General features: G+C 31.4%; 42 protein-coding genes and 6 tRNA genes (1 of these 48 running past the window's edge). 18 read left to right on the plus strand and 30 right to left on the minus strand.

Features of this window, described 5'->3' with window-relative positions:
- Positions 1-9,275: hypothetical protein (locus ACYPV9_RS08705; RefSeq protein ID WP_459743064.1), on the minus strand; the 9,275-nt coding region annotated here is incomplete at its 3' end.
- 821 nt (positions 9,276-10,096) lie between these two features.
- Here ACYPV9_RS08705 and ACYPV9_RS08710 point away from each other — a divergent pair.
- Positions 10,097-10,447, plus strand: a complete 351-nt coding sequence (locus ACYPV9_RS08710) for a DUF5675 family protein (protein ID WP_459743430.1) — start codon at positions 10,097-10,099, stop codon at positions 10,445-10,447.
- Complete coding sequence (locus ACYPV9_RS08715; protein ID WP_459743066.1) at positions 10,425-10,643, plus strand: hypothetical protein; 219 nt, start codon at positions 10,425-10,427, stop codon at positions 10,641-10,643. The genes ACYPV9_RS08710 and ACYPV9_RS08715 overlap by 23 nt, the downstream gene beginning before the upstream one ends.
- Before the next feature lie 337 nt (positions 10,644-10,980).
- Here the strand turns inward: ACYPV9_RS08715 and ACYPV9_RS08720 are convergent, their stop codons facing one another.
- On the minus strand, positions 10,981-11,205 hold the full coding sequence (locus tag ACYPV9_RS08720) for an Arm DNA-binding domain-containing protein (protein WP_459743068.1): 225 nt from the start codon (positions 11,203-11,205) through the stop codon (positions 10,981-10,983).
- 238 nt (positions 11,206-11,443) lie between these two features.
- Positions 11,444-11,528, minus strand: a tRNA-Ser gene (locus tag ACYPV9_RS08725).
- Between the two features lie 236 nt (positions 11,529-11,764).
- Here ACYPV9_RS08725 and aroC point away from each other — a divergent pair.
- Entirely contained in the window at positions 11,765-12,829 is a 1,065-nt protein-coding gene (gene aroC, locus ACYPV9_RS08730; RefSeq protein WP_459743071.1) for a chorismate synthase, read from the plus strand.
- A gap of 35 nt (positions 12,830-12,864) precedes the next feature.
- Here aroC and ACYPV9_RS08735 read toward each other — a convergent pair whose 3' ends face one another.
- The 24 genes from ACYPV9_RS08735 to ACYPV9_RS08850 all read right to left on the minus strand — a co-directional run bounded on the left by ACYPV9_RS08735 (position 12,865) and on the right by ACYPV9_RS08850 (position 34,058).
- The gene (locus ACYPV9_RS08735; RefSeq protein WP_299065483.1) at positions 12,865-13,176 is read right to left on the minus strand and encodes a DUF3467 domain-containing protein; all 312 of its coding nucleotides are present in this window, start codon (positions 13,174-13,176) and stop codon (positions 12,865-12,867) included.
- Between the two features lie 112 nt (positions 13,177-13,288).
- The gene (rpoC, locus tag ACYPV9_RS08740) at positions 13,289-17,563 is read right to left on the minus strand and encodes a DNA-directed RNA polymerase subunit beta' (protein ID WP_299065480.1); all 4,275 of its coding nucleotides are present in this window, start codon (positions 17,561-17,563) and stop codon (positions 13,289-13,291) included.
- A gap of 103 nt (positions 17,564-17,666) precedes the next feature.
- Complete coding sequence (rpoB, locus tag ACYPV9_RS08745) at positions 17,667-21,476, minus strand: DNA-directed RNA polymerase subunit beta (protein WP_299065477.1); 3,810 nt, start codon at positions 21,474-21,476, stop codon at positions 17,667-17,669.
- 143 nt (positions 21,477-21,619) lie between these two features.
- Positions 21,620-21,994 (minus strand): 50S ribosomal protein L7/L12, encoded by a 375-nt coding sequence (gene rplL, locus ACYPV9_RS08750; RefSeq protein ID WP_077808828.1) that lies wholly within the window; start codon positions 21,992-21,994, stop codon positions 21,620-21,622.
- A 50-nt stretch (positions 21,995-22,044) separates the two neighbouring features.
- Positions 22,045-22,563, minus strand: coding sequence for a 50S ribosomal protein L10 (gene rplJ, locus ACYPV9_RS08755; protein WP_077811321.1), 519 nt, complete (start codon positions 22,561-22,563; stop codon positions 22,045-22,047).
- Positions 22,564-22,582: 19 nt separating this feature from the next.
- Positions 22,583-23,272 (minus strand): 50S ribosomal protein L1, encoded by a 690-nt coding sequence (gene rplA / locus ACYPV9_RS08760; protein ID WP_299065467.1) that lies wholly within the window; start codon positions 23,270-23,272, stop codon positions 22,583-22,585.
- 20 nt (positions 23,273-23,292) lie between these two features.
- Positions 23,293-23,730 carry a 50S ribosomal protein L11 gene (gene rplK, locus ACYPV9_RS08765; protein ID WP_077808826.1) on the minus strand — a complete coding sequence of 146 codons (438 nt, stop codon included), beginning with the start codon at positions 23,728-23,730 and terminating at the stop codon, positions 23,293-23,295.
- A gap of 70 nt (positions 23,731-23,800) precedes the next feature.
- Entirely contained in the window at positions 23,801-24,352 is a 552-nt protein-coding gene (gene nusG / locus ACYPV9_RS08770; RefSeq protein ID WP_299065460.1) for a transcription termination/antitermination protein NusG, read from the minus strand.
- A 2-nt stretch (positions 24,353-24,354) separates the two neighbouring features.
- The gene (gene secE / locus ACYPV9_RS08775) at positions 24,355-24,552 is read right to left on the minus strand and encodes a preprotein translocase subunit SecE (protein WP_459743076.1); all 198 of its coding nucleotides are present in this window, start codon (positions 24,550-24,552) and stop codon (positions 24,355-24,357) included.
- 18 nt (positions 24,553-24,570) lie between these two features.
- Positions 24,571-24,643: transfer RNA gene (locus ACYPV9_RS08780), tRNA-Trp, on the minus strand.
- A gap of 82 nt (positions 24,644-24,725) precedes the next feature.
- Positions 24,726-25,913, minus strand: coding sequence for an elongation factor Tu (gene tuf, locus ACYPV9_RS08785; protein WP_299065454.1), 1,188 nt, complete (start codon positions 25,911-25,913; stop codon positions 24,726-24,728).
- A gap of 60 nt (positions 25,914-25,973) precedes the next feature.
- A tRNA-Thr gene (locus ACYPV9_RS08790) sits at positions 25,974-26,046 on the minus strand.
- A gap of 15 nt (positions 26,047-26,061) precedes the next feature.
- Positions 26,062-26,134 (minus strand) — tRNA-Gly (locus ACYPV9_RS08795).
- A 13-nt stretch (positions 26,135-26,147) separates the two neighbouring features.
- Positions 26,148-26,229 (minus strand) — tRNA-Tyr (locus ACYPV9_RS08800).
- A gap of 54 nt (positions 26,230-26,283) precedes the next feature.
- A tRNA-Thr gene (locus ACYPV9_RS08805) sits at positions 26,284-26,357 on the minus strand.
- Between the two features lie 105 nt (positions 26,358-26,462).
- Entirely contained in the window at positions 26,463-26,771 is a 309-nt protein-coding gene (gene hpf / locus ACYPV9_RS08810; protein ID WP_299065452.1) for a ribosome hibernation-promoting factor, HPF/YfiA family, read from the minus strand.
- 3 nt (positions 26,772-26,774) lie between these two features.
- The gene (locus tag ACYPV9_RS08815; RefSeq protein WP_299065449.1) at positions 26,775-27,665 is read right to left on the minus strand and encodes a tyrosine-type recombinase/integrase; all 891 of its coding nucleotides are present in this window, start codon (positions 27,663-27,665) and stop codon (positions 26,775-26,777) included.
- 96 nt (positions 27,666-27,761) lie between these two features.
- Positions 27,762-27,959, minus strand: a complete 198-nt coding sequence (gene rpsU, locus ACYPV9_RS08820; protein WP_026777225.1) for a 30S ribosomal protein S21 — start codon at positions 27,957-27,959, stop codon at positions 27,762-27,764.
- A gap of 214 nt (positions 27,960-28,173) precedes the next feature.
- Positions 28,174-29,340, minus strand: a complete 1,167-nt coding sequence (locus ACYPV9_RS08825) for an acyl-CoA dehydrogenase family protein (RefSeq protein ID WP_299065447.1) — start codon at positions 29,338-29,340, stop codon at positions 28,174-28,176.
- 21 nt (positions 29,341-29,361) lie between these two features.
- Positions 29,362-30,246: a helix-hairpin-helix domain-containing protein gene (locus tag ACYPV9_RS08830; RefSeq protein WP_459743080.1), complete on the minus strand. Its 885-nt coding sequence runs from the start codon at positions 30,244-30,246 to the stop codon at positions 29,362-29,364.
- Between the two features lie 8 nt (positions 30,247-30,254).
- Positions 30,255-31,847, minus strand: coding sequence for an alanine/glycine:cation symporter family protein (locus tag ACYPV9_RS08835; protein WP_459743082.1), 1,593 nt, complete (start codon positions 31,845-31,847; stop codon positions 30,255-30,257).
- Between the two features lie 87 nt (positions 31,848-31,934).
- Positions 31,935-32,834, minus strand: coding sequence for an SDR family oxidoreductase (locus ACYPV9_RS08840; protein ID WP_459743084.1), 900 nt, complete (start codon positions 32,832-32,834; stop codon positions 31,935-31,937).
- Positions 32,835-33,833: a potassium channel family protein gene (locus ACYPV9_RS08845; RefSeq protein ID WP_299065437.1), complete on the minus strand. Its 999-nt coding sequence runs from the start codon at positions 33,831-33,833 to the stop codon at positions 32,835-32,837.
- A gap of 3 nt (positions 33,834-33,836) precedes the next feature.
- Positions 33,837-34,058: a PspC domain-containing protein gene (locus tag ACYPV9_RS08850; RefSeq protein ID WP_299065435.1), complete on the minus strand. Its 222-nt coding sequence runs from the start codon at positions 34,056-34,058 to the stop codon at positions 33,837-33,839.
- A 173-nt stretch (positions 34,059-34,231) separates the two neighbouring features.
- On the opposite strand from ACYPV9_RS08850, the gene uvrA reads away from it, so the two are divergent.
- The 5 genes from uvrA (at position 34,232) to ACYPV9_RS08875 (ending at position 45,965) form a co-directional block, all read left to right on the plus strand.
- On the plus strand, positions 34,232-37,054 hold the full coding sequence (gene uvrA, locus ACYPV9_RS08855; RefSeq protein ID WP_459743087.1) for an excinuclease ABC subunit UvrA: 2,823 nt from the start codon (positions 34,232-34,234) through the stop codon (positions 37,052-37,054).
- Positions 37,055-37,103: 49 nt separating this feature from the next.
- On the plus strand, positions 37,104-37,811 hold the full coding sequence (locus ACYPV9_RS08860) for an LOG family protein (RefSeq protein ID WP_299065429.1): 708 nt from the start codon (positions 37,104-37,106) through the stop codon (positions 37,809-37,811).
- Positions 37,812-37,846: 35 nt separating this feature from the next.
- Positions 37,847-40,660, plus strand: a complete 2,814-nt coding sequence (locus ACYPV9_RS08865) for a gluzincin family metallopeptidase (RefSeq protein WP_459743090.1) — start codon at positions 37,847-37,849, stop codon at positions 40,658-40,660.
- Positions 40,661-40,938: 278 nt separating this feature from the next.
- Positions 40,939-43,392, plus strand: coding sequence for an alpha-ketoacid dehydrogenase subunit alpha/beta (locus tag ACYPV9_RS08870; protein ID WP_459743092.1), 2,454 nt, complete (start codon positions 40,939-40,941; stop codon positions 43,390-43,392).
- Positions 43,393-43,526: 134 nt separating this feature from the next.
- Positions 43,527-45,965, plus strand: coding sequence for a zinc-dependent metalloprotease (locus tag ACYPV9_RS08875; protein WP_459743093.1), 2,439 nt, complete (start codon positions 43,527-43,529; stop codon positions 45,963-45,965).
- A gap of 1 nt (position 45,966) precedes the next feature.
- Here the strand turns inward: ACYPV9_RS08875 and ACYPV9_RS08880 are convergent, their stop codons facing one another.
- Positions 45,967-47,241, minus strand: coding sequence for a DUF2851 family protein (locus ACYPV9_RS08880; protein ID WP_459743095.1), 1,275 nt, complete (start codon positions 47,239-47,241; stop codon positions 45,967-45,969).
- Positions 47,242-47,358: 117 nt separating this feature from the next.
- Between ACYPV9_RS08880 and ACYPV9_RS08885 the strand changes: the two genes are divergently transcribed.
- The 10 genes from ACYPV9_RS08885 to ACYPV9_RS08930 all read left to right on the plus strand — a co-directional run bounded on the left by ACYPV9_RS08885 (position 47,359) and on the right by ACYPV9_RS08930 (position 55,960).
- Positions 47,359-47,991, plus strand: coding sequence for an NAD(P)H-dependent oxidoreductase (locus ACYPV9_RS08885; RefSeq protein WP_459743097.1), 633 nt, complete (start codon positions 47,359-47,361; stop codon positions 47,989-47,991).
- A 27-nt stretch (positions 47,992-48,018) separates the two neighbouring features.
- Positions 48,019-49,479 (plus strand): aminoacyl-histidine dipeptidase, encoded by a 1,461-nt coding sequence (locus tag ACYPV9_RS08890; protein ID WP_459743099.1) that lies wholly within the window; start codon positions 48,019-48,021, stop codon positions 49,477-49,479.
- A gap of 193 nt (positions 49,480-49,672) precedes the next feature.
- A complete protein-coding gene (locus ACYPV9_RS08895; RefSeq protein WP_077808806.1) occupies positions 49,673-50,437 on the plus strand; it encodes a ParA family protein in 765 nt (254 codons plus the stop codon).
- Position 50,438: 1 nt separating this feature from the next.
- Complete coding sequence (locus ACYPV9_RS08900) at positions 50,439-51,326, plus strand: ParB/RepB/Spo0J family partition protein (protein WP_299065411.1); 888 nt, start codon at positions 50,439-50,441, stop codon at positions 51,324-51,326.
- Positions 51,327-51,908: a DUF5683 domain-containing protein gene (locus ACYPV9_RS08905; protein ID WP_299065408.1), complete on the plus strand. Its 582-nt coding sequence runs from the start codon at positions 51,327-51,329 to the stop codon at positions 51,906-51,908.
- A 2-nt stretch (positions 51,909-51,910) separates the two neighbouring features.
- Positions 51,911-52,612 (plus strand): 4-hydroxy-tetrahydrodipicolinate reductase, encoded by a 702-nt coding sequence (gene dapB, locus ACYPV9_RS08910; protein ID WP_459743102.1) that lies wholly within the window; start codon positions 51,911-51,913, stop codon positions 52,610-52,612.
- An 84-nt stretch (positions 52,613-52,696) separates the two neighbouring features.
- The gene (lepB, locus tag ACYPV9_RS08915; RefSeq protein ID WP_459743104.1) at positions 52,697-54,400 is read left to right on the plus strand and encodes a signal peptidase I; all 1,704 of its coding nucleotides are present in this window, start codon (positions 52,697-52,699) and stop codon (positions 54,398-54,400) included.
- Position 54,401: 1 nt separating this feature from the next.
- Complete coding sequence (locus ACYPV9_RS08920; protein WP_459743106.1) at positions 54,402-55,004, plus strand: WbqC family protein; 603 nt, start codon at positions 54,402-54,404, stop codon at positions 55,002-55,004.
- 60 nt (positions 55,005-55,064) lie between these two features.
- The gene (locus ACYPV9_RS08925) at positions 55,065-55,643 is read left to right on the plus strand and encodes a Crp/Fnr family transcriptional regulator (RefSeq protein ID WP_299065395.1); all 579 of its coding nucleotides are present in this window, start codon (positions 55,065-55,067) and stop codon (positions 55,641-55,643) included.
- A gap of 5 nt (positions 55,644-55,648) precedes the next feature.
- A complete protein-coding gene (locus tag ACYPV9_RS08930) occupies positions 55,649-55,960 on the plus strand; it encodes a DUF6122 family protein (protein WP_299065393.1) in 312 nt (103 codons plus the stop codon).
- Here the strand turns inward: ACYPV9_RS08930 and ACYPV9_RS08935 are convergent.
- Both ACYPV9_RS08935 and ACYPV9_RS08940 read right to left on the minus strand, forming a co-directional pair.
- The gene (locus tag ACYPV9_RS08935) at positions 55,939-57,438 is read right to left on the minus strand and encodes a lipopolysaccharide biosynthesis protein (RefSeq protein ID WP_459743109.1); all 1,500 of its coding nucleotides are present in this window, start codon (positions 57,436-57,438) and stop codon (positions 55,939-55,941) included. The genes ACYPV9_RS08930 and ACYPV9_RS08935 overlap by 22 nt on opposite strands.
- Before the next feature lies 1 nt (position 57,439).
- Positions 57,440-57,671, minus strand: the 3' end of a protein-coding gene (locus tag ACYPV9_RS08940) for a glycosyltransferase family 4 protein (RefSeq protein WP_459743111.1). Its footprint extends 1,034 nt past the window's final position; 232 of the gene's 1,266 nt are visible here — the last part of the coding sequence; its start codon lies beyond the right edge, outside the window — the gene reads right to left on this strand; the stop codon is at positions 57,440-57,442.

Consider the following 57,671-nt stretch of genomic DNA (forward strand, 5'->3'; position numbering starts at 1 on the left):
TTCGCGATTGGGGCAACCTCTTGATAATCGATCGTTACCGTAGCCGTATCTGTTAAACCTGTTTGATTCTCTGTTAAGGTATAAACTATTGGCGTTGGATCTGCTGTGAAATTAGCTCCAAATCCTCCCGTAATTGTCTCTGGGGTAAAGACAATCTCTCCGTTTGCTGAATTATAATTCCAAACTCCTTCGCCTGCAACTATTAATTCATCCTGAACACCTGCTGTAGTTGGATCTAAATCTAAAGTCGTATTCGTTGGACTTGCTGGTGTTACGCCATCACTTAATAAATCATCCGTTAAAATCTGTAACGGCGCACTTGGCTGTGTGGTCGTGTTTAATGTTACATCTGTATTGTCATTCGCTACTGGTGGCTTATTAATAATAATTGTTTCCATTAAATCATCTCCAACATTTGTAGGATCTACTTGATCTCCTGATGCTCTAGAAGTAGTATTTATAATTGAGTTACCAGAAGTGTTAGCGTTAACAATAGCAGTAATATTTAACGTAACACTAGCATTTACAGCTAAATCACCAATTGTCCAAATTCCTGAACCTGAATTATAGGCTCCTAAACTATCATCACTTACATAAGTAATTCCTGATGGTAAATTATCTGTTAGCGTTACTCCTGTTGCAGCAGTAGTTCCTCCATTATTTGTTACTACAATAGTATAAATAATTGTATCACCTTCATTTGGAGTATTATTATTTACCGTCTTAACGGTTACTAAATCTGAACTATTAATTGGTGTAACTGGAACTTCGCTATAATCATTTTCAGCTGGATTATTATTACCTGGTGTTGAGTTTGGATCAAATTGATCTGCTCCTGTAACCTCTGCAACATTATCATAATCTCCTGTACCTAAAACTTTAGCTGTAATAGACAATGTTGCTGAAGCTCCGTTTGCTAAAGCACCAACAGTCCAAGCTCCAGAAACACTATTATAAGTAGTTGTACCAGAAGTCACTGATGAAACATAAGAATAACCAGATGGTAATTGATCTGTAACAATTATTCCTGTTGCAGCACTAGGTCCGTCATTTTCTACGGTTAATTCAAATGTTACATTTTCACCAACATTTGGTGTTGCATTTAATACCGTTTTTACAAGGCTAATATCAGCTACATCTCTTGGTGTACTAGAAATACTATTTGTATTATTAGCAGCATTACTGTCTGCTTCTGTACTACTTACACTTGCTGTATTTGTGTAATTTCCTGTTGCTAAAACTTGTGCTGTAATATTTAAGGTAGATGTTGCTCCATTTGCTAAGTTTCCAATAGTCCAAACACCTGTACCTGGCACGTAAGAACCAGTACTATCATCACTTACCCAAGAATATCCAGAAGGTAAAACGTCATTTGAAACTACACCCGTAGCATCACTTGGACCATTATTAACAACTTCAATTGTAAAGACAATATTAGAACCAACATCTGGTGTTGCATTGTCTATTCTTTTTATTAATGCAAGATCTACTAAAGCATTTGGTGTTGGTGTTACAGAAGAAAAATCATCTCCTGTACCATCATTTACTGTAGAATCTGGATCTGCTTGATCACTAGATGTAACTTCTGCATTATTTGTATAAACGCCAGTTTTTAAAACAGTAGCTACAATTTGAATTGTTTCTGTTGTACCTGCTATAATTGGTCTTGATACAGTCCATAAACCTGTAGTACTGTTATACATTCCTGCTGTTGGACTTGCACTTACAAATTGATACCCCGATGGTAATTGATCAGTAACTACAACATTTGTAGCTTCACTTGGTCCTGCATTGCTTACATCAATAGTAAACGTAACATTATCGCCAACATTTGGCGATAAAACATCCACTACTTTTGTTAAAGATAAATCTGCTCTTTGAACAGGCGTAACAACCACTTGTTGTTGGTCATCTTCTAAAATATCATTATTACCAGGTGTAGAGTTTGCATCTACTTCTTTTGTACCTGTTACTTCTGCAACATTATCATAATCTCCTGTAGGTAAAACTTTAGCTACAATTGTTAAAGTTGCTGAAGTAATACCTAAAGATCCTATTGTCCAAGAACCTGATACCTCATCATAAGTTCCTATAGTTGGTGATGAGCTTACAAAACTATAACCACTTGGTAATTTATCTGTTACAACAACCTCTGTTGCAACACTTGGGCCTGCATTTTCTACCTCTATCGTAAATGTAACATTGTCATCTACATTAGGTGAAGATACATCTACAACTTTAGTTAAACTTAAATTTACTAATGGATCTCTTGATACTGTTACTTCATCTTGATCATCTTCAGTTAATTCATCATTATTAGGTGTAGAATCTACATCTGTTTCTGTAGCACTTGTTATTTCTGCAACATTTGTATAATCTCCAGTTGCATTAACTGTTGCTGTTACATTTAAAGTTGCTGATGCTCCGTTTGCTAAATTTCCTATTGTCCAAATACCAGTTACTGGCACATAACTTGTTCCACCTGTATGGCTTACTAAAGTATAACCAGAAGGTAATTGATCTGTAATTACAACTCCTGTTGCGTTACTTGGTCCGTCATTAGATACAACTACTGTAAATACCACATCTGTACCTGCTACAGCTTGTACGTTATCTACAGATTTTGTTAATGATAAATCTATTAATGGTGTTGGTGTTGTACTTGCTGTTGATGCATCGTCTCCTACTCCATCGTTTACCGTTGAGTTCGGATCAAATTGATCACTTGCAGTAACTTGAGCATCATTTCTATATTCATTAGCAGCACCAGTTGCTGCATTTACTGAAGCTACAATATCTAAATATTCTGTTTTACCATTTAAAACACTTCCAGAAAGTGTCCAATTACCAGAAGTAGCATCATAAATACCAGATGTAGATGTATAAGTTACAAATGTATACCCAACTGGTAATTGATCATTAACAATTACAGATGTAGCGTCACTTGGTCCTGCATTAGTTAAGGCAAGTGTAAATTTTACATTATTACCAACTGTTGGATTAGAATCATCCACTGTTTTAACAAGTGATAAATTAGCCACCTTTGTTGGTGTAATATCTACTTGTGCTTGATCGTCTTCTGTTATAGTGTTATTACCAGGGGTAGAATCTGGATCTTGTTGATCTGCATGTACTATTTCTGCAACATTATTATAATTACCCGAATCATTAATAATTGCATCAATTTCTAAAACCGAAGAACCACCAGCTGCTATAGAACCTATAACCCAAGAACCCGTAGCTGGTGTGTATGCACCAGAACCATTATCTGCATCATATGTGTATCCTGTTGGTAAATATTCTACCACATTAACTCCGGTAGCAATACTTGGTCCTGCGTTATTAACCGTAATTGTAAATTTAACTTTTTCTCCAACTAAGTAACTTATTCCGTTTGCTGGTGCACTTACCGTTTTTGTTAAATTTAAATCTGCTACAGAAACAGGTACTGTTGCCTCAGAATCTTGGTTATTTGAAACATCTGAATCAGTTTCATTTGTTGCTGATATTGAAGCAGTATTATTATATGAACCTGTTGCATTTACTGTTGCTGTAATGTCTAAAGTTTCTGATGCGCCGCTTGCTAAATTTCCTACAGTCCATACAATTCCTGTTCCAGATGCTGGTGTAGAATCATCTATACTTGCTGCACCTGTTGCAGAATTAGAGCTTACATATGTGTAACCAGATGGTAATACATCTGAAACAGCGATACCAGTAGCATTACTTGGTCCGTTATTATTTACAGTTATTGTAAAAACAACGTTAGAACCTACATTTGGAGCTGCGTTATTTACCGTTTTAACTAAAGCAATATCTACTACCGGACCTGGTGTTGTAGTTACAGAACTTTGATCGTCTTCTGATAAGACATTATTATTAGGTGTAGAATCTGGATCTGACTGATCTAAGCTTGTAATTTGTGCAGTATTTATATACGGCCCAGAAGCTTCTACTGTAACTTTATATGTTAAAATAACAGAACTACCTTTTGGAACTGTTAAACCATCCCAATTAATACTTCTCCCTCCAGAATTATAAATACCTCCATTGGTTACAGAACCTGTTACAATTGAATAACCTACAGGTAATTCATCTAAAACACTTACTCCTGTTCCATCAAAATTGGTATTATTATTTGTAACTTCAATCTGAAAATCTAAAACATCACCTACACTAATTGGTAAAGGTGTTACTAATGTTTTTTCTAAATCTAAATCTACACTTGGTAATATTGTTATAACAACATTATCTGTTGTTGTTGCACAAGGGTTATTATCTACTGTCCAAGTAAACTCATAAGTACCAGGTATTGTACCCGCTACATTAGTGGCCGGATCATTGATATCTAAAATATTTGGTGTATTTGGCCCTGAAACAAATGTCCAAACTCCTTCTCCTGGTATAGGATCGTTTGCTGCTAAAACAACAGCATCAAACTGAGATAAATTTTGATCTGCCCCAGCATTTGCTGCTGCTACATCTTCTGTTATTGTTACCTCCATTGTATCAGAGAAAGAACATCCGCCATTTGACGATGTCCACATAAAAGTATAAACTCCTGCAGCTGTTAAACCTGTTACATCAGTATCTTGTGCAAAAGGATTAGAAAAACTTACAATAGCAGGCGTTGTACCTACTTGAGACCATTTACCTGAACCTGTAATAATTTTATTACCATTCATTGTAACACTAGAAGAAGCACATAAAAACTGATTAGGACCTGCGTCTGGTTCTGTAGGAGGAACACCATTATAAGTTATTGTAATAATATCTTCTTTTGTCGCACAACTTCCATTTGCAACTTTCCATCTAAAAGTATAATCTCCTAAAGCTAGGGTATACTCGTTAACAATAGAAATTTCTGTTGTTGGGTTATTTGGACTATCAATTGATATATCCCCAGGAGTATAACTTGCCGGCGGATCATATGCGGGAATATTATAAGGATTACCATTACCATCTAAACTACTACTATTAATAAGTTCCCAAGTTCCGAGACCATTTATTGGCGTAGCTGCTTCTAAAACAGTCGAAAACTGACAAGAATTATCTAAAATTGGTGTAATAACGGCATCACTTGGTTCTAAATAAGAATTAACACGAACAAAATCACTTATTCCGTTAGTACAATTACTTCCAGGATTGGTTGATCTAAACTGAAATATATATAAACCTTCAATTGTTGTAGAAAGTTCGATATTAGTAGTAGGGTCATTAGCTACAAGGATATTGGCTGCACCTGGAGCTGGTTCACTTATTACCGTCCATTCACCTTCACTTGGACTTGTTAATGCAGTTGCATTCATTGTTGCAATGTTCGTATCACCCAAACAAACCTCTTGATCTGTACCTGCATTAGGTGTTTCTGGTGGTGCACTATTTGTAACAGTTACAGTATCTGTATCTCCACAAGCTACACCAGGCGTAGTATATGTAAATTGATATGTATTTCCTGGAATAATATCAACAGTCGCTAATCCATTTCCAATTGAAACCGGGTTAGGATTATCTGAACCTGTCGAGCTTAAAAAAGTCCATGTACCGTTATTAGATAACGTTTCATTACCTTGTAAGATAACAGATGTTGCGTCGCATAAATCTATATCTGCACCTGCATCTGCTGGTTCGTTAACAGTTAACGTAAAATCTACAGAAGGAACACTCGGAGGACAAAATGGATTATCAGAAGAAATTGTCCATCTAAAAACATAAACACCTGTAGACATTCCTGAAACTGTAAGATCTGGGTTTGTGGCATTTATTGCAGGATTATTTGGTCCTGAAACTACAGACCATATTCCTGAACCACCGTTTCCTGGAGTTGCTACTGCTTGTGATCCTAAACCTCCATAAACTGTAGTAGAATTATCTACTTGAGATGATACATAAGAAGTACCACACGTAGTATCTGAAGACGCTCCTGTTAAAGCTGCATCTTCTGCTTGTAAATACACATCAAAACTTACCGAATCTGGATTATTATAAGTACAAAGCCCTTTATCTACGTTCCATTCAAATTCATAAGAATATCCTGGTTTTAAATTAGAAAAAGTTGCTGTAGGTGAATTTATATCGTCTACAGACCAAGAATTATCCCCTTGCTTTAAAACCCAAGTACCTGTAAAACCATGTACAGCAGGATCATCTGCATTCATTGTTACAGATATAGGTTGACTTGTTGCACATACATCAGTAATTGTTCCGGCATCATAAATAACTCCTGGATCTACAGTAATAGAAACCGTATCTGTAAATTCTGTTGTACATGCAGAAGGGTTTGTGGTTTTCCATTCAAAAACATATTGACCTGCTTGTAAACCTGTATAAGTTGCATTTGGATCTGCATCTGTTTGTGAATAATAATAATCCGGAATAGCCGTTTGAGCCGCTACAGCATCTTGTGCTGTTACCGTATCTTGCGCTGATACTGCGTCTTGTGCTGTTACCGCGTTTTGTGCAGCTACTGCATCTTGAGCAGGTATTGCATCTTGAGCATCCGCCGCTGTAATAATTACATTTGTTTGAGCAGGTACTTCTGCCTGAGCAGGAATTGCTGCTTGATAAGCTACCGCTGGTTGATAAGCTACTGCTGGTTGATAAGGTACTTCCGGCTGTGCTAACACCTCTGGTTGCGCCAAAATTTCTGGTTGTCCGTTTTGAGCTGGTTGATATGCTACCGCAGGTTGGTACGGAATAGCTGGTTGCCCCAAAACTTCTGGTTGTGCTAGAACTTCTGGTTGCGCTAAAATTTCTGGCTGTGCCGGAACTGCTGGTTGATATGCAATGTCTTGAGGATTAGGAGATGCTACAATAGCTACTTGAGCACTAACTGCATCTTGCGCCGTAACAGCATTTTGTGCTGCAACAGCGTTTTGCGATGTAACAGCATCTTGTGCAGGTATAGCATCTTGTGCTGCAACAGCATCTTGCCCAGGAGTTTTTATACCGTATGTGGTAGTAGGGTCTGGCGCGCCGTTTGGCTTACTAACAATTGTCCACTCTCCTACTGTTTGATTTGTATCATTAAAACTCGATGCGTCCGCATTTAAAGTTACACTTGTAGTTCCACTAGGCAAACAAACATCATCTCCTGCAAATGCGGCCGAAGGAGCAACATCTGAATCTACGCTTAATGTTACTGATGTCGAATAAGTACATGGTGTAGCAGCCGTAGTTGCTACCTGCCACTCAATTTGGTATGTAGCGTTTGGTGCTAAATTTACCGATGTTCTTGTATTATTCTTATCTGAAAAAACCACTGCTGGATTAGCATCTACCTGAACCCATTCACCAACTTCATTCGAAGCTAATGGTGTAGCCTCTAATATAAAATCACCAGCACAAAGATTACTTGTTGTTGGCGGTGGAATTATTTGAGAATTTGGTGTAACAGACACAGTAACTTGCGTATCATCTGTAGAAGGCGTAGACCCTGGAGGACCACTAACAATATGCCATCTAAAAGTGTAAACTCCAGAACCTGGCATTGTAACTAATGTGTTATATAAAGTTTCATCTGCAAACACTGCAATACCTGGGCCATCAATTTGAGTCCAATAACCGGTATATACATTTGTTACTCCTGGTTGGGTTGCTGATGGATCATTACCTGCTAAGTTTGTAGAAGCATCACCACAAGGCAACACAGAATCTGTTCCTGCATTTGCTGCCATATCTTGATTTGCTCCAGGTGCTTCAGAAACTATAATCGTAATATCTTCTGATGCAGAACCACAACCTGTTAACCCTGCTCCTGATGCAAATCTTGTAAAACGAATTACATAAGTACCAATATCATCTAAACCAGAAACATTTATATTTCCAGAAGAATATGTATAAACTGGTACTACTACACCTGGTCCACTTACTAAAGCAGCTGTTGTGCTTGTACCTCCAGAAAAAACATAAGGTAAATCTACACTATTATATGGAGAAGAAGGTACAGGATTCTCTGGTGTGGTTGGAAGTATAATGGTATTAGTTGCTCCATTAACATCAATTGTAGTTGGATCATTTCTAAATAAAACGTTTACATCATCGAAAGAATCACATTCATAAAGTGGATTCCCTAAATTAGGTGCAGTAATTGTCCATCTAAATCTATAATCTGCAGTACCAGACATACCTGATACTGTTGTGGTATTACTAGTATTATCACTAAAAGTTACCGGAGGATTACTATCTAATTGAGTCCATAAACCTGTTTCACCAGCATAAAGTGGTAAATTACCTTCTAATACTGTTGACGTAACTGGCGTACAATATACCTGATCAGGACCAGCATCCGAACTAGTATTTTGTTGAGTTGCTGCAGGTACATTTATAGTAACTGTATCTGTTCCTGTTGCACAAGGACCATTTACTGTCCATCTTAATGTATAAGAACCTTCTGTTAATTGATTTACAACTGTGTTAGGATTATTTAAATCTACGATATTTGGTAAAGCAGGTCCAGAAACAAAAGACCACGTACCTTGTTGACCGTTACCTAAACCACCAACAGATGCAGACATTGTTACACTTTGAAAATTTGTATAACATTCTGGCACATCTGTAAATGCTTCTAAATCTGGCCCAGCATCTACAACTGGGTCACCTCCTAAATTTGTAATAACTACTAGGTCGTCTGTAGGACAGGTTTTAGTTTGTGTTGGATTTGTAATAGACCACCTTAGTGTAGTATCACCAACTTCTGTATCACTTAATGTAATTGTAGTTGTAGGAGAATTAACATCTGCTATTGTTACACCAGCATTATCATTACCATTAATTGTCCACTCTCCAACCTCGCCAATTGCTGTGTTGGGTGGAGTTGCTGAAAGTGAATAAACACCAGGACAACCACTAATATTTTCTCCTGCATCTGCCAAAGTATTTTCATTAACAGTAATTGTTACATTTTGTGAGTTATCTCCCGAACCATCAAAACATTCTCCTGTTAATTTAAATTCATAAACTTCACCTCCAACTAAACCATCTACAACCGTAGAAGCAGAATTAGGTGTTTGTAAAATTACACTTGGTCCAGATATTTGTGTCCATCTTGGATTAACTACTTTAGGATCTGTATCACCAGGAGCAATTCCGAAAGAAGAACTTGTTAAAAGCAGACCTTCTGTAACACATATTGTTTTACTATTACCCGCATTTAAGTTACACGTTTGTGAAAACGTATTAGAATTAAACAAAATAATAGCGAATAGTGTGAAAATTAAAGACACCTTATTATACGAATAAGAAGGTAGTTTTGTAGATAAGTAATTTTTCCTCATATTTAATTTAATTATTTTTAAAATAAAAAAACAGAATACATCTTGTATTTCTAAAAGATGTATTCTGTTTTGATTAAAAGACAATATATTTATTTACTGTCTTTGAACAACAAGATTTTTTATTAGTTAGTAATAGGGTGCTAGTCGGTTTCAATTCCTCTAATTTTAATTTCGCTAAATATTAAATTGTGCATATTTTCTATTGGAGGAACACAAATATATATAAAAAAATAACTTATGATAATAAATTAAAGTAAACTTTAAACAACTGTTTAATAGTGAATAATCATTATTAATTTATATACAGTTAAGAAACAATTAGATGGATAAAGTCACAAAAAATAATATTTTTATTTAAAAATCCAGTAACACTCTAACTATCAATCTAAAAAAAATAATATTTATTAAATAAATAACAGCTTTATACTAAATGGTTTTAATAACAGTATTCGTTTATATTAACAACTAGGGCTAATTAATTTTTTTTTAAAAAAATTAAACATTTCATTAAGAGTAGACGTTATTTAAGAATTAATATGAATAAAGTAATATTAAGTTAATATAAGTTGAAATACTATATTACAATATGTCTCAGTTAACTATCTTAGAGATAAAATCGATAACCGAATAGATTACCTCTTATAATTAATGTATTCATATAATTAAAAAACCCGTAAACAAAATGTTTACGGGTTTTTCGGAGAAAGAGGAACTAGAACAACATTCTAAATCCCTTTATTTATAAGGCTTTAATAACTTTAAAATACAAACTACTCCCTAATTACCCCTTCTATTTTAGTCCTTAATGTATTGAAACATTTATCTGTAACACAATAGAGTTACTCTGGGCAAATAACAGGAGGAATATTTCTTGTACTCCTGAAGGAGTTTATGAAATTATACCAAGATTTTTAAAACGATTTCATCATCATCTGATTTTGAAAAATGTAAAAGAAAGAAGTTATATTTTATTTCATCCGGCAAATAATGCAAAAACGGATTTACAAGGTTGCATTGCTCCAGTCAATTATTTAAGTGGTTTTGGTAAAGGTTTGTATTCTAAAGATGCCATGAAGAAATTATTATCATTAGCGTGTCCAGCAAAAGATCGAAAAGAACAAATAACACTAACCATTAAATCTCAGAATTATGAAAATTATAGAACGTTATAAAAAACCAACACCAAAATTCTTTAGAATTTTGAGAAATATTGGCATTGCATTAGCTACTGCAGGAGGAGTAATTATTGCAGCTCCTGTGCGCATACCTGCAATTATAATTACAGAGGCAACATATATGACTGTTTTAGGAACTGTGACTACAATAATTAGTCAAATTGTTGTTTCTGATGAAAAAAAGGATGAATAAAATATGTTTCAGAACGATATTCAAATAAAATCAGTTGTTGGAGAGACATTACTTTCTACAGTTTTTACTCTCAGTTTTTACTATCAGTTTAGACGATATACTTTTTACTGTTATTATGGCTGTAATTGGGGCAATTGTTGGTTTTTCAATTTCTACTTTATTAAAGTAGTTCTTTTTTCGATACCAAAAAAAGAATACCTAATTTTAATATTGGGTATTCTTTTATTTTTACTGACTAAATAGACAGAATTTTGTTTTCAAAGAGAATTATTTTAGTTTTTAATTCTTTTTGCCTTGCAAGTTTAATCATATTTTTTGTCCCTTTACTTTCTCCATCTCAAAAAGCAATTAATGCGTCTGCAAATATTCCAGCAGCTTTTCCGTATTTTATCCAATCAGCAGTAAATTTTATGATATTGATTTTTTTACATCTACTTTTTTTTGAAATACTAAGTTCTACGCGCTTACCATTTACAGTTATTCTTAAATAAACATTCGCTCTTCCGTTTTTATCTGCTTTACTGCGCCTAATATAAAAAATGAAAGAAAACAAATTACGCATAGGTATCAGTTATTAATTCGTAATAAATATAGGAAAAGTTAATTTCAGAAAGAACTATAAAAAACTAAATATCAGCTATTTAAGATAAATTATATATCGATTGAAAAAACAAAAAAGTGATCCCTAATTAGTCTCCCAACCATTATATTTAATTGCTTTTATAAGATATTTAAATATAAGTAAAAAGCCCACAAACATAATGTTTGTGGGCTTATGGTGAGAATTGTAATTCTCTAAGCGGAGAAAGAGGGATTCGAACCCCCGGACCTGTTACAGTCAACAGTTTTCAAGACTGCCGCATTCGACCACTCTGCCATTTCTCCAAGTGTCTCATCAGGTATTCCCTGAATGCGGATGCAAATATATAAAGGTTTTTTAATTCTCAAAAACAAAAATGAAGTTTTTTTCTAATTATTTTGAAAATAATATTTTCAACTATCTATAGCATTAATAATCAGACAATCATATAAAAATAAAAATTATAGGTATCATTTAAAATATTACAAAAAATAATATGATCAAGAACACTTTATTATATTTGTAAATAAATACAAGACAAATGGCATTTAATTCTTTTGGAAAATTATTAAAAGTAACCACTTACGGTGAATCTCACGGAACCGCTATTGGTGGTGTCATTGACGGTTTTCCTGCTGGGTTAAAAATTGATTTAGAAGCAATACAAAATGAATTGAATAGGCGTAAACCTGGTCAATCTAAAATTGTAACACAGCGTAAAGAACCAGATACAGTAGAATTCTTATCTGGTATATTTGAAGGTAAAACGACAGGTACTTCTATTGGTTTTATTATTAGAAATACTAATCAGAAATCTAAAGATTATAATCATAATACTAATGTTTATAGACCTTCTCATGCAGATTACACATACGATAAAAAGTTTGGAGGTAGAGATTACAGAGGTGGTGGTAGAAGTTCTGCAAGAGAAACTGCCAACTGGGTTGTTGCAGGTGCTTTAGCAAAACAATTAATAGCATCAATGAAAATTAACGCTTTTACTTCTTCTGTAGGTGAAATATTTATTGATAAACCGTATCAGGATTTAGATTTTTCTAAAACAGAAGACAATATTGTTAGATGTCCAGATGAAAGTTCTGCGGACAAAATGATTGCTAAAATTCAAGAAATAAGAAAAGCTGGAGATACTATTGGCGGTACTATTACATGTGTTGCGCAAAATATACCCGTTGGTTTAGGTGAACCTATATTTAATAAACTACACGCAGAATTAGGTAAAGCAATGTTATCTATTAATGCTGTTAAAGGTTTTGAGTTTGGTAGTGGTTTTTGTGGTGCTAAAATGAAAGGTTCTGAGCATAATGATATTTTTAATGCAGATGGATCAACACAATCTAATCTTTCTGGAGGAATTCAAGGAGGTATTAGCAACGGAATGGACATTTACTTTAGAGTAGCTTTTAAACCTGTTGCTACAATAATGACAAACCAACAAACTATAAATTCTGATTATGAAGTTACAGAGATAACTGGTAAAGGTCGTCATGATCCTTGCGTTGTACCAAGAGCTGTACCTATTGTAGAAGCTATGACTGCTCTGGTACTAGCCGATTTTTGGTTATTAAACAAAACAAGAAAAGTATAATAATAAAAGCGAAACTTTAAAAGTTTCGCTTTTTTTTATGCTTCACCAGTTGGTCCAAAATTCATAGGAATTGGAGGTTGCTCATAATCTTTTATTTCTCCATTTTGATGCTCAAATTTTCGAACATTTTCTGCTAAAGCTTTAGAAAGTCTTTTCGCATGTTGTGGCGTTAAAATAATTCTAGACTTTACTTTTGCCTTAGGCACACCTGGCATAATATTTATAAAATCTACTATAAACTCTGAAACAGAATGATTAATTATAGCCAAGTTAGAATAGGTTCCTTCTGCAATTTCTTGGTCTAATTCTATATTTAATTGTCCGTCTTTATTTTGATTTTCTTCCATAATATCGTTTATATATCAACTAATTTATAATAAAAAAGTTGAATTGAATAATGTAAAACAAGTTACAGTAAACAATTCAACTTTTAAAATATATTACTAATAAAAGCTAGTATTAAAAACTTTGTTCTATTTCGTCTTTAGGACCAACTAGAATGTTTTCATAAGCTCTCATACCTGTACCTGCTGGTATTCTCTTACCTACAATTACATTTTCTTTTAATCCTTCTAAAGTATCTATTTTACCGCTTACAGCTGCTTCATTTAATACTTTTGTAGTTTCCTGGAAAGAAGCTGCAGAAATAAATGATTTCGTCTGTAAAGAAGCTCTTGTAATACCTTGTAATACTTGTTCTGCTGTTGCTGGTCTTGCATCTCTAGCTTCAACTAAGTTTTGGTCGTTTCTTCTTAATAAAGAATTCTCATCTCTTAATTGACGTGCAGAAATAATCTGTCCAGCTCTTAAATTTTCAGAATCTCCAGCATTTTCAACAACTTTCATTCCGTAGATTGCATCATTATCTTTGATAAAGTCAATCTTATGAATTAATTGATTTTCTAAGAATAAAGTGTCTCCAGAATCAATAATCTTAACTTTACGCATCATTTGACGTACAACTACTTCGAAATGCTTATCATTAATTTTTACACCTTGTAAACGATAAACTTCTTGAATTTCGTTTACTAAGTATTCTTGAACTGCAGATGGCCCTTTAATTCTTAATATATCCGAAGGAGTTGTTGCTCCGTCTGATAATGGCATACCAGCTTTAATAAAGTCATTTTCTTGAACTAAAATTTGGTTAGAAAGTTTAACTAAATACTTACTAATATCTCCAGTTTTAGATTCAACAATAATTTCTCTATTACCACGCTTAATTTTACCGAAAGAAACTACACCATCAATCTCTGATACTACTGATGGATTAGAAGGATTACGTGCTTCAAACAATTCTGTTACACGTGGTAAACCTCCTGTAATATCCCCTGCTTTACCAGATTTTCTTGGTATTTTCACTAATGTATGTCCAGATTCTACCATCTGTCCATCATCAATCATTAAGTGAGCTCCTACCGGTAAACTATAAGAACGTAGAGCATTACCGTCTTCATCTTCTATAATTAAAGAAGCGATAATTTTCTTGTTCTTAGAATCTATCATTACTTTCTCTTGGAAACCAGTTTGTTCATCAACTTCAACAGAGTAGTTAATACCTTGCTCTAAGTTATCAAACTTAACTCTACCACTAAATTCTGAAACAATTACACCGTTAAATGGATCCCATTGTACAATTACATCACCTTTTTTAATTGTCTTTCTCTCTTTATCAAAGATAATAGAACCGTAAGGTATAATATTTGTACTTTGTGTAATTCCAGTTTTCTTATCTACAATTTTAATTTCTGCTGTTCTAGAAATTACAATATCAGCATCATTTCCTTCACTATCCTTACCAACAACTGTTCTTAAATCTTCAATAATTACGTTACCGTCAAATTTAGCTATTAATTTATTGTCTTCAGAAATGTTACCCGCAACCCCACCAACGTGGAAAGTACGTAATGTTAACTGTGTACCAGGTTCTCCAATAGATTGTGCTGCAATTACACCAACTGCTTCACCAATTTGAACTTTATTAAGGGTAGATAAACTTTGACCATAACATTTAGCACAAATACCTTTTGTAGATTCACATGATAAAGGAGATCTAACTTCTACACTATCTACACCTGAATTTTCAACTGCTTTTGCTAATTGATAAGTAATTGGTTGATTTGCTTCTAAGATTAACTCTTCTGTAACAGGATGATAAACATTATTTAAAGAAATACGTCCTTCAATTCTATCTGATAGAGATTCAACAATCTCATCATTTTTCTTTAAAGGCGCAACTTCTAATCCTCTTAATGTACCACAATCTTCTTCATTAATAATTACATCTTGAGATACATCTACCAATCTACGAGTTAAATAACCTGCATCGGCAGTTTTTAAGGCTGTATCGGCAAGACCCTTACGAGCACCGTGAGTAGAAATAAAGTATTCTAAAATTGATAAACCTTCTTTAAAGTTAGAAAGAATCGGGTTTTCAATAATTTCTCCACCTCCTGCTGTAGACTTTTTAGGCTTAGCCATTAATCCACGCATACCTGTTAACTGACGAATTTGCTCTTTAGAACCCCTTGCACCAGAATCAAGCATCATATATACAGAGTTGAAACCTTGTTGATCTTCACGTAAACGTTTCATAGATAACTCAGTTAAATCGTTATTTGTTCTTCCCCAAATATCAATTACCTGATTGTAACGCTCTTTTTGCGTTAACATACCCATATTATAGTTACCTACAATTGCTTCAACTTCTTTGTTTGCTGCATCAATCATTCCTTGCTTTTCTGCAGGAATAATGATATCTCCTAATGAGAATGATAAACCACCTTGAAAAGCAAATTTATATCCCATATTTTTAATATTATCTAAGAATTCTCCGGTAGTAGGAATATTAGTAGCTTTTAAAATGCCTCCAATAATTCCACGTAAATTTTTCTTAGTTAATACTTCATTAATATAACCAGCAGCCGGAGGAACAACTTCATTAAATAAAACTCTACCAACAGTAGTTTTTATAATTTTAGTTACTTGTTCTCCGTTTTCATCAATATCTTGAGTTCTTACTTTAATACCTGCATTTAAGTCTACTTTTTCTTCATTAAAAGCAATAGTAACTTCTTCAGGAGAGTAAAAAGTTAACCCTTCTCCTTTGATTGGTACTTCTGGAGTAGAAATTCTCTCTTTAGTCATATAATATAAACCAAGAACCATATCCTGAGAAGGTACAGTTACTGGTGCACCATTTGCAGGGTTTAAGATATTGTGAGAGGCCAACATTAATAATTGAGCTTCTAAAATAGCTTCTGGTCCTAATGGTAAGTGCACAGCCATTTGATCTCCATCAAAATCGGCATTAAATGCAGAACATGCTAGTGGATGTAATTGAATTGCTTTTCCTTCAATTAATTTTGGTTGAAAAGCTTGAATACCTAACCTGTGTAAAGTAGGAGCCCTGTTTAATAAAACTGGATGACCTTTAATTACATTTTCTAAAATATCCCAAACAACTGGTTCTTTTCTATCTATAATTTTCTTTGCAGATTTTACAGTCTTTACAATACCTCTTTCAATTAATTTTCTAATTACAAAAGGCTTGTAAAGTTCTGCTGCCATATCTTTTGGCAATCCACATTCAGATAATTTCATTTCTGGTCCAACCACAATTACAGAACGTGCAGAATAATCAACACGCTTTCCTAATAAATTCTGACGGAAACGTCCTTGTTTACCTTTTAATGAATCTGATAAAGATTTTAAAGGTCTGTTAGATTCAGTTTTTACTGCAGACGATTTACGTGTGTTATCAAATAAAGAATCAACAGATTCCTGTAACATACGTTTTTCGTTACGTAAAATAACTTCTGGAGCTTTAATTTCAACTAACCTCTTTAAACGGTTGTTTCTAATAATAACTCTTCTATATAAATCATTTAAATCTGAAGTAGCAAAACGGCCACCATCTAATGGAACTAAAGGTCTTAATTCTGGTGGAATTACCGGAACCGCCTTCATAATCATCCATTCTGGATTGTTTTCTCTATTTTTTTGAGAATCTCTAAATGCTTCAACAACATTTAAACGCTTTAAAGCTTCAGTTTTACGTTGTTTAGAAGTTTCTGTGTTTGCTTTGTGTCTTAAATCGAAAGATAATTGTTCTAAATCGATTCTTGCCAATAAGTCAATTAAACACTCAGCACCCATTTTAGCGATAAACTTGTTTGGATCTGAATCTTCTAAATATTGATTATCTTGTGGTAATTCATCAGCAATATCTAAGTATTCTTCTTCTGTTAAGAAGTCCATTTTTTGTAATGGTTCTCCTTCTGCATTTTTAGCAATACCTGGCTGAATTACTACGTATCTCTCGTAGTAAATAATCATATCTAACTTCTTAGATGGCAAACCTAAAAGGTAACCCATTTTGTTAGGTAATGATCTAAAGTACCAAATATGAGCAACAGGAACCACTAAATTAATGTGCCCTACTCTATCTCTACGTACTTTCTTTTCTGTTACTTCTACACCACATCTATCACAAACGATACCTTTGTAGCGAATTCTTTTGTACTTTCCACAAGCACATTCATAATCCTTTACAGGACCAAAAATACGCTCACAAAATAAACCATCTCTTTCTGGTTTATGTGTACGGTAATTTATTGTTTCTGGTTTTAAAACTTCACCTTTAGAAATTTCTAAAATAGCTTCTGGTGATGATAAACCAATTGAGATTTTATTAAACTTTTTTACAGTGTACTTCTCTTGTTTTCTTGCCATGTTGATGGATTCGAATTAAAATTGTAAAAATGGCCTCAATGAGACTTATAAATAAATGATTACAAGAAGTAGATTATAAACCTACTTCTTGTATCAATTTTTGTTATTCTTCTAATCTAACGTCTAAACCTAAACCTTTAAGTTCATGCATTAATACGTTAAATGATTCTGGTAAACCAGGTTCTGGCATAGTTTCACCTTTCACAATACTTTCGTATGTTTTTGCTCTACCCATTACATCATCAGATTTTACAGTTAAGATTTCTCTTAAGATACTTGATGCACCATATGCTTCAAGTGCCCAAACTTCCATCTCTCCAAAACGTTGACCACCAAACTGTGCTTTACCACCTAATGGTTGTTGTGTAATTAATGAGTATGGTCCTATAGAACGAGCATGCATTTTATCTTCAATCATATGACCTAACTTAATCATGTAGATAATACCAACTGTTGCTGGTTGATCAAAACGTTTACCTGTTCCTCCGTCATATAAATATGTGTGTCCAAATCTTGGTACACCAGCTGAATCTGTAATTCCGTTAATTTGCTCTAATGATGCCCCATCAAAGATAGGAGTTGCATATTTAGTATCTAATTTTTGACCTGCCCAACCAAGAACAGTTTCATAAATCTGACCAATGTTCATACGAGATGGTACACCTAATGGATTTAATACGATATCTACTGGAGTTCCGTCTTCTAAGAAAGGCATATCTTCTGCTCTAACTATACGAGCAACAATACCTTTGTTACCATGACGTCCAGCCATTTTATCACCAACTTTAAGTTTACGTTTCTTAGCAATATAAACTTTAGCTAATTTTAAAATACCTGCTGGTAATTCATCACCAACTGAAATTGTAAACTTTTGACGACGTAATGATCCTTGTAAATCATTAACTTTAATCTTGTAGTTATGAACTAACTCACCAACTAATTTATTTAAATCGCTATCTGTTGTCCAAGAACCAGTTAAATGCACATAATCATCAACAGAATTTAACATCTTAAGAGTATATTTTTTACCTTTTGGTAAAACTTCTTCTCCTAAATCATTAAATACTCCTTGAGAAGTTTTACCACTAATTAAAGTAAATAATTTCTCGATTAATTCGTCTTTTAAACCTTCAAATTTAGAAACAAAAGATTGCTCTAAAGTAGCTACTGCTTCTTTATCTCTAATTCTTTTATTTTTATCTTTTAAGGCTCTCTTAAATAATTTCTTATCAATTACTACACCTCTTAATGATGGAGAAGCTTTTAAAGAAGCATCTTTAACATCACCAGCTTTATCACCAAAAATAGCGCGTAATAATTTTTCTTCTGGAGTAGGATCAGATTCTCCTTTTGGTGTAATTTTACCAATTAAGATATCACCAGGATTAACTTCTGCTCCTATTCTAATCATTCCGTTTTCATCTAAATCTTTTGTAGCCTCTTCAGAAACATTAGGAATATCATTAGTTAACTCTTCAGTTCCTAATTTTGTATCTCTAACATCTAAAGAATACTCATCAATATGAATAGATGTAAATATATCTTCTCGAACAACTTTTTCTGAAATTACAATTGCATCCTCAAAGTTATACCCTTTCCAAGGCATAAAGGCTACTTTCATATTTCTTCCTAAAGCTAATTCTCCTTTTTGTGTAGCATAACCTTCACAAAGAACCTGACCTTCTTCTACTCTATCACCTCTTTCTACAATTGGTTTTAGGTTGATATTAGTTCCTTGATTTGTTTTTCTAAACTTAATTAAGTTATAAGAAACTTCATCAGAATCAAAACTTACTAGTTTCTCTTCTTCTGTTCTGTCATACTTAATTGTAATTTTATTTGCATCTACATAAATTACTTCACCTGCCCCTTCAGCATTAATTAAGATACGAGAATCTTTTGCAACTCTACGTTCTAAACCAGTACCAACAATTGGAGATTCTGGCCTTAATAATGGTACAGCTTGACGCATCATGTTAGATCCCATTAAGGCTCTGTTCGCATCATCATGCTCTAAGAAAGGAATTAAAGATGCAGATATTGACGCAATTTGATTAGGTGCAACATCCATATAATCAATTACATCTGGTGTAACAACAGGGAAATCTCCTTCTTCACGAGCAATAACTCTATCTAAAACAATACTACCGTCTTCTTTAAGTTCTAAATTAGATTGAGCAATTTTCTTACCTTCTTCTTCTTCTGCACTTAAATAAGTTGGTTCTTCTTTAGCAACTACACCATTATCTACTTTTCTATAAGGAGTTTCGATAAAACCTAAATTGTTCACTTTTGCAAATACAGAAAGCGAAGAAATTAAACCAATGTTTGGTCCTTCAGGTGTTTCAATAGGACATAAACGTCCGTAGTGAGTATAGTGAACATCACGAACCTCAAAACCTGCTCTTTCTCTTGATAAACCACCTGGCCCAAGTGCAGATAATCTACGCTTGTGCGTAATCTCTGCTAATGGATTCGTTTGATCCATAAATTGAGATAACTGGTTTGTACCAAAGAAAGAATTAATTACAGATGATAAAGTCTTAGCATTAATTAAATCGATAGGAGTAAACACCTCATTATCACGCACATTCATACGCTCACGAATTGTTCTAGCCATACGAGCCAAACCAACACCAAACTGACCTGCTAATTGCTCACCAACAGTTCTTACACGTCTGTTAGATAAGTGATCAATATCATCAACTTCTGCCTTAGAGTTTATTAATTCAATTAAATATTTAATTATAGTAATAATATCTAATTTAGTTAATACTTTTTGATCTATAGGTTCGTTTAACTGAAGTTTAGTGTTCATTCTAAAACGACCAACTTCACCTAAATTATATCTTTGTTCAGAAAAGAACAACTTATCTATAATACCTCTTGCAGTCTCCTCATCTGGCGGTTCTGCATTACGTAATTGTCTATAAATATGTTCTACTGCCTCTTTTTCAGAATTGGTAGGATCTTTTTGTAACGTATTGTGTATAATTGCATAATCTGCCATATCGTTATCTTCTTTATGAAGTAAAACGGTTTTAGCACCTGCATCTATTATTTCGTCTATATGTTCTTTATCTAAAATTGTATCACGATCAAAAATAATTTCATTTCTTTCGATAGATACAACTTCACCAGTATCTTCATCTACAAAATCTTCATGCCAAGTTTTTAAAACTCTAGCAGCCAATTTACGACCTAATACTTTTTTTAATCCAGCTTTAGAAACTTTAACTTCTTCTGCAAGATCAAAAATCTCTAAAATATCTTTATCTCTTTCAAAACCGATGGCTCTGAATAATGTTGTTACTGGTAATTTTTTCTTTCTATCAATATAAGCATACATTACTTGATTGATATCGGTAGCAAATTCTATCCAAGAACCTTTAAAAGGAATTACTCTTGCTGAGTATAGTTTTGTACCATTCGCGTGGAAAGATTGCCCAAAGAACACACCTGGTGATCTATGTAACTGAGAAACTACCACACGCTCTGCACCATTTATTACAAAAGTACCAGAGTTTGTCATATAAGGTATTGTACCAAGATAAACATCTTGTACAATTGTTTCGAAATCTTCGTGTTCTGGATCTGTACAGTAAAGTTTTAAACGTGCTTTTAAAGGCACACTGTGTGTTAGACCTCTTTCGATACATTCTTGTATAGAATATCTTGGTGGATCTACGAAGTAGTCTAAAAATTCTAATACAAATTGATTTCTTGTATCTGTAATTGGAAAGTTATCCATGAAGGTTTTGTACAAACCTTCTTCACCTCTTTCTTCTGCTTTCGTTTGAAGTTGGAAAAAATCTTGAAAAGATTTAACCTGAATATCCAAAAAGTCTGGATATTCTTTAATCATTTGAGAAGTTGCGAAGTTGATTCTTTCAGTAGTGTTTTTCGTTGCCAAAAGAGTATATTTTTTTGATTAAAATCTGAATTAAAATAAAGAACGAATATATACACAAAATGGTTTAGGTCTAGAGACAAGCGTCCCTAGTACCTAAACCTAAATTTGTTTTCCCGTTACGTTTACACGTCGGGAGTAATAGCTTACTTAAGCTCTACCTCAGCTCCAGCTTCTTCTAAAGATGCTTTAAGACCTTCAGCCTCATCTTTAGATACACCTTCTTTTACTGCTGCTGGTGCGCTATCTACGATACCTTTAGCTTCTTTTAATCCTAAACCAGTTAATTCTTTAACTAATTTTACAACTGCTAATTTAGAAGCTCCTGCTGCTGTTAAAATAACATCAAATTCAGTTTGCTCATCTGCAGCTTCTGCTCCACCTGCTGCTGGTCCTGCTACAGCTACTGCTGCTGCTGCTGGCTCAATACCATACTCATCTTTTAAAATAGTAGCTAATTCATTAACTTCTTTTACTGTTAAGTTAACTAATTGCTCTGCGAAATCTTTTAATTCTGCCATTTTAATTGTTTTTAAAAATTTTGTTTATTATAGTTTATTTGTGCGCGTAATTATTTTTCAGATAAAGTTTTAATAATACCTGAAAGTGTTTGTCCACCTGACTGTAATGCTGAAACAACATTCTTAGCAGGAGACTGTAATAATCCAATGATTTCTCCAATTAATTCTTCTCTAGATTTAATATCTACTAAAGCATCTAATTGATCATCCCCAATATAGATAGATTCTTCTGCAAATGCACCTTTTAATAAAGGTCTATCTTTAGACTTCTTTCTAAACTCTTTGATTAATTTCGCAGGTGCATTTGCAGCCTCAGAAATCATCATTGAAGTATTTCCTTTTAATACTGTTGGTAAGTCTCCAAAATCTTTATCTGAAGCTTCCATTGCTTTTGCAAGTAACGTATTTTTAACAACTGATAACTGAACCCCTGCTTTAAAACAAGCTCTTCTTAAATTAGATGTTGTTTGTGCATCTAAACCAGAAATGTCTGCTAAATATAAAGTGTTTGTATCTGCTAATACTGCTGTTAAATCTTGTATTACTTGTGATTTCTCTTCTCTAGTCATAATTATAAGTTTTAACGTATTAAACAGTTTTAACTTCAACAGGTATACTAGGACTCATAGTACTAGAAATAAAAACGCTTTTTACATACGTTCCTTTTGCTGTTGTAGGTTTCAATTTAATAATTGTTTGTATTAACTCGTTTGCATTTTCTTCAATTTTCTTAGCATCGAAAGATACCTTTCCAATTGCAGCGTGTACAATACCAGTTTTATCTACTTTAAAGTCTATTTTACCAGCTTTAACATCTTGAACGGCTTTTGCAACATCCATAGTAACGGTACCAGTCTTTGGGTTTGGCATTAATCCTCTTGGACCTAATACTCTACCTAAAGGACCTAATTTACCCATTACACTTGGCATCGTGATGATCACATCGACGTCTGTCCAACCACCTTTTATCTTTTGAAGATATTCATCTAATCCTACATAATCAGCACCAGCTGCTGTAGCCTCTGCTTCTTTATCTGGAGTTACTAATGCTAAAACTTTAACATCTTTACCTGTTCCGTGTGGTAATGTTACAACACCACGAACCATTTGATTAGCTTTACGAGGATCTACTCCTAAACGTATTGCTAAGTCTACTGATGCATCAAACTTTACATTAGTAATGTCTTTGACTAGAGCTGAAGCTGCTGCTAAATCATAAGATTTAGAGCTATCTACCTTTGCGTAAGCTTCTTTTTGCTTTTTTGTTAATTTTGCCATTTTACTACTTTTTATAAAGTTTATGCTGGTGCATCACCTTTTACTGTTAATCCCATAGAACGTGCTGTACCTGCAATCATACGCATTGCTGAAGAAACTTCAAAGGCATTTAAATCTACCATTTTGTCTTCTGCAATTGTTTTAATCTGATCCCAAGTAACTGATGCTACTTTCTTTCTGTTTGGTTCACCTGAACCTTTCTTAATTTTGGCCGCTTCTAGTAACTGAACTGCTGCAGGAGGAGTTTTTACAACAAAATCAAACGATTTGTCTTTGAAAACAGTAATAACAACCGGTAAAACCTTACCTTGTTTGTCTTGCGTTCTTGCATTAAACTGTTTACAGAACTCCATAATGTTAACACCAGCAGCACCTAAAGCGGGTCCAACCGGCGGCGATGGATTCGCTGCGCCTCCCCTTACTTGTAACTTAACTACTTTACTAACTTCTTTTGCCATTTTAAAAATGTTTAATGATTTATTTTAAGTTGGAAGCCAAAAAATAAATCGATATATATTTGTGTAACAATTATATCTTTTCTACTTGCATATAACTTAATTCTAATGGTGTTTTTCTTCCGAATATTTTCACCATAACCTCAAGCTTACGCTTTTCTTCATTAACTTTTTCAATAGTACCGTCAAAACCATTAAAAGGTCCATCGACAACTTTTATTGTCTCACCTATATTAAATGGAATTGCGACATTCTCATCTCTTACAGATAATTCATCTACTTTACCTAGCATTCTATTAACTTCAGATTTACGCATAGGTACAGGTTCACCTCCTTTTGTTTCACCTAAAAAGCCAATTACTCCTGTAATAGCTTTAATAACGTGAGGAACTTCACCAGACAAATTAGCTTCTACCATAATGTAACCCGGAAAATAAACTCTTTCTCTATTAATTTTCTTTCCATTGCGCACCTGAACTACCTTTTCAGTTGGTACGATTACTTGATTTACATAATCAGATAAGCCTACTCTAGAGATTTCTGTCTCTATGTAAGCTTTTACCTTATTCTCTTGTCCACCAATGGCTCTAACAACATACCATTTCATTACTGAATCAGTTGCCATCTCTAATTAGATTTAAACATTGTGAAAAAGTTATCTAAACCTGTTTGAAAAACATAGTCTATACCTGCTACAGCTAAAGCGAACAAAATAGTGAACACTGCTACTGTTACTGTTGTCTTTTGAGCTTCTTCCTTTGAAACCCAAGTCATATGATTGCTTAGTTCATCAAAAGAATCTTTAATATAATGTATAAACTTCATTCTAATTGTATGTTTTTGCACGGATTGAGAGACTCGAACTCCCGACACCTGGTTTTGGAGACCAGTGCTCTACCAACTGAGCTAAACCCGTTTATATTTTCATTTATAAAGGCATCCCGATAAAATCGGGACACCCTTTTAAATTTATACTTGTGTTAAATCAATATAAAATATTAATCTAATAATTCAGTTACCTGACCTGCACCTACAGTTCTACCACCTTCACGGATAGCGAAACGTAAACCTACATTTAATGCAATTGGCTGAATTAAATCAACAGTAATTGTTAAGTTATCTCCTGGCATTACCATTTCAACACCATCAGGTAAGTTAATTGTACCTGTAACATCCGTTGTTCTTACATAAAACTGTGGACGGTAATTGTTATGGAATGGAGTATGACGACCACCTTCTTCTTTCTTTAAAACATAAACTTCTGCTTTAAATTTAGCGTGTGGAGTAACAGAACCTGGCTTACAGATTACCATACCTCTTTTAATATCTTCCTTAGCAATACCTCTTAATAAGATACCTGCGTTATCTCCAGCCTCACCTCTATCTAAGATTTGACGGAACATCTCAATACCAGTAATAGTAGAAGTCATTTTTTCAGCTCCCATACCTATAATATCTACAACATCTCCTGTGTTTGCAATACCTGTCTCAATACGACCAGTTGCTACAGTACCACGACCTGTAATAGAGAATACATCTTCAACAGGCATTAAGAAATCTTTATCAACCTCTCTTAAAGGCTCTTCAATCCAAGCATCAACTTCTGTCATTAATTCAAGAACAGTATCAACCCATTTTTGCTCACCATTTAAAGCTCCTAAAGCAGAACCTGAAACTACAGGACCATTATCTCCATCGTACTCATAGAAAGATAATAATTCTCTAACTTCCATATCAACTAATTCTAAAAGCTCTTCATCATCAACCATATCAACTTTGTTCAAGAAAACAACGATACGAGGAATTCCTACTTGACGACCTAATAAGATATGCTCTCTAGTTTGTGGCATTGGACCATCTGTTGCAGCAACAACTAAAATAGCACCATCCATTTGAGCAGCACCAGTTACCATGTTCTTAACATAATCGGCGTGACCTGGACAATCTACGTGTGCATAGTGACGCTTCTCAGTTTGGTACTCTACGTGAGAAGTATTAATTGTAATACCTCTTTCTTTTTCTTCCGGAGCATTATCAATCTGATCAAAAGATCTAGCCTCAGAGAATCCTGCATCAGCTAATACTTTAGTAATAGCCGCAGTTAAAGTTGTTTTACCGTGATCTACGTGTCCGATAGTACCAATGTTTAAGTGTGGTTTCGAACGGTCAAAAGTTCCTTTTGCCATAATTATTAATTTTAATTCTTAGTTTAAATATATTTAGTGTCTAATAATACATAAAAAATGAGCCAGCGATGGGACTTGAACCCACGACCTCATCCCTACCAAGGATGCGCTCTACCAACTGAGCTACACCGGCTTGCTGGTATTTTTGAGCGAAAGACCGGGTTCGAACCGGCGACATTCAGCTTGGAAGGCTGACGCTCTACCAACTGAGCTACTTTCGCAAATTGTAAATTGTGGGGAGAGCAGGATTCGAACCTGCGAAGACATAGTCAACGGAGTTACAGTCCGTCCTCGTTGGCCGCTTGAGTATCTCCCCGATAATTTACTATTTTAATGAACTTTTAAATTACAACTGTAATCTAATTTATTGAGCCAATGGAGGGACTCGAACCCACGACCTGCTGATTACAAATCAGCTGCTCTAGCCAGCTGAGCTACATCGGCTTTTGTTGTTACAAAAACAACCCGCTATTTCTAACGGATTGCAAATGTATAAAGTTTTTTCAATTTCCAAAACTTTTTTTTAATTTTTTTTTATTTTTTTTCACTTTATGAAATCATAGAATTTCTTAATTTCTCTTTAGACCTTTTTAACTGCCTCTTTAAATTATCTACAGCAGCATTTATACCTTCTTCAAAAGTTTTTGTTTCTCTTTTAACAATTAACTCACTACCAGGTATATTAATTTTTATTTCGGTTATTTTATTTTCTTTATCACTTGTATTTTGAACTTTTAAAAAAACTTCTGCATCAACTATCTTATCATGAAATTTAGACAATGTTAAAACCTTAGTTTCTGCAAACTTTATTAATTGACTATCTGCATTAAAATTTACTGATTGCGTGAATACTTTCATACTTTATCCTTTTTTATTGCTTCTAGGGTGAGCATTATTATACACTTTTTTTATTGCTTCTAAACTATTACTAGTATAGATTTGCGTAGAGGCTAAAGATGAATGCCCTAGCAACTCTTTAACCGAATTTAAATCTGCCCCTTCATTTAAAAGATGTGTCGCAAAAGAATGCCTTAAAATATGCGGACTCTTTTTTACCTTTGATGAGACATGACTAAAGTAAGAATTTATAATTCTGTAAACAAGTGTTTCATATAATTTATTTCCTTTTGAAGTAATTAGTAAATATTCTGAAATAAACCCCTCTTTATTTCTCTCTTCTAAATACTTGGTCATAGAAACTAATACAGATGGTAATATTGGTACATAACGTTCTTTATTTCTTTTACCTAAAACTTTTAAAGTGTTATTAGAAAAATTTACATCTTTCAATTTTATGTTAATCAATTCAGCCCTTCTTATTCCTGTTGAGTATAATAACTCTACCAATAATTTATTCCGAAATGCTTCAAAACTATCATCATCTTTTAAATTATTTATAACAGAGTTAATCTCATTTACTGTAAATGGCACTTGAACTTTCCTCTTGATTTTTAAAGCTTTATGTTTTGCTAACGGATTACTATCTAATTGACCAGTTTTTTGCAAAAATTTGTAAAATGACTTTAGAGAACTAATCTTCCTATTAATCGAATTATTTGAGATATTAGAATTTACCATATTGACAATCCAACTTCTGACAAAAGGGTATTTTACCTCTAACAAATCTTTTAAATCAAATTCTGACAAACAAAATTCTTTAAAAGCAATTAAATCTGTTCTATATGCAGTTACAGTATGTTTAGAATATTTTTTTTCTAAGGACAAATACTCTAAAAACGAATTGATTATCATTATTGAAATTTTATAATCAAATTTAGTGTTTTTTAAGCAAAAAAAATCTCGCACTAAATTTAGTACGAGATTTATTATTTTAAGAATAAGTTAGATCTATCCAACTTCTTCTTGTGTTCTTAGTCTTTGAACGTAAGAAGCTTTTATTCTTTGAGCTCTTTTCGCTACAGATGGCTTTGTAAAGTTTTTTCTGTTACGTAAGTTCTTCATCGTTTTAGTACGATCGAATTTTCTTTTATAACGCTTTAACGCTCTATCTATATTTTCTCCTTCTTTAATAGGTATAATTAACATAAGTTAGCACCTCCCTTCATAGTATCTTTATATTTTGAATAGCGCATTGGCTATTTGGTTTATTTTTTGGTTTGCAAATGTAGTTACAAATTATGAAATAACAATTACTAAAGTAAAATTATTTTAAATCTTCTATTTACACTAACTTTCAATAGTTTAAAACAGTTTTTAATAATTATTATCATGTCAAAAAATAATAAAATATAAAAATTTATTAGGTTGCTGGTTTATATTCTTTGTTATCTATTATCATTTTAGCAATAATCTCTTTTAATATTTCTGAAGTTCCTCCACCAATTGGCCCTAACCTACTATCTCGTAATAATCTCGCCATCGGATATTCTTCCATATAACCATAACCTCCTAAAAGTTGCAAAGCATCATAAATAACTTCATCTGCCATCTTAGTAGACAATAACTTAGACATACTTGCTTCTTTAACAACATAAGCTCCTAAATCTAACCTTTTTGTTATTGAGTAGTTATACTCTCTACACATATCTACTTTACTAGACATTTCTGCTATTTTATGTCTTAAAGCTTGAAATTTATCTAGAGATTTACCAAAAGCAACTCTTTCTTGCATGTAATTAATTGCATAATCTACAGCGAATTCTGCTCTTGCATGTGCATTTACACCCATTATTAATCTTTCTAAAGCAAAATGTTGCATAATGTAAGGAAAACCTTTTCCTTCTTCTCCCATTAAGTTTTCTACAGGAATTTCAACATTATCAAAAGCAATTTCTCCTGTATCTGATGCTCTCCAACCTAATTTATCTAATTTAGTTGCAGAAATACCTTTTGCTTCTCTATCAACTACAAAAATACTAATCCCTTTATATTTATCTGAAGGGTCTGTTTTAGCTGCAACAATTAAATAATCAGAATATACTCCGTTAGTTATAAAAGTCTTAGATCCGTTTAAAATATATTTATCGCCTTTTTTTATAGCTGTAGATCTCATACCCGCAACATCACTTCCGCCAAAAGGTTCTGTAATACAAAGACAACCAATTTTGTCGCCTTCTACACTTGGCACAAGATATTTTTGTTTGATAAAATCTGTACCTTCTTTATTAAGATGTGTCATTGCTAAAAATTCATGCGCCCACATTGCTGCTGCAAAACCACCTGAATTAACCTTTTGTAATTCTTCTAAAAAAATTACGGTGTAGAATAAATCTAAATCTAATCCCCCGTACTCTTCTGGTGTACACAAACCGAAATATCCCATTTCGCCAAATTTTTTCCAAATAAATCTGTCTATGGTTCCTGTTTTTTCCCATTTATCAATATGAGGAACTACTTCCTTCTGTAAAAAATCTTTAAAACTTGCACGAAAAGCATCGTGTTCTTCAGTAAAGTACATACTGTTCATCTGGTAAGAATTTTGAATTGTTTATTTAGCTACCAAATATAAGACTATTCTGTCATACAAATCTAACGGAAAACCACTGATATTTTTTAATTGTGCAATATTTTGTAATTCAGCTACCTCATCCCTATACTCAAATATCTTTTTACATAATTCATAATCTACATACGGAGTTTTAAGAATTTCTTTAAAAGTAGCCGTGTTTATATTGATTTTTTGAATATATGGCAATTTAACAAGCTTGAAGGTTTGTTTAATTTTAACCAAAATTTCAGGCTTCAAACCCCATATTTCATCTAATTGACTTAACATAGAAAATCCTTGTAATTTAGAACGATACTTAATAATTCTAGCTGAAATTTTATCTCCAACACCATTAATTGTTTTAAAATCTTCTAAAGTTGCTTTATTAATATCTGTAGTAGATAAAATATTATTCTTTATTTTAGAATGTTTCACTATATTAGATTTGTTTCCACTTACTTTTTGCTGGTTAATCCAATCGGGAAACTTAAAATACGGGGCAATTCTATTTAAAAGTGAATCAGAAATATTTGTAACTTTTTGAAACTCTTCTTTTGAATTTACAAATTGATTACGCTTTCTGTAAGCAAGTAATTTGTCTATTTCACTTATAGACATGCCTAATTGCGCGCCTTTATAATCTGTAATATAATTTGGATTGAATGGATATAACCGAGGCTTGCTAGATTCTAAAGCTACTAATTTTAAGCTATCAATCTTATTGTAAAAAGCTAAAGTTCTTTTATCGGGAGATGATGATACACTTTTACCTGAATCTTTAAAAAAATAAATAGCAATCTGGAATAAAGCTATAATTATAACCAATAAAAAAATCCCATTTCTTTGGTTTTTATTATACCAGAAATGGGATTTAAATATGTTCATTTATACTTTTATGCTTTATTTGTTTTAATAGCACTCATATATTTCTTTAATTCTTCTTTAACCTTAGGCGCTAAAAGAATTAAACCAATCATGTTTGGAACCATCATTGCAAATACCATTGCATCTGAGAAACCAATTACAGAACCTAAACTAGCTGCAGCACCAATTACAACAAAAATACAGAAAATAACTTTATAAGTGTATTCCATCTTTTTTGATCTTCCGAATAAATAAGACCAACCTTGGAAACCGTAGTAAGACCAAGAGATCATAGAACTAAATGCAAATAAAACTACTGCAACTGTTAATACGTATGGAAACCAAGAAATTGCTGACTCAAATGCTCCTGAAGTTAATAAAATTGCTTGTGCATCATTTAAAGATGCATTTTCTGCAGTTACATTACCTGTAATAATTAATACTAAAGCTGTCATTGTACAAACTACAACAGTATCTATAAATGGCTCTAATAAAGCAACCATCCCTTCACTTGCTGCATATTTAGTTTTTACTGCTGAATGCGCGATAGAAGCAGAACCGATACCTGCCTCATTAGAAAATGCTGCTCTTCTAAAACCTTGAATCATTACACCTATTGCACCACCAGCAATCCCTTCTGGACTAAAAGCTCCATCAAAAATTTGTACGAAAGCATCACCAATCATATCATAATTTGCAAAAATTACAAATAATGCTGCTCCCACATAAATTGCAACCATAAATGGTACAATTTTGTCGGTAACCTTAGCTATCTTCTTAATTCCTCCGATAATTACAATACCAACTAAAACAGCCATAACTAAACCGAATAACCAACCTTTACCTGCTAGAATAGACTCTGAACCACCTGTAATATTTTGAACTAATTGAAATGCTTGATTTACCTGAAACATGTTTCCTCCTCCAAAAGATCCACCAATAACAAAAATTGCAAATAAAGCTGCTAAAATCTTACCTAGAGTTTTATTTTTTAATCCTTTTGTTAAGTAATACATTGGCCCTCCGTAAACGGTACCATCTGCTTCAATATCTCTATATTTTACACCTAAAGTACATTCTACAAACTTAGACGCCATACCTAAGAAACCAGCAACAATCATCCAGAAAGTTGCACCTGCACCACCAATTGAAACAGCAATTGCAACTCCTGCAATATTACCTAGACCTACAGTTGCAGAAAGCGCAGCTGTTAATGCTTGAAAATGTGAAACCTCTCCTTCATGCCCCTCTACTCTAATGGTATCTGGGTTATCACCTTCTTCTGTTGTTGAAACAGTATTTGAAACTTCAATAGCTTTATTTTCGCCTTTACCTTCTAAAGCGTCATATTTACCTCTAACAATATTTATAGATGTAAAAAAACCTCTAAAATTGATAAAGTTAAAATAAACTGTAAAATATAAAGCCCCTAAGATTAATGGGAATAAAACCCAATAAATACTAATAGTATCTGTAAAAGGAATTTGATAAAAAATAAAATCTACAAACCATCCTGTTGCATTACCAAATGCCTCATCAATTTGTTGATCTAAACCTTTTTCTTGAGCAAATGTAAAAAAGGGCGTTGCTAACATTAACAACGAAAGAAGTTTTTTATTCATAATAGAAATTTGATTAATTTAAATTTAGTGACCCGCAATATCATAAAAAAATGCTCTTTTAACAAGTTTTAAGCGTTAAAAGTAACTTTATAACAACGTTTCTTTAAACTTTTGTAAATCTATTTTAAAAGAATTTGTTTTAAAGCCTAACTCTTTATTCGTTTTAGTTAAGTCGAAACCGGTTTTTGCAGGTCTTGTAGCTTTTTGATTTAATGTCTTGGTAGAAATTGGTTTTATTAAATTTTTATTCAAATTAAAAACCTCTGCAATTTGTTGTGCGATTTCATATACGCTAAGTAGTTTATCCGAAGAAATATTAAAAATGCCTTTTGCTTTTTTATCAATAACTATCTTGCAAGCCAATGCTAACTCCTCTACATAAGTTGGCATTCTAAATTGATCATCTACAATTGTAATTTCTTTACCGCTTTCTAACATATTTTTTACCCAAAGTACAATGTTACTTCTACTCATGTCAAAAACTTTTCCGTAGACTAAAATTGTTCTTAAAATTGTAAAATCTATTTCTGAATTCAGTAAAACTTGTTCTGATTTTAATTTTGACTCACCATAATAACTTAAAGGATTTGGAACATCAGACTCTTTATAATATCCTTTTTTGCCATCAAAAATAAAATCCGAAGAAATATGAATTAGATGTATTTTAAGTTTTTTGGAAATACCCTTTAAAGATTCTACAACTTCCACATTTAATTTATGGCAAGTTTCTCTAGAATCTTCACAAGCATCTACGTTTGTCATAGCTGCTGTATTTATAATAAAATCTGGTTTAATTTTAGAAACAGTATCAATTAATAAAACTTTATCTGTAATATCTAAAGTAGTGTAATTAAAATCTTCTCTTCCGCTTCTATTCTTTCCTTTAGAGAAACCATAAACACCATAAGAATCTTTACTTTTTAATAATAAATTCAATAAAGATTGACCCAACAAACCATTACTACCGGTAATAATTACTTTTTTCATTTAAAAGATTTGTCTTAATTTAATAATTTGCTCTGGTCTACCCAAAACAATTAATTGAGAGTTTTCTACCAATTTGATATTTGCCTCTGGATTAATTACATAATCTTTATCTGGGTTTCTAAAACCTATTACAGTACAACCGGTTTGCTTTCTTAAATCTAAATCTAAAATAGTTTTATTTAGAAATTTTGTTGGTAAATCGTTTACAGCTATCTCTTCTAAATTTGCCGTTGTCTCTCCTTCTATTGTTAATCGATCTACAAACTCTATAACATCTGGCGTGGTAACTAAAGAAGCCATATGATTTCCACCAAGTTTATCTGGCATGATTACGTTATTTGCACCTGCAAATTTTAGTTTTTTGTAAGAAGACTCGTTAGAAGCTCTACTAATAATTGTACACTTATTATTTAATTGACTTGCAGTTAATACGACAAATAAATTATTCGCATCCGAAGGTAAAGCTGTTATTAAAAAAGAAGCTTTTTCGATACCTGCTTTTAATAAAGTTTCATCTAGAGTTGCATCTCCTTCAATATTTAAAATTCCTTCAGAATCTAAAAAAGAAATCATTTCTTTATCTTTTTCTACAACAACAAACTCTTTATTATAGTTTTTTAATTTTAATATTGCTTGCTTACCGTTTCTACCGTAACCACAGACAATGGTGTGGTTTTTTAAATGATTTATTTGTTTTTCCACTTTTCTGTGTTTAAAATGTTGAAATAATTTACCGCTTACCAGATATTCTGAAAACGAAGAAACCGCATAACCAAAAATGGTAATACTTGTTAAAATTAAAAAGATTGTAAATACTTTTTCTGCCGGCGAGAAAGGTTGCAACTCACCAAAACCAACTGTTGTTACAGTAATTACAGTCATGTAAAGTGCGTCTACAAAATTATAGCCAGAAAGCGACATATAACCAATTGTACCAACACCAATTATTAACATAACTAGTAAAGCAATTTTATTTATTTTCGATTTTAGAAACTTCATATTTTACAAATCAAAAACCGAGCTTCTTTTGGTGTAAATCATATCTTTTAGCTTTAAAATAAAAGCCATTGTTAAATACAATCCAAAAGACAAACCTGCAGTAAAAAATGTAACATATATAAAGAATAAACGAACATTTAAAGCCCTTATTCCTAATCTATCTGCCAATCTAGAAAAAACTCCAAATCCATTTCTTTCGAAAAAATGACGAATACTGTCTATCATTATTTACCAAATTAAATATATCGCAAGATACTATTTTACATTTTTAAAAGGAAGATTTTTTATTTCTTAAACATCTTAAAACTAGTTAAAAAACATTTACAAAGGTTTTTAGATTGATTCTTAAATTAAATTTCTAATGATTAACTTTGCTTTTTTTGAAAAATAAGGCACATTTGAAAGACCAAGAATTTATAGAAGTTTACGGAGCAAGAGCTCATAATTTAAAGAATATTGATGTAAAAATTCCTCGCGAAAAACTAGTGGTTATAACCGGCTTAAGCGGTAGCGGAAAGTCTTCTTTAGCTTTTGACACTATTTACGCCGAAGGACAAAGACGCTATATAGAAACTTTCTCTGCGTATGCCAGACAATTTTTAGGAGGATTAGAAAGGCCAGATGTAGACAAAATTGATGGTTTATCGCCAGTAATTTCTATTGAACAAAAAACAACAAATAAAAGTCCGAGATCTACCGTTGGCACCATTACAGAAATTTATGATTTTTTAAGATTGCTTTTTGCCAGAGCCGGTGAAGCTTATTCTTATAACACTGGTCAAAAAATGGTAAGTTATTCTGATGAGCAAATAAAAGACCTTATTTTAAAAGATTTTGATAATAAAAAAATAGCTGTTTTAGCTCCTTTAATTAAATCTAGAAAAGGACATTATAGAGAATTATTTGAGCAAATTTCTAAACAAGGTTTTTTACGAGTTCGTGTAGATGGTAAAATTCAAGAAATTGAAAAAGGCATGAAGCTAGACAGATACAAAACTCACGATATTGAAGTTGTAATCGATCGTTTAGCCGTAAACAAATCCGTAGAAAAACGTCTAGATGAAACTATAAAAACCGCCTTATACTCTGGTAACAACATCATGATGGTTATTGATGTTGAAGACAATAACCCAAGATATTTTAGTAGAGAATTAATGTGCCCTACAACTGGTATTGCATATCCAAATCCCGAACCAAATACTTTTTCTTTTAACTCACCTAAGGGCGCTTGTAATTCTTGTAATGGTTTAGGTTTAACAAATGAAATTAATTTATCAAAAGTTATTCCGGATGATACTATCTCAATAAAAAATGGAGGAATTGCTCCGCTTGGAGAACAAAAAAGTAGTTGGATTTTTAAACAAATTCAGAATATCGCTGAACGCTATAAATTCAAACTTACAGATGCAATTAAAGACATCCCTAAAGAAGCATTAGATATTATTTTAAATGGTGGTAACGAATCTTTTGAAATAGAATCTAAAACTGTTGGTGTAAGAAGAAATTATAAAATCGATTTTGAAGGGATTGTCGCATTTATTGAGAACCAGTACAAGAGCGCAGAAAGCACTTCTATAAAAAGATGGGCAAAAGGTTTTATGGACGAAGTTACTTGTTCTACTTGCCAAGGTAAAAGGTTAAAAAAAGAAGCTTTACATTTTAAAATTTTAGATAAAAATATAAGTGATTTAGCCCAATTAGATGTAACAGAGCTTGCTAAATGGTTTAAAAACATAGAAAAAGATTTAACTAAAAAGCAGCTAAAAATAGCTTCTGAAATCTTAAAAGAAATAAGAACTAGAATTCAGTTTTTATTAGACGTTGGTTTAAACTATTTAACCTTAGATAGAACATCTAAATCATTATCTGGTGGTGAAGCACAAAGAATTCGTTTAGCCACTCAAATTGGCTCTCAACTTGTTGGTGTTTTATACATTTTAGATGAACCAAGTATTGGTTTACATCAAAGAGATAATGAAAAATTAATAGATTCTTTAGTCAAACTTAGAGATATTGGTAATTCTGTTTTGGTTGTAGAACATGACCAAGACATGATCGAAAAAGCAGATTTTGTTTTTGATATTGGTCCCGGAGCAGGAAAACATGGTGGAGAAATTGTATCCGCAGGCACATTTAGTCAATTAAAAAAACAGAAAACACTTACAGCTGATTACATCACTGGAAGAAAAAAGATTGAAGTTCCTAAGAAAAGAAGAGAGGGAAACGGAAAAACGATTAAGTTAAAAGGAGCAACAGGTAACAATCTAAAAAATGTATCTGTAGAATTTCCTTTAGGTAAAATGATTTGTGTCACCGGCGTTTCTGGTAGCGGAAAATCTACATTAATCAACGAAACTTTATATCCAATTTTAAATGCTCATATATACAGAGGTGTTAAAAAACCGATGCCATACAAAAAAATTGAAGGTTTAGAACATATTGATAAAGTTATCGACATCGATCAATCTCCTATCGGCAGAACACCTAGATCTAATCCAGCAACTTACACAAAGACTTTTGATGAAATAAGAAGTTTATTTGCAAAAACTGCCGAAGCTTCTATTAGAGGTTACAAACCTGGGCGATTTTCTTTTAACGTGAAAGGTGGTAGATGCGAAACTTGCCAAGGTGGCGGAGTTCGTGTAATAGAAATGAACTTTTTACCAGACGTGCAAGTAGAGTGTGAAACTTGCCAAGGAAAACGTTTTAATAGAGAAACTTTAGAAATTAGATACAAAGGAAAATCTATTTCTGATGTCTTAGAAATGACTATTGAAGACGCTACAGATTTTTTTGTTAAAATTCCTAAAATTCACAGAAAACTTAAAACAATTAAAGATGTTGGCTTGGGCTACATAACACTTGGGCAACAATCTACTACACTTTCTGGTGGAGAAGCCCAAAGAATTAAACTAGCTTCAGAATTATCGAAAAGAGATACAGGTAACACATTTTATATTTTAGATGAACCAACTACCGGGCTTCATTTTGAAGATATTAGAGTTCTAATGGAAGTTTTAAATAAATTAGCAGATAAAGGTAATACCGTACTAATTATAGAACATAATTTAGATGTTGTAAAATTAGCAGATTACATTATTGATGTTGGTATGGAAGGTGGTAAAAAGGGTGGTAAAATTTTAACTACAGGTACACCAGAAGAAATTGCAAAACATAAAACTAGTTACACCGCCAAATTCTTAAAAAAATTACTAATTTAGCAGGCTTTTCTTTTTTAAAGCATGATAAAATAAATAAAACACACTTAAAATGACAAATGACGATAGAAAAATAAAAGAAAAACTTCAAACCAAAACTTGGAACGAAATTAAAACAAACGATTCTTGGGCTATATTTAAAATTATGGCAGAGTTTGTAGAAGGTTATGAAAAATTAAGTAAAATTGGTCCTTGTGTTTCTATTTTTGGTTCTGCAAGAACAAAACCAGATCATCCTTATTACAAATTAGCAGAAGAAATTGGTTATCAATTAACGCAAGCAGGTTTTGGAGTTATTACCGGTGGTGGACCAGGAATTATGGAGGCTGGTAACAAAGGAGCAAACAGAGGTAAAGGGCTTTCTGTTGGTTTAAATATTGAATTACCTTTCGAACAACATGATAATCCTTGGATTGATCCAGGTAAAAGTTTAGATTTCGATTATTTCTTTGTACGTAAAGTTATGTTTGTGAAGTATTCTCAAGGTTTTGTTGTGATGCCTGGTGGATTTGGAACTTTAGATGAACTTTTCGAAGCAATTACACTTATACAAACCAAGAAAATAGGTCGTTTTCCAATTGTACTTGTAGGTTCTAAATTTTGGGGTGGATTATTAGATTGGATAAAAAATACTCTAATAACAGAAAAAAATATTGGCTTAGAAGATTTGAGCTTATTTAGAGTGGTAGATACTGCTGAAGAAGCTGTTGAACATTTTAACAAGTTCTACGCGAAATATCAATTAAAACCAAACTTCTAAAAATTAATTAACGCTAATTAATTTATTCTTAATTATTGAAAAAACAAGTTTATATACTATTTTTCATACTACTTTATAGTGGCTTTAACTTAGCACAACAAAATGCTATTAATGTTAAGGCCACTTTAAACGTAGAAGACGATAAATTGTTAATTCAACAAGAAATCATTTACACAAACACCTCTAATCAAGAGTTAAACCATATTTTCCTTCATAATTGGGGTAACAGTTTTAAAGATAGAAAAACACCACTTTCCAAACGTTTTATTCAAGATTTTAGAAAAGACTTATATTTTGCTAATAAAAAAGATATTGGTTTCTCAGAAATCAAAAACATCACAATAAACTTTAATAACATTGTTTATAAAGAGCTAGAAAGCAAACAAGATATTTTACAATTATTTTTAAACAAACCTTTAAAACCAAAAGAAACTACTAAAATTAATGTTACCTATATTTTAAAAATTACAAACTCTAAATTTACTGGTTACGGTAAATACAATAACGGATACAGATTAAGATACTGGTATTTAACTCCTGCAATTTACAAAGATGGTTGGCAGATAATGAGTAATTTAAATCTTAACGATTTATTTGAAGATTATACCACTTTTAACATTCAATTTAAATTACCCAATTATCTAAACATAACAAGTAGTTTAAAACAGCAGAAAACTAATACCGCAGAAGTTTATTCTACTTACAAGCTTTATGGTAAAAACCAAAAAGATGTTATTTTAGACATCCAAAGAAAAAATACCTTTAAAAAATTTTATACAGATAGCCATGAAATTCAAACTGATATTTTACAAGATGATTTCAACAAAAATCTAACTGAAGTAATTTTAAATAGAGAATTAAACTTTTTAACTTCGTATTTAGGAGTTTTACCAACTGATAAAATTTTTATTGATGAAGTAATACGAAAGCAAAACCCTATCTATGGATTAACACAATTACCAAGTTTTATAAGACCTTTTTCTGATGTTTTTAAACAAGACCTAACCTTATTTAAAGTTTTATCAAAAAAATATTTACAACAAACTTTACTAATTAATGAAAGGAAAGATTATTGGTTAATAGATGGTTTGCAAAATTATTTAATGATAGAATATGTAAATAAATATTATCCTGAAATTAAACTTTTAGGTAAAGCTTCAAATTCTTGGTTTTTAAAAAGGTTTAATATTTCTAAACTTCAGTTTAATGAAAAATACCCTTTTGTATATCAATTTACTGCAAGACAATTTTTAGATCAAGCCCTAAATACTCCGGCAGATTCTTTATCTAATTTTAATAGAAGAATAGTAAGCAAATACAAAGCTGGTTTAGGTTTTACTTACCTTAAAGGATTTTTAGGTGAAAAGATTTTAAATTCGAGCATTAAAGAATTTTATCAGAATAACAAGCTTAACGTTACGAACGATTCAGATTTTAAAGAAATTCTTACCAAAAATACCTCAAAAGATGTTTCTTGGTTTTTTAAAGACTTTATTAAAACAAATAAAAAAATAGATTACACTATTGATAAAGTCTCAGAAACAAAAGATAGCTTAAAAGTTACGCTAAAAAACAAAAGAAATATTACTGCTCCTATTGCTTTATACGGTATAAAAAATAAAGAAATTAAATATAAAGAATGGTTTACTAACATATCTGATACGCTATCTACCACATTACCAAAGGGTAAATTTGATCAAATTGCATTGAACTACGAAAATATTTATCCAGAATACAATACACTTGACAATTATTACAACATCAAAAGAAAACTATTTAACAAACCTTTAAAATTCTCTTTAATTAAAGACGTTAAAGCACCAAATTACAATCAGATTTTTTATCAACCTAGTTTTGGATATAATTTTTACGACGGATTAATTTTGGGTGTAAAATTACACAACAAACCAATCATAAAAAGAAATTTAGAATTTAAAATTTCTCCGGGATACGCTACTAGAAGTAAAATGATTAATGGTTCTTTTTCTGTAGCGTACAACCAGTTTTTTGAAGAAACAGATATTTATAAAATTACTTATGGTATTGCAGGAAACACCCTACAGTATGCACCAGAATTATCTTATAGTTCTTTAATACCTTATGTAGATATTCAATTTAAAAGAAAGTCTTTAAGAGATGCTAGTACAGAGAATTTAAGAGCAAAAATTGTACATATAAATAAAGAAATTTCTCCTTTAGAAACCAAAACAGATCAAGACAACTATAACGTTTTTAGTTTAAGCTACAACTACATTAATCCTGATATTATTAATGAAACTAGATATAGCTTTACTGGTGAAGTTGCTAAAAATTTCTCTAAAATCTCTGCAGATTTTAGATTTAGAAAATTAACAACCTCAGACACACAATTAGATTTTAGAGTTTTTGCGGGTGCTTTTTTTCATAATAAATCTGAAGGAGATTACTTTAGTTTTGGTTTAGATAGAGCTAATGACTATTTATTTGAGTTAAATTATTATGGTAGATCAGAAGACTCTGGTATATTTAGCCAACAATTCATTATCACAGAAGGTGGTTTTAAATCTGTTTTACCAACAAGGTTTGCCAATCAATATATGTTATCCCTAAACTCTAGTATTGGTTTATGGAGATGGGTAGAATTTTATAATGATGTTGCTTTCCTTAAAAATAAAAACCAATATTTATTTTTTGGTTATGAAAACGGAATCCGATTAAATTTTATTCATAATATTTTCGAAATTTATTTACCATTATACTCTAACAACGGTTGGGAAGTTTCACAAGAAGCATATCCTCAAAAAATTAGATTTACTTTTACCGGAGATTTGGGGTCTATTTACAATTTCTTTAGACGAGGATTTTTATAAAAACCAGCTCTAACTTCTTCTAATTTTAAGACAACTTTAACATAGCACTTTTCTTTACATAAGCATTAATCAATGTTTAATAAAATTTTATAATATTCATTAAAAATCTACATTTAGTTCTATTTCATAGAGATTTTTAAAATAAATGTATAAAATTTAATTATTCGTAAAATTTTAAACTAAAAACATTAATTTGTTGATAAATTACTAAATAAATAAGAAATTTTTAAATATCAACTAAAATGACTACTTTTGCAAAAGTATAATTCAAGAAAAATATGGCTCAGAAAACACTTACTCAAGATACAAAAGAACTTTCTTTTAAAGATTTTAAAGCAGAGGTCTTAAACGACTATAAAATTGCTAAAATTAGTAGAGAATGTAGTTTACTTGGTCGAAGAGAAGTTTTAACTGGTAAAGCTAAATTCGGAATTTTTGGAGACGGTAAAGAAGTACCACAATTGGCATTAGCAAAAGCCTTTAAAAAAGGAGATTTTAGATCTGGATATTACAGAGATCAAACTTTTATGATGGCAATAGGAGAGTTAACTGCACAACAATTTTTTGCAGGGTTATATGCGCATACAGATATCGAAATAGAACCAATGTCTGCTGGTAGACAAATGGGTGGTCATTTTGCAACACATAGTTTAAATGAAGATGGAAGTTGGAAAAACTTAACAGAACAGTATAATTCTAGTTCAGACATTTCTCCAACAGCTGGTCAAATGCCTCGTCTATTAGGTTTAGCCCAAGCTTCTAAAATCTATAGAAATGAAAAAAGTGTTCAAAATAAAACTAATTTTTCTAAGAATGGTAATGAAATTGCCTGGGGAACAATAGGTAATGCAAGTACTAGCGAAGGTTTATTTTTCGAAACAATTAACGCAGCTGGTGTTTTACAAGTACCAATGGTTATGAGTGTTTGGGATGATGAATACGGAATTTCTGTTCACGCAAAACACCAAACAACAAAAGAAAGTATTTCTGAAATCTTAAAAGGTTTTCAAAGAGATAATAATGCCAATGGTTACGAGATATTTGTTGTAAATGGTTGGGATTACGTAAAGTTAATCGACACATATAATAAAGCAGCCAAAATTTCTAGAGAAGAGCATGTACCTGTATTAATTCACGTTAAAGAATTAACACAACCACAAGGGCACTCTACATCGGGTTCTCATGAAAGATACAAAGGAAAAGAAAGATTACAGTGGGAAAAAGAACACGACTGTATAGCTAAAATGAGAAAATGGATTTTAGATTTTGAATTAGAAACAGAAAACGGAGAAACATTACGTTTTGTCGATTCAGAAGCCGATTTAATCATTTTAGAAAAAGAAGCAAAAAAAACAGTTACCACTGCAAAAAGAAATGCTTGGAACGCTTATAACAACGAACTAATAGGAGAAGTAAAAATTGCTTCGAGCTTACTCGAAAGAGTAGCTAAAAAAAGCAAAAACAGTGCTTTTATTACAAAACTTAAAAACGATTTAGAAAAATTAGTAGAACCAATTAGAAAAGATATTTTAATTGCAACTAGAAAAACACTTCGTTATATAAAAGATGAAGAATTTTCTGAGAAAATAGAACTTCAAAACTTTATTAAAAAAACTATTGATGCAGCAGCTTATAAATATTCTTCTTATCTGTATAGCGAAAGCAATCACAGTGCTTTAAATGTAAGCGCTAAAAAACCAGTTTATGCTCAAAAACAAAACTTGGTAGATGCAAGAATTGTAATGAGAGATAATTTTGATGCAATTTTAAAGAAACATCCAGAAGTTGTAATTTTTGGTGAAGATGCAGGTTTTATTGGTGATGTAAATCAAGGATTAGAAGGTTTACAAGAAAAATACGGTGATATTAGAATTTCTGATACAGGAATTAGAGAAGCTACAATTATAGGACAAGGTATTGGATTAGCAATGCGTGGTTTAAGACCAATTGCAGAAATACAATATTTAGATTACTTACTGTATGCTTTACAAATAATGAGTGATGATTTAGCAACATTACATTACAGAAGTTTTGGCAAACAAAAAGCACCATTAATTATTAGAACTCGTGGTCATAGATTAGAAGGTATATGGCATGCAGGCTCACCAATGGGCGGAATTATAAATAACATTAGAGGAATGCATGTTTTGGTACCTAGAAACATGACTAAAGCTGCTGGTTTTTATAATACTTTATTAGAAGGAGATGAACCTGCTTTAGTTGTAGAGTGTTTAAACGGTTATAGATTAAAAGAAGAATTACCAATTAATTTAGCTGAATTTAAAACACCAATTGGTTATGTAGAGACCGTTAAAGAAGGTACAGATATTACTGTTGTTTCTTATGGATCTACTTTAAGAATTGTTCAAGAAACAGCTATAGAATTACAACAAGTTGGAATTAATATTGAAATTATAGATGCACAAAGTTTATTGCCATTTGATTTAAATTCTGATTGTGTTAAAAGTCTTGCTAAAACAAATAAATTATTAGTTGTTGATGAAGATGTACCAGGTGGAGCATCTGCATATATTTTGCAAGAAATTTTAGAGAAACAAAACGGATATCAATATTTAGACAGTAAACCTGCTACATTAGCATCTAAACCACATAGACCTGCTTATGGTACAGACGGAGACTACTTCTCTAAACCTTCTGCAGAAGATATTTTCGAGAAGATTTATGATATTATGCACGAATCAAATCCCGAAAAATTTAAAAGCTTATACTAGAAATATTTTATTTATAAGATTTATTAGAACCTCAAAAAAATACTGTTTTTTGAGGTTTTTTTTTAACAGAAATATAAGAATCTACTACAGCTAATTTTAATAATTTAGTAGACTTATTAATTAACCAATCTATCATGAAAAAAATAATTTTATTTTCATTAGTCACTTCTCTCCTATTCACATCAGACTTATTTAGTCAAAGTGGTAGAATTAAATTAAAGAAGAAAAATAAAACTGAAAAAAACACAGAAACCAAAGCTCCTAAAAAAAGTAAAACTCCTAAATATTCAGACTTTGTAAAAAAAAGCACAAAGACTGATGATGGTTTATTTAAAGTACATGAAAATAAAGATAAATTTCTTTATGAAATTCCTAATTCTTATTTAGGTAAAGAAATGTTATTAGTAACCAGAATTAAAGAAATTCCTGCTAATTTAGGTGGCGGTTATGTAAATGCTGGTTCTAAAATTAACACACAAGTTATTGTTTGGGAAAAATATAAAAACAAAATCTTATTAAAAGTAAAATCTTATAACGCTATTGCAGAAGATAATTTACCTATTTACAAATCTGTAAGAGCAAACAATCTAGAACCAGTAATTTATGCTTTTGATGTGAAATCTCAAAATATAGATTCTACAGCAGTTTTAGTAGACGTTACCAAGTTTTTCTCTACAGATGTTAAAGCTATTTCTGGCTTACCATCAAGTTACAGAAGAAACTACAAAGTAAGAAGATTAGATGCTTCTAGAAGTTTTATCAGTAGTATTAAAAGTTACCCAAAAAATATAGAAGTAATTCAAGATTTTACATTTGATGCAGATGCACCACCAAGTAATAGAAACACAAATACGATTTCTATGCGAATTAATCAATCAATGATCTTATTACCAGAAAAGCCAATGATGTCTAGAATTTACGACAAAAGAGTTGGTTATTTTACAATTGGTAATGTAGATTATAGTTCTGAAGCTTTAAAGGCAGACAGTAAAAGATATATAAGAAGATGGAGATTAGAGCCAAAGGATGAAGCGGCTTACAATAGAGGTGAATTGGTAGAACCAATTAAACCGATTGTTTATTACTTAGATCCTGCAACGCCAGAAAAACTAAGAAAATATATAAAACAAGGTGTAGATGATTGGCAAAAAGTTTTTGAAACTGCTGGTTTTAAAAATGCAATTATGGCAAAAATGCCTCCAACAAAAGAAGAAGATCCAGAATTTAGTATGGAAGATATTCGTTATTCTTCTATTAGATACGTGGCAAGTACAACAAGAAACGCAACAGGACCAAGTGTTTCTGACCCAAGATCTGGTGAAATTTTAGAAAGCGATATTATTTGGTACCACAATCATTTACGTTCTTATAGAAATAGATACTTATTAGAAACTGGTGCGGCAAACCCTTCGGCTAGAACTTTAGACACACCAGATGAAGAAATTGGGGACATGATGCGCATGGTAATTGCTCATGAAGTTGGTCATGCTTTAGGATTACCTCATAACATGGCTGCTAGTTATGCTTATCCAACAGATTCTTTAAGGTCTGGTGATTTTACTCAAAAAAACGGAATTGCAGCAACAATTATGGATTATGCAAGGTATAATTACGTTGCGCAACCTGGTGATAAAAACATACGTTTTATTAGACAACTTGGGCCTTACGATCATTATGCTATTAATTGGGGTTATAGAAAAATACCAAATGCTACTTCACCAGAACAAGAAGTTAAAACTTTAGATAAATGGATTGAAGAAAAAGGAAATGACCCAATTTATAGATTTGGTGGGCAACGTTTTGATCCATCTGCGCAAACGGAAGGAATTGGTAACAATCAAGTTAAATCTAGCACATATGGTGTAAAAAACTTAAAAATTGTTGCAAAAAACTTACCTAATTGGACATCTAATCAAACAAATAATTATGAAGATTTAAATGAATTATACGGTGAATTATTAAGTGTTTGGGGACGTTATGTTGGCCATGTTACTGGTAATATTGGTGGAGTTTACGAATTCAATAAAAAACCATCTCAAAAAGGAGCTATTTATGTACCAGTTTCTAAAAACGTTCAAAAAGAATCTATAAATTGGTTAATAAATAACGTCTTTAAAACTCAGAATTGGTTACTTGATAAAAACATTCTAAACAAAATAGACGAAACTGGTTACACAGAAAAGCTAGGTCGTTATCAAGACAGAAATCTAGCAACATTATTAAATTATAGAACTTTAGAAAGAATGATTGAAGCAGAGGTTATTCAAGATGATTTCTATCCTGCATCAGACATGATAAGCGATTTACGTAAAGGAATATTTTCTGAAGCTAAAAGCACTAAAAACGTAGACTTACAAAGAAGAAAGCTTCAAAAATCTTTCATTAAAAGATTAGGTATATTAATGAATGATAAATCTGCTACAAGTACAGATATCTCTTCAATTGTTAGAGGAGAATTAACAACATTAAAATATCAGTTAAACACTGCTAGTAAAAGAGCTATAAATAAAATATCTAAGTATCATTACAAAGATTTAATTGTAAACATTAACAACATTTTAGATCCAAAGTAATCTAACTTTTACTTAAAACATTTTTACCTATTGCGCATTCTAAACATCGTTTTAATGCGCAATAGTTGTTTTTAAGCTCTAATAAAGCTTGTGAGTCGAATGCATTTTCAGAAGAAACTTTTAACTCTGTAAACTTAGAAATAATACTGTTTTTTTCTGATTTAATTTCCCTTAAAATTTCTAAATAAGTTTCTTCATTTACTTCACCTCTACCCTTATGGTACATAAACTTTAAAGGTATTATTGTATTTATAATTAATAAATCTATAAATGATTTGGTAAGACGTTTAGGTGATTTCTTAGAAACTGATTCAAAATTATAGTGCGTTTGCCAAAAATCATTTATTTCTATTTTAAATAAATCATAAAAGTCTTTGAGCTTATTGGATTCAATAATTTTAGAAAACAAATTTTTCTCTTTAGAAAATAATGCCACTAGTTGCGCAATTCTTATTGTAGGGAAATTATTAGGGCGCATTCTAAAAAAAGAAAACTGATTATTTAACATTGGTTTTAGTTTAAATTTATGTTTTATAAAACCATACTCTTCTTTTAAAAGCATATAATAGTTATGCTGAATACCTTCCTCTAAAAATCCCGCTTGACCAAAAAGTAAGGCAGAAAACTGTGTAGAATTTGAACTTACTTTTTTTACTACCGAAAAATCAATTGATTTTGCGAGAGCCAAAAACGCATCTCCATTAATTTTTAATCCGAAGTTTTTAGCTAATAACTGAAATAAAACTGCTTCAAAGTTATTTTGCTCAAGTTCTAAAAGTATTTTAATTTCTGATGATTTCCTTTCTAATCTCTCAAAAAATAGACGTTCTTTCCAATTATTAAAAGTAAAATAATCTACCTGTGTAAAACTTTTCTCACAAGGAATCCAGTTTTTTGGAGAAAACAATAAATTCTTATAATTCTTTAAAAGATTTTTATCTACAAAAGGTTTAAGTACCAATGTAGGTATCGCCTTATTATTTTTCATGTAAATTAAAGTATCGTTCTCCCAAACAACATGTAAAATTACTGCATCATAATTCGTATCAACTTCATGGTTATGCATATACCAATCTGATGATTTTAAATGAATCTCTACATTTCCTACCCAAGTTTGGTCATCAATCTTTATCTGTGCATTTAGAAAATCTGGTCCTGCATTTTGATTATGTAAACCTGTTTTAAGAATCGAGAGTGTTTCATTATTTATTGTGCACAGTTTTACGCTAGAAAATATTTTATATTTCCAGACATAATGAAGAAAATCTTCATTCATAGTTTTTTATTTAAATGTACAAAAAAATTGATACTTCTATAGATTTATATAATTAGGCAATTTTATTTAAGCAATTTTAATGTCATATTTTTGTTAAATAAAATCAGCTTAATACAAATGAATATTATAGATAAATTAAAATGGCGTTATGCTGTAAAAAAGTTTGACGCTAATAGAAAACTAACAGAAGAACAAGTAAATACTCTAAAAGAAGCTTTTAATTTAACAGCTACTTCTTATGGTTTACAACCTATAAAATTAGTTGTAATTCATAATAAAGAAGTTCAAGAAAAACTACTTCCTTACTCTTTTAATCAACAGCAAATTACACAAGCCTCTCACCTTTTTGTCATTTGTATACAAGACAATTACACAACAAAAGAAGTTACAGAATATTTTAACTTAGTAAAAAAAATAAGAAATACACCAGATGAAATTTTAAATCCTTTTAAAGATTTTTTAACGGCAGAGATTCAGAAAAAAACACAAGAAGAATTGTCTATTTCTAATAAAAACCAAGCTTACATTGCTTTAGGAAATTTACTAACCGTATGTGCAAGTTTAGATATAGACTCTTGTCCTATGGAAGGTTTTATTCCTTCTAAATATGATGAAGTTTTAGCATTAGAAAACCATAATCTAAAATCTGTTTTAGTACTTCCTGTTGGTTTTAGAGCCGATGACGATTATATGAAAGATTTATCAAAAGTTAGGAAAAATCTAACAGAAAGTGTTATCGAAATCTCGTAAATTTACACTTTAAATTAAAACATTTTTATGAGCACAGAAGTTAGAAATTTAGCACCAAAAGAAGTTTGGAATATGTTTGCAGACCTTAACGCTGTTCCGCGTCCTTCAAAAAAAGAAGAACGTGTTATACAGTTTATGGTAGATTTTGGTAAAAAACTAAATTTAGAAACATTTGTAGATAAAGTTGGTAATGTAATTATCAATAAAAAAGCTACCAAAGGTTTAGAAGACAGAAAAACAGTGGTTTTACAAAGTCACTTAGATATGGTGCACCAAAAAAATGCAGCAACTAATTTTGACTTTGATTCTGAAGGAATTAAAATGATTGTTGACGGAGATTGGGTAAAAGCAGATGGCACAACACTTGGCGCAGATAATGGTTTAGGTGTTGCAGCAATAATGGCTATTTTAGCCTCTACAGAAATTGAACATCCAACTATTGAAGCGCTATTTACAATTGACGAAGAAACCGGAATGACTGGCGCAATGGGTTTAGAAGGCAATATTTTAAAAGGTGATATTCTATTAAATTTAGACACAGAAGAAGATGATGAAATAGGAATGGGTTGTGCTGGTGGCGTAGATATTACCGCGACAAGAACATACAAAGAAGAAGAAGTACCAGAAAACTCAAATGCCTTTTCTATCACTGTAAATGGTTTAAATGGCGGACATTCTGGTATGGATATTATTAAAGGTTTGGGAAATGCCAATAAAATAATGAACCGTTTGTTATTTGACGGATTTACTAATTATGGTTTAAGAATATCTGAAATAAATGGTGGTAGCTTAAGAAACGCTATACCAAGAGAAAGTTTTGCTATTATTACTGTTGATGCAATTTCTAAAGAAGCTTTTTTATTTGAAAGCAACTTATTAGTAAGTAACATAAAAAAAGAATTTGCAACTTTAGAACCAAATTTAAACATAGAAATATCTGAAACTAAAAACCCTGAAAAGGTAATGGAATTGGGCGTGCAAGAAGGTTTTATAAAATCAATTTACACAGCTTTAAACGGAGTTTACAGAATGAGTCCGGATATTGAGGGCTTGGTAGAAACCTCTAATAACATCGCTAAAGTAGTTGCAAAAGACGGCAATATTAAAATTAGTTGTTTAACAAGGTCTTCATCGGAAACCAATAAATTAGATTTAGCAAATTCATTAAAATCTGCTTTTGAACTATCTGGCTTTACTGTTGATTTTTCTGGAGAATATCCTGGATGGCAACCGAACGTAAATTCTGAAATTTTAGATATAGTTTCTAATTTATATGAAGAAATACATAAAGAAAAAGCAAATGTTGCAGCTTGTCACGCTGGTTTAGAGTGTGGCATTTTAGGACAAAATTATCCAGAAATTGATATGGTTTCTTTTGGACCAACAATTAGAGGCGCACATTCACCAGATGAACGCGCAAGCATCTCATCAACACAAAAATTCTGGAACTTTTTAATTGAAATATTAAAAAATATACCAAAAAAATAGCAGTTGTTTTTTAGTAAAAAGCCGAAGGATTCCTTCGGTTTTTTATGATATCAATTTGTGTAAAAAGAAAATAAAAATAAATTTAATTTACTGATTATCAGTTTTTTAAAATTTTATTCATTTGTTAACATCTTTCACTTCTAAAAATCATAAAAAAATGTAATTTTACATTTAGATAAATCTATTTATTTTCATGGGTAAAATTATTGCAATAGCAAATCAAAAAGGTGGTGTTGGTAAAACAACAACAAGTGTAAATCTAGCAGCTTCTTTAGGTGTTTTAGAGAAAAAAGTTCTATTGATTGATGCAGATCCTCAAGCAAATGCTTCTTCTGGTTTAGGTATAGATGTAGAAACTGTAGAAGGCGGAACCTATCATGTTTTAGAGCACACTTTATCGGCTAAAGACGCAATTATTAAAACAGATTCTCCTAATGTAGACATCATTCCGGCGCATATAGATTTAGTTGCTATTGAAATAGAACTTGTAGATAAACAAGAAAGAGAATACATGTTAAAAAAATCGTTAGAAGAAATTAAAGACGATTATGATTATATTTTAATAGATTGTGCCCCATCTTTAGGTTTAATTACATTAAACTCTTTAGTTGCTGCAAACTCTGTAATTATACCAATTCAATGTGAATATTTTGCATTAGAAGGTTTGGGTAAATTGTTAAACACTGTAAAAAGTGTTCAAAATATACACAACCCAAGTTTAGATATAGAAGGTTTATTATTAACCATGTTCGATGCTCGTTTAAGATTATCGAATCAAGTAGTTGATGAAGTTAGAAAACATTTTTCTTCTATGGTTTTTGATACAATTATTAGAAGAAATACTCGTTTGGGAGAAGCACCAAGTTATGGTGAAAGCATTATTGCTTATGATGCAACAAGTAAAGGAGCCGTAAATTATTTAAATTTAGCTCAAGAATTATTAAAAAAGAATTCGTAAGATGGCAAAAGCGACTAAGAAACAAGCACTAGGAAGAGGATTATCTGCTTTATTACAACAAGATACACCAAATATAAATTCTGCATCAGATAAAAATGCAGACAAATTAGTTGGTAGTATTATTGAAATAGAATTAGATAAAATTGATGTTAATCCGTATCAACCTAGAACATATTTCGATGAAGAAGCTTTAAGAGAACTTGCTAGTTCTATTAAAGAATTAGGTGTTATACAGCCAATTACTGTTAGAAAATTAGAAAGTAATAAATTTCAGTTAGTTTCGGGTGAAAGAAGATTTAGAGCTTCTAAGCTAATAGGTAATAAAACTGTACCAGCTTATATTAGACTAGCAAATGACCAAGAAATGCTAGAAATGGCATTGGTAGAAAATATTCAGCGTAAAAACTTAGACCCAATAGAAGTTGCACTTTCTTACCAACGTTTAATTGACGAAATTCAATTAACACAAGAAGAATTAAGTACAAGAGTTGGTAAAAAAAGGTCTACGGTAACAAACTATTTACGTTTGCTAAAATTAGACCCAATATTACAAACAGGTATGAGAGATGGTTTTATCTCTATGGGCCATGGTAGAGCAATGATTAATGTTGATAATACAGAAGATCAGTTAGCTATTTATGAAAAAATTTTAAGAGAAAAACTTTCTGTAAGACAAACAGAAGATTTAGTAAAAAGCTTAAAATCTGGATCTATTGCTAAGCCTAAGAAAAAAACTGTACCAACTTTTGTAAAAAATAGCTTAAAAGATATTAGCGATTATTTTGGTCATAAAGTTGATGTTTCTGTGAGTGCAAACGGAAAAGGAAAAATTTCAATACCGTTTCATTCTGAAGAAGATTTTAACCGAATAAAAAACTTATTAAAATAAGTGATTTCAAAAAAAATTATAATAACCATTTCTGTTTTGTTTTTTTCTTTTCATCTTTTTGCTCAAAAAGATTCAACAAAGGTTAAGACAAAACAGAACCTTATTATACAAGAAGGTGTTTATAAACCTTTAGCACCAGCTAAAGCTGCTTTTTATTCTGCAATTTTTCCTGGTTTGGGTCAAATTTATAATAAAAAATACTGGAAAGCACCATTAGTTTGGGGCGCTATGGCAACACCTACTTACTTTTATTTAAATAACAACAGCGAATATAAACGATACAGAACCGCTTATAAACTTAGAAAATCTGGTTTTCAGGATGAGTTTACCAATGACTTAGGAGAAGTTACGGTATCTCTAGAAACGCTAGAAAGAGCACAAGAACAATTAAGAGAAAATAGAGATTTATCTTTAATGTGGGGTGTAATTATTTATGTATTGCAGATTGTAGAAGCTAGTGTAAATGCACATTTAATACAATTTAATACTGATGATAATTTATCATTTAAACCTTCATTTGTTCAAGATCCTATTTTATTTGATGCTCCTAAAGTTGGTTTTACACTAAAATATACTTTTTAAAAATGAAAATTGCATTATTAGGCTACGGAAGAATGGGTAAGGAAATTGAAAAAATTGCAATTTCTAGAGGACATGAAATCGTTATAAAAAAAGATGTCGATACAGAGATAGATATAACTTTAGCAGATGTAGCTATAGATTTTAGTATACCTAATTCTGCTTTTAACAATATTTCTAATTGTTTTGAAAATAAAGTACCTGTTATATCTGGTACAACTGGTTGGTTAGACAAATACAACGATGCTGTTAGGTTATGTGAAGAAAAAAAAGGCGCTTTTATTTATGCTTCTAACTTTAGTTTGGGTGTAAATATCTTTTTTGAACTAAACAAACAACTAGCTAAAATGATGAGTAATTTAGAAGATTACAATATTTCTATGGAAGAAATTCATCATACAAAAAAATTAGACGCACCAAGCGGAACAGCAATTACTTTAGCAGAAGGAATTATAGAAAATTCTTCTAAAAAAGATTGGGAATTAGACAATAATACATCCGAAGAAAACATTCCTATTGTTGCTAAAAGAATTCCAGAAGTTCCTGGTACACATACGGTTTGGTACAATTCTAAAGTAGATTCAATTGAAATTAAACACACTGCACATAGTAGACAAGGTTTTGCTTTAGGTGCCGTAGTAGCAGCAGAATGGATTCTTGGTAAAACAGGTGTTTTTAACATGAAAGACGTGTTAAACATCAGTTAAAATCTGTAACAAAATTGATTATTATCGCCTAATAAAAAATTAAAATACATTCCTTTATCTAAAGGATTTTAAAATATAATTATTATGACTTTTACCCAATGGTTTATCTTTTTTCTAGTAATACAAGTAATTCATTTTTTAGGAACTTGGAAATTATATGTAAAAGCAGGCAGAAAAGCGTGGGAAGCTGCAGTACCCGTTTATAACGGAATTGTATTAATGCAAATAATAAACAGACCTAAATGGTGGGTTCTTTTACTATTTATTCCTATTGTAAACTTACTAATGTTTCCTGTAATTTGGATTGAGACGATTCGTTCTTTTGGTTTTTTCAAAAAAATTGATTCGTTTTTAGTAATTGTAACTCTAGGTCTTTACATTTTTTATATTAATTATGCTACAGATGCAACTTATAACGAAGATAGAAGCCTTAAACCAAGGTCTGAATTAGGAGAATGGGTAAGTTCTATAACTTTTGCAATTATTGCCGCAACTCTTGTGCATACCTATTTTATGCAACCTTTTACAATACCTACATCTTCATTAGAAAAATCTTTATTGGTTGGAGATTATTTATTTGTAAGTAAATTTCATTACGGAGCAAGAGTTCCATCTACAGTTATAGCTGCACCAATGGTGCACGATTCTTTACCTTTAGTTGGTACTGCTTCATATTTAAAAAAACCACAACTACCTTACACAAGACTACCTGGTTTACAAAGTATTAAAAACAACGATATCGTTTGTTTTAATTGGCCAACAGATTCATTAGCTACAATGTGGGGAGATACTTCTGGTAAATTTACCTATAAACCGGTAGATAAAAAAACAAATTATGTAAAACGAGCAGTTGGTATTGCTGGTGATTCTCTAGAATTAAGAGATGGTTATGTTTATATAAATGGGAAAAAAAATGTACTTCCGTATAGAGCCAAAATACAATTTTATTATACCTATGAAGCAAAAAATGATATAGACGCAAATAGTTTTCCTAAGTTTCTAATTAAAAAAGAAAAGACTGGTGTATACAGAATATTATCAGAATACTGGAATAATTCTAAAATACAAAAGGCAATTAAAGAAAATGGAAACCTATCTAAAATTGGTGCCGATTCTTTATATACAGAAGTTGCGGGTGGTATAAATCCTAATTTCGCGAGAAGACTTAAAATGGAATCTGTAGCAAATAAAATAAATATTAATTTAACACAAGACGAAGTTGAAAGGCTTAGAAAGCTACCTCAAACTGTTGCTGTTACAAAAATTAATTATGATGCAGATAATGCCATTTTTCCTCATGTAGAAAGCAACAATTGGAGTCAAGATAACTTCGGACCAATTTATATACCAAAAGCAGGTGCTACTGTAAAATTAGATGCAAAATCTTTACCTTACTACGAACAAATCATTAAAAATTACGAAAATAACGACTTAACTTTTGCTGGAGATGATATTTTTATCAACGGTAAAAAAGCAGATACGTACACTTTTAAACAAGATTACTACTGGTTAATGGGTGATAATAGACATAACTCTTTAGACGCTCGTTATTGGGGTTATGTTCCTTTTGATCATGTTTTAGGTAAACCTGTAATGATTTGGTGGAGTTGGGATGCCAATGCTGCAAGCTTTGGAGAAAAAATTAAATCTATTAGATGGAATAGGTTGTTTACAACTGTTGGTGGAGATGGAGAACCAGTATCTTATAGGTATTTAGTCTTTGCTTTAATTGCAATATACATTGGTTACAGTTATTTTAAAGGGAAGAAAAAAGCTGCTAAAAAGTAAAATGGCTGTATTTATACCAACATACTTTTCTCCTATATCACAATATCGCGCTATTATTAATGCAGATACTGTTTTATTTGAAACAGAAGATAATTTTCAGAAACAAAGCTATAGAAATAGGTGTTATATTTTTAATACAAATGGTAAGCAACTCTTAAATATCCCGGTAAAACATCCTGCAACCTCAGGTAGAAAAAAAACGAAGGATACTATTATTGAAAGTGCAACAAATTGGCAAGATCAACATTTTAAGTCTTTAAAAACCGCTTATAGAAATTCGCCTTTTTTTGAATTTTATATAGATGATTTAGCTCCAATATTCGATAAAAAATATACTTTTTTACAAGATTTAAATTTTGATACTTTCGACTTTATTACAGATGCTTTACAATTAGAAATTGATTACAAAAAAAGTAAATCTTACATCGATTCTGATGAAAAATCTGATTTTAGAAGTTTAGCTGACGTAAAATTTTCACCCAACAATCTTACCGACAAGTACATACAAATGTTTGATGACAAACATGGTTTTATACCAAATTTATCGATTTTAGACTTATTATTTATGGAAGGCCCTAATGCAATTAGTTTTTTAGAAAATTAGTTGTATCTTTGCAGACTCTTAAATAGCAAATCTTCTTAAGCTATTTGGGGTTCTAAATTAATGAATAACTTAAAAAAAATACTAGATAAATTTTGTGAAATCTCTGACGAATCACAAAATCTTATATTTTCTTTAGCAAAAAATATCGAGCTCCGAAAAGGAGACTCTATATCTAAAGCTGGAGAAATATCTAAAAGTATTTATATTCTAGAAGAAGGTATTGCTAGATCTTTTTATGTTGATGAAAAAGGGAAAGAATACATTAGAAACCTATTTGTACCAGTTAGAGCTATTGGCCCTTTAGGCGCTTTAATTCTAAGAAAAAAGTCTAAGTTTTCTTACGATTGTTTATCTCATTGCAAATTACAAGTTATTAATTATGATGATTTTATAGATTTAACGAAACAAAATCTAGAAATTGGTAAACTATATTCTAAAATACTTGAAAAAGTATTTTTAGAATTAGAAGCTAAGGTTTACGATTTATCTGTTTTAAATGCTACAGAAAGGTATTTAAAGGTAAAAGCACAAATACCAAATATAGAAAACTTAATACCACAATACCATATAGCTTCTTACTTAAATATTACACCTGTTCAATTAAGTAGAATTAGAAAAGGTTTGTATTCTAAAAAATAATTTTAATGATTAGCATTAAATTTATAGTTCATTACAGCTTACATTTTATTGTTCCGTTTTTATTTGCTTTTGTTTTCTTTAGAAAAAAATGGAAAGCGGTTTACATTATTTTTATACTTTCCATGCTTGTAGATTTAGATCATTTATTAGCAAATCCTATTTTTCAAGAAAATAGATGTAGTATCAATTTTCATCCATTACACACATTTTGGGCAATGGCTATTTATATTTTAGGCTTATTCTTTAACAAAACAAGAATACTCTGTATTGCCTTATTATTTCACATGTTTACAGATTACTTAGACTGTTTATTGTAATACTTACCAAGTAAAATATCTAATTCCGGAGAAATATTAAATTTAAAAATCAATAAAATATACACCGGTACAATTAATATACTTTTCAAAATAATGTTAATAATTGGGTGAATCGGAAAATCCCATACATAAATATTATCCACAGGAAAATCCCAAAAATTAAATGCAAAATATAAAATTGCTATAATTGCAAGCATCTTTGCAGTTTTATTGGTAAAAGGTGTTATAGAAAACTTCTTTTTTACAAAGTATAGTTTAAATGTATTAGCACAAAAAATTACAATTAGGGTTGAAAGTGCCAAACCATTTGTACCCATTTCAAACTCATAATAAAATAATTTATTTAAAGCATAAACAGATAGCGCCATAGCAATACCAACAGGTAATGTTATTTTATAAAACTTAGAATTATTAATGATTGCACCATTATTACCTAAAAAGCCGTTGTACATTTTTAAAAATGAAATCATAAGCACTACGAGTCCGCCACCCGCATATTCTTCTGGTAGTAAGTTGAATAATTGTTGCACATTTGTATTAATTAAAACAAAGAAAAAACCACTTATTAAAAGTAAGTTAATTGAGCTTTTCTTATACAAAGAACCAACCTCTTTTTGATTATCTTCATTTAATGTTTTAGAAGTTAAAGGCTGTAAAATATTTAACATCGCTCTACTTGGTGCTTCTATAAAAGAACCTATAAAAACGGCTACAGAATAGTAAGCAGCTATTGCCAAAGTTTCTTTTCCAGGTATCATAAACTTATCAATATCTAAGATAATTGCACCTGCACTACCAGCCAAAATTATGTATCCAGAAAATCGTAAAACTTCAATAAAATTAGCAGGTTTCGCAAATGTAAACTTTGGCACGTATAGTTTTAGTGCATAAAACATCATTATAAACATTCTTAAAAAATACGCTGCAGTTAGGTAGTAAATAAATTCTGGTTTGCTTATAAATTCAAAATAAACGGCAAAAAGTAACAACATTACCACTACTCTGTTCCATAATTCTTTTAAAATATTACCAAAAACAGTTTGAAACTGTACTTTTGCCCAAGAATAAAAAATTTCAAAATACGCACAAGCTACTGCTATCAAATAAATTACTATTGTATAATCTTTTATAATAGGATTTTCTTCTGATAAATAATCACCTATTTCTTGATAAAAAATATTACCAAAATAAGCAATCGGTAATGCAATTAATAACGGTAAAAAAACAACAGATGATAGAAATTTATCTTTTTCTGCTTTTGTAAAATAACTAGAAAAAAACTTTACAATTGTATGATGAATTCCTAATGCTATTAAAGGCATCAAAAGATTAGATGTAGACAATAAAAACGTAACTAATCCATAGTATTCATCTTCTAAAAACCTTGTATATAAGAATAAAGTATTTATACCTCCAAAGGCAAAACCTAAGTATATAAAAAAAGTGTTTTTTAATGATTGTTTTAATACAATTCCCATTCTACGAAGTTATGTTTTTTAGAATAGAAGCTAATTCTTTTGTCAACTCTTTTCTATGATATTTTTTAATGTTGCTTGATGAAACCAACAACTTATTATTTTTATAATCTTTATATAAAGACTTTATTTCTTCTGATAGCTTTAATTCATTCTCAAAATTCACAACCTTACCAGCATTGGTTTCTTCTAAAATTGATGCCAAATCTCCTTTTTCTGGTCCGACGGCTAAAATA

Source organism: Polaribacter sp. OB-PA-B3, assembly GCF_054589375.1.

Bases quoted from the DNA above. Each gene is read 5' to 3' on its own strand.
- hpf (WP_299065452.1), bottom strand. From the start codon at position 26,771: ATGAAAGTATTCACGCAATCAGTAAATTTTAATGCAGATAGTCAATTA.
- ACYPV9_RS08850 (WP_299065435.1), bottom strand. From the start codon at position 34,058: ATGATAGACAGTATTCGTCATTTTTTCGAAAGAAATGGATTTGGAGTT.
- rplJ (WP_077811321.1), bottom strand. From the start codon at position 22,563: ATGACTAGAGAAGAGAAATCACAAGTAATACAAGATTTAACAGCAGTA.
- rpsU (WP_026777225.1), bottom strand. From the start codon at position 27,959: ATGTTAATTATACCTATTAAAGAAGGAGAAAATATAGATAGAGCGTTA.
- ACYPV9_RS08715 (WP_459743066.1), top strand. From the start codon at position 10,425: ATGAAAATTATAGAACGTTATAAAAAACCAACACCAAAATTCTTTAGA.
- ACYPV9_RS08885 (WP_459743097.1), top strand. From the start codon at position 47,359: ATGAATATTATAGATAAATTAAAATGGCGTTATGCTGTAAAAAAGTTT.
- ACYPV9_RS08815 (WP_299065449.1), bottom strand. From the start codon at position 27,665: ATGATAATCAATTCGTTTTTAGAGTATTTGTCCTTAGAAAAAAAATAT.
- rplA (WP_299065467.1), bottom strand. From the start codon at position 23,272: ATGGCAAAATTAACAAAAAAGCAAAAAGAAGCTTACGCAAAGGTAGAT.
- ACYPV9_RS08825 (WP_299065447.1), bottom strand. From the start codon at position 29,340: ATGAACAGTATGTACTTTACTGAAGAACACGATGCTTTTCGTGCAAGT.
- rpoC (WP_299065480.1), bottom strand. From the start codon at position 17,563: ATGGCAAGAAAACAAGAGAAGTACACTGTAAAAAAGTTTAATAAAATC.
- aroC (WP_459743071.1), top strand. From the start codon at position 11,765: ATGGCATTTAATTCTTTTGGAAAATTATTAAAAGTAACCACTTACGGT.
- lepB (WP_459743104.1), top strand. From the start codon at position 52,697: ATGACTTTTACCCAATGGTTTATCTTTTTTCTAGTAATACAAGTAATT.
- ACYPV9_RS08720 (WP_459743068.1), bottom strand. From the start codon at position 11,205: ATGCGTAATTTGTTTTCTTTCATTTTTTATATTAGGCGCAGTAAAGCA.
- nusG (WP_299065460.1), bottom strand. From the start codon at position 24,352: ATGGCAACTGATTCAGTAATGAAATGGTATGTTGTTAGAGCCATTGGT.
- ACYPV9_RS08875 (WP_459743093.1), top strand. From the start codon at position 43,527: ATGAAAAAAATAATTTTATTTTCATTAGTCACTTCTCTCCTATTCACA.
- tuf (WP_299065454.1), bottom strand. From the start codon at position 25,913: ATGGCAAAAGGAACTTTTGACCGTTCGAAACCACACTTAAACATTGGT.
- ACYPV9_RS08845 (WP_299065437.1), bottom strand. From the start codon at position 33,833: ATGAAGTTTCTAAAATCGAAAATAAATAAAATTGCTTTACTAGTTATG.
- ACYPV9_RS08930 (WP_299065393.1), top strand. From the start codon at position 55,649: ATGATTAGCATTAAATTTATAGTTCATTACAGCTTACATTTTATTGTT.
- ACYPV9_RS08925 (WP_299065395.1), top strand. From the start codon at position 55,065: ATGAATAACTTAAAAAAAATACTAGATAAATTTTGTGAAATCTCTGAC.
- rplL (WP_077808828.1), bottom strand. From the start codon at position 21,994: ATGGCAGAATTAAAAGATTTCGCAGAGCAATTAGTTAACTTAACAGTA.
- ACYPV9_RS08835 (WP_459743082.1), bottom strand. From the start codon at position 31,847: ATGAATAAAAAACTTCTTTCGTTGTTAATGTTAGCAACGCCCTTTTTT.
- dapB (WP_459743102.1), top strand. From the start codon at position 51,911: ATGAAAATTGCATTATTAGGCTACGGAAGAATGGGTAAGGAAATTGAA.
- ACYPV9_RS08870 (WP_459743092.1), top strand. From the start codon at position 40,939: ATGGCTCAGAAAACACTTACTCAAGATACAAAAGAACTTTCTTTTAAA.
- ACYPV9_RS08920 (WP_459743106.1), top strand. From the start codon at position 54,402: ATGGCTGTATTTATACCAACATACTTTTCTCCTATATCACAATATCGC.
- ACYPV9_RS08890 (WP_459743099.1), top strand. From the start codon at position 48,019: ATGAGCACAGAAGTTAGAAATTTAGCACCAAAAGAAGTTTGGAATATG.
- ACYPV9_RS08880 (WP_459743095.1), bottom strand. From the start codon at position 47,241: ATGAATGAAGATTTTCTTCATTATGTCTGGAAATATAAAATATTTTCT.
- ACYPV9_RS08830 (WP_459743080.1), bottom strand. From the start codon at position 30,246: ATGAACATATTTAAATCCCATTTCTGGTATAATAAAAACCAAAGAAAT.
- ACYPV9_RS08735 (WP_299065483.1), bottom strand. From the start codon at position 13,176: ATGGAAGAAAATCAAAATAAAGACGGACAATTAAATATAGAATTAGAC.
- ACYPV9_RS08840 (WP_459743084.1), bottom strand. From the start codon at position 32,834: ATGAAAAAAGTAATTATTACCGGTAGTAATGGTTTGTTGGGTCAATCT.
- ACYPV9_RS08860 (WP_299065429.1), top strand. From the start codon at position 37,104: ATGACAAATGACGATAGAAAAATAAAAGAAAAACTTCAAACCAAAACT.
- ACYPV9_RS08935 (WP_459743109.1), bottom strand. From the start codon at position 57,438: ATGGGAATTGTATTAAAACAATCATTAAAAAACACTTTTTTTATATAC.
- ACYPV9_RS08900 (WP_299065411.1), top strand. From the start codon at position 50,439: ATGGCAAAAGCGACTAAGAAACAAGCACTAGGAAGAGGATTATCTGCT.
- secE (WP_459743076.1), bottom strand. From the start codon at position 24,552: ATGAAGTTTATACATTATATTAAAGATTCTTTTGATGAACTAAGCAAT.
- rplK (WP_077808826.1), bottom strand. From the start codon at position 23,730: ATGGCAAAAGAAGTTAGTAAAGTAGTTAAGTTACAAGTAAGGGGAGGC.
- ACYPV9_RS08895 (WP_077808806.1), top strand. From the start codon at position 49,673: ATGGGTAAAATTATTGCAATAGCAAATCAAAAAGGTGGTGTTGGTAAA.